At 42.5% G+C, this 57,671-nt stretch carries 48 protein-coding genes and 1 pseudogene (1 of these 49 only partly in view); 37 read left to right on the top strand and 12 right to left on the bottom strand.

The features are described from left to right. From HMPREF9624_RS06445 to HMPREF9624_RS06435, 3 genes are all read left to right on the top strand, one after another. Positions 1–145 carry the final stretch of a biotin transporter BioY gene (locus HMPREF9624_RS06445; RefSeq protein WP_009537054.1) on the top strand. The gene continues 398 nt to the left of window position 1, outside the view, so only the last 145 of its 543 coding nucleotides appear in the window; the start codon falls outside the window, past its left edge; it ends in the stop codon at positions 143–145. Then, the gene (locus tag HMPREF9624_RS06440) at positions 139–831 is read left to right on the top strand and encodes a tRNA threonylcarbamoyladenosine dehydratase (protein WP_009429928.1); all 693 of its coding nucleotides are present in this window, start codon (positions 139–141) and stop codon (positions 829–831) included. The genes HMPREF9624_RS06445 and HMPREF9624_RS06440 overlap by 7 nt, the downstream gene beginning before the upstream one ends. A 141-nt stretch (positions 832–972) precedes the next feature. After that, complete coding sequence (locus HMPREF9624_RS06435) at positions 973–2,664, top strand: EAL domain-containing protein (protein WP_009428062.1); 1,692 nt, start codon at positions 973–975, stop codon at positions 2,662–2,664. 38 nt (positions 2,665–2,702) lie between these two features. Here HMPREF9624_RS06435 and HMPREF9624_RS06430 read toward each other — a convergent pair whose 3' ends face one another. The 11 genes from HMPREF9624_RS06430 to HMPREF9624_RS06380 all read right to left on the bottom strand — a co-directional run bounded on the left by HMPREF9624_RS06430 (position 2,703) and on the right by HMPREF9624_RS06380 (position 12,959). Further along, positions 2,703–3,833 (bottom strand): DUF6382 domain-containing protein, encoded by a 1,131-nt coding sequence (locus HMPREF9624_RS06430; protein ID WP_009537052.1) that lies wholly within the window; start codon positions 3,831–3,833, stop codon positions 2,703–2,705. Positions 3,834–3,873: 40 nt separating this feature from the next. Continuing rightward, a complete protein-coding gene (locus tag HMPREF9624_RS06425) occupies positions 3,874–4,128 on the bottom strand; it encodes a hypothetical protein (RefSeq protein WP_009537051.1) in 255 nt (84 codons plus the stop codon). 16 nt (positions 4,129–4,144) lie between these two features. Beyond that, the gene (locus HMPREF9624_RS12295; RefSeq protein ID WP_009537050.1) at positions 4,145–4,648 is read right to left on the bottom strand and encodes a prepilin peptidase; all 504 of its coding nucleotides are present in this window, start codon (positions 4,646–4,648) and stop codon (positions 4,145–4,147) included. Positions 4,649–4,671: 23 nt separating this feature from the next. Beyond that, complete coding sequence (locus HMPREF9624_RS06415) at positions 4,672–5,469, bottom strand: hypothetical protein (RefSeq protein WP_009537049.1); 798 nt, start codon at positions 5,467–5,469, stop codon at positions 4,672–4,674. A gap of 10 nt (positions 5,470–5,479) precedes the next feature. After that, the gene (locus HMPREF9624_RS06410; RefSeq protein WP_009537048.1) at positions 5,480–7,513 is read right to left on the bottom strand and encodes a DUF5702 domain-containing protein; all 2,034 of its coding nucleotides are present in this window, start codon (positions 7,511–7,513) and stop codon (positions 5,480–5,482) included. Positions 7,514–7,551: 38 nt separating this feature from the next. After that, entirely contained in the window at positions 7,552–7,791 is a 240-nt protein-coding gene (locus tag HMPREF9624_RS06405) for a Flp1 family type IVb pilin (protein ID WP_009537047.1), read from the bottom strand. A gap of 204 nt (positions 7,792–7,995) precedes the next feature. Then, on the bottom strand, positions 7,996–9,420 hold the full coding sequence (locus HMPREF9624_RS06400; protein WP_009537046.1) for a hypothetical protein: 1,425 nt from the start codon (positions 9,418–9,420) through the stop codon (positions 7,996–7,998). A gap of 108 nt (positions 9,421–9,528) precedes the next feature. Beyond that, positions 9,529–10,356: a type II secretion system F family protein gene (locus tag HMPREF9624_RS06395; protein ID WP_242822628.1), complete on the bottom strand. Its 828-nt coding sequence runs from the start codon at positions 10,354–10,356 to the stop codon at positions 9,529–9,531. Further along, positions 10,256–11,425, bottom strand: coding sequence for a CpaF family protein (locus tag HMPREF9624_RS06390; protein ID WP_009537044.1), 1,170 nt, complete (start codon positions 11,423–11,425; stop codon positions 10,256–10,258). Before HMPREF9624_RS06390 ends, HMPREF9624_RS06395 begins: the two co-directional genes overlap by 101 nt. A gap of 8 nt (positions 11,426–11,433) precedes the next feature. Further along, positions 11,434–12,522 (bottom strand): P-loop NTPase family protein, encoded by a 1,089-nt coding sequence (locus HMPREF9624_RS06385; RefSeq protein ID WP_009537043.1) that lies wholly within the window; start codon positions 12,520–12,522, stop codon positions 11,434–11,436. A 41-nt stretch (positions 12,523–12,563) separates the two neighbouring features. Beyond that, a complete protein-coding gene (locus HMPREF9624_RS06380; protein ID WP_009537042.1) occupies positions 12,564–12,959 on the bottom strand; it encodes a prepilin peptidase in 396 nt (131 codons plus the stop codon). 326 nt (positions 12,960–13,285) lie between these two features. On the opposite strand from HMPREF9624_RS06380, the gene HMPREF9624_RS06375 reads away from it, so the two are divergent. From HMPREF9624_RS06375 to HMPREF9624_RS06235, 28 genes are all read left to right on the top strand, one after another. Continuing rightward, a complete protein-coding gene (locus HMPREF9624_RS06375) occupies positions 13,286–13,783 on the top strand; it encodes a GNAT family N-acetyltransferase (protein ID WP_009537041.1) in 498 nt (165 codons plus the stop codon). Continuing rightward, positions 13,771–14,316, top strand: coding sequence for a manganese efflux pump MntP (locus HMPREF9624_RS06370; RefSeq protein ID WP_009537040.1), 546 nt, complete (start codon positions 13,771–13,773; stop codon positions 14,314–14,316). Before HMPREF9624_RS06375 ends, HMPREF9624_RS06370 begins: the two co-directional genes overlap by 13 nt. A gap of 16 nt (positions 14,317–14,332) precedes the next feature. Beyond that, on the top strand, positions 14,333–15,376 hold the full coding sequence (mutY, locus tag HMPREF9624_RS06365) for an A/G-specific adenine glycosylase (protein ID WP_009537039.1): 1,044 nt from the start codon (positions 14,333–14,335) through the stop codon (positions 15,374–15,376). 12 nt (positions 15,377–15,388) lie between these two features. Further along, entirely contained in the window at positions 15,389–16,456 is a 1,068-nt protein-coding gene (pdxR, locus tag HMPREF9624_RS06360) for a MocR-like pyridoxine biosynthesis transcription factor PdxR (RefSeq protein WP_009537038.1), read from the top strand. Further along, positions 16,443–16,967, top strand: coding sequence for a signal peptidase II (locus HMPREF9624_RS06355; protein ID WP_036594892.1), 525 nt, complete (start codon positions 16,443–16,445; stop codon positions 16,965–16,967). The genes pdxR and HMPREF9624_RS06355 overlap by 14 nt, the downstream gene beginning before the upstream one ends. Positions 16,968–17,081: 114 nt before the next feature. Next, on the top strand, positions 17,082–19,070 hold the full coding sequence (locus HMPREF9624_RS06350) for a sodium-translocating pyrophosphatase (RefSeq protein ID WP_009537036.1): 1,989 nt from the start codon (positions 17,082–17,084) through the stop codon (positions 19,068–19,070). 157 nt (positions 19,071–19,227) lie between these two features. Further along, the gene (locus HMPREF9624_RS06345) at positions 19,228–20,439 is read left to right on the top strand and encodes a dicarboxylate/amino acid:cation symporter (protein WP_036594890.1); all 1,212 of its coding nucleotides are present in this window, start codon (positions 19,228–19,230) and stop codon (positions 20,437–20,439) included. A gap of 128 nt (positions 20,440–20,567) precedes the next feature. Further along, positions 20,568–21,236, top strand: a complete 669-nt coding sequence (sdaAB, locus tag HMPREF9624_RS06340; RefSeq protein WP_009537034.1) for an L-serine ammonia-lyase, iron-sulfur-dependent subunit beta — start codon at positions 20,568–20,570, stop codon at positions 21,234–21,236. Between the two features lie 103 nt (positions 21,237–21,339). Continuing rightward, positions 21,340–22,221, top strand: coding sequence for an L-serine ammonia-lyase, iron-sulfur-dependent, subunit alpha (sdaAA, locus tag HMPREF9624_RS06335; protein ID WP_009537033.1), 882 nt, complete (start codon positions 21,340–21,342; stop codon positions 22,219–22,221). A gap of 77 nt (positions 22,222–22,298) precedes the next feature. Further along, positions 22,299–23,657: a L,D-transpeptidase family protein gene (locus HMPREF9624_RS06330; protein WP_009537032.1), complete on the top strand. Its 1,359-nt coding sequence runs from the start codon at positions 22,299–22,301 to the stop codon at positions 23,655–23,657. A gap of 46 nt (positions 23,658–23,703) precedes the next feature. Further along, entirely contained in the window at positions 23,704–24,375 is a 672-nt protein-coding gene (locus HMPREF9624_RS06325; protein ID WP_009537031.1) for a YczE/YyaS/YitT family protein, read from the top strand. A 231-nt stretch (positions 24,376–24,606) separates the two neighbouring features. Beyond that, positions 24,607–25,227 carry a C40 family peptidase gene (locus HMPREF9624_RS06320; RefSeq protein WP_009537030.1) on the top strand — a complete coding sequence of 207 codons (621 nt, stop codon included), beginning with the start codon at positions 24,607–24,609 and terminating at the stop codon, positions 25,225–25,227. A 382-nt stretch (positions 25,228–25,609) separates the two neighbouring features. Next, complete coding sequence (locus HMPREF9624_RS06315) at positions 25,610–27,013, top strand: glycoside hydrolase family 25 protein (RefSeq protein ID WP_009537029.1); 1,404 nt, start codon at positions 25,610–25,612, stop codon at positions 27,011–27,013. A gap of 42 nt (positions 27,014–27,055) precedes the next feature. Beyond that, positions 27,056–28,375, top strand: a complete 1,320-nt coding sequence (locus tag HMPREF9624_RS06310) for an N-acetylmuramoyl-L-alanine amidase family protein (protein ID WP_009537028.1) — start codon at positions 27,056–27,058, stop codon at positions 28,373–28,375. A 21-nt stretch (positions 28,376–28,396) separates the two neighbouring features. Continuing rightward, a complete protein-coding gene (locus tag HMPREF9624_RS06305) occupies positions 28,397–29,449 on the top strand; it encodes a ComEC/Rec2 family competence protein (RefSeq protein WP_009537027.1) in 1,053 nt (350 codons plus the stop codon). 139 nt (positions 29,450–29,588) lie between these two features. Further along, positions 29,589–29,879, top strand: a complete 291-nt coding sequence (locus HMPREF9624_RS06300; RefSeq protein ID WP_009428405.1) for a hypothetical protein — start codon at positions 29,589–29,591, stop codon at positions 29,877–29,879. A 180-nt stretch (positions 29,880–30,059) separates the two neighbouring features. Continuing rightward, positions 30,060–31,367 carry a class I SAM-dependent RNA methyltransferase gene (locus tag HMPREF9624_RS06295; RefSeq protein ID WP_009537026.1) on the top strand — a complete coding sequence of 436 codons (1,308 nt, stop codon included), beginning with the start codon at positions 30,060–30,062 and terminating at the stop codon, positions 31,365–31,367. Positions 31,368–31,397: 30 nt separating this feature from the next. Then, a complete protein-coding gene (locus HMPREF9624_RS06290) occupies positions 31,398–32,639 on the top strand; it encodes a YkvI family membrane protein (protein ID WP_009537025.1) in 1,242 nt (413 codons plus the stop codon). Positions 32,640–33,220: 581 nt separating this feature from the next. Then, positions 33,221–34,786: a type I restriction-modification system subunit M gene (locus HMPREF9624_RS06280; RefSeq protein WP_009537024.1), complete on the top strand. Its 1,566-nt coding sequence runs from the start codon at positions 33,221–33,223 to the stop codon at positions 34,784–34,786. A gap of 200 nt (positions 34,787–34,986) precedes the next feature. Then, positions 34,987–36,432 carry an ATP-binding protein gene (locus HMPREF9624_RS06275; RefSeq protein WP_242822627.1) on the top strand — a complete coding sequence of 482 codons (1,446 nt, stop codon included), beginning with the start codon at positions 34,987–34,989 and terminating at the stop codon, positions 36,430–36,432. Between the two features lie 382 nt (positions 36,433–36,814). After that, positions 36,815–38,665: a restriction endonuclease subunit S gene (locus HMPREF9624_RS11755; RefSeq protein WP_154646757.1), complete on the top strand. Its 1,851-nt coding sequence runs from the start codon at positions 36,815–36,817 to the stop codon at positions 38,663–38,665. 11 nt (positions 38,666–38,676) lie between these two features. Then, positions 38,677–40,185, top strand: a complete 1,509-nt coding sequence (locus HMPREF9624_RS06265) for a protein kinase domain-containing protein (protein ID WP_009537021.1) — start codon at positions 38,677–38,679, stop codon at positions 40,183–40,185. Positions 40,186–40,204: 19 nt separating this feature from the next. After that, positions 40,205–43,363 (top strand): type I restriction endonuclease subunit R, encoded by a 3,159-nt coding sequence (locus HMPREF9624_RS06260; RefSeq protein WP_009537020.1) that lies wholly within the window; start codon positions 40,205–40,207, stop codon positions 43,361–43,363. Positions 43,364–43,646: 283 nt separating this feature from the next. Next, positions 43,647–44,636, top strand: a complete 990-nt coding sequence (locus tag HMPREF9624_RS06255) for a class B sortase (protein ID WP_009537019.1) — start codon at positions 43,647–43,649, stop codon at positions 44,634–44,636. 198 nt (positions 44,637–44,834) lie between these two features. After that, entirely contained in the window at positions 44,835–45,914 is a 1,080-nt protein-coding gene (locus HMPREF9624_RS06250; RefSeq protein WP_009537018.1) for a methionine ABC transporter ATP-binding protein, read from the top strand. Then, positions 45,902–46,582, top strand: a complete 681-nt coding sequence (locus tag HMPREF9624_RS06245; protein ID WP_009537017.1) for a methionine ABC transporter permease — start codon at positions 45,902–45,904, stop codon at positions 46,580–46,582. The genes HMPREF9624_RS06250 and HMPREF9624_RS06245 overlap by 13 nt, the downstream gene beginning before the upstream one ends. Positions 46,583–46,620: 38 nt before the next feature. Next, positions 46,621–47,529, top strand: coding sequence for a MetQ/NlpA family ABC transporter substrate-binding protein (locus HMPREF9624_RS06240; RefSeq protein ID WP_009537016.1), 909 nt, complete (start codon positions 46,621–46,623; stop codon positions 47,527–47,529). 85 nt (positions 47,530–47,614) lie between these two features. Continuing rightward, on the top strand, positions 47,615–48,847 hold the full coding sequence (locus HMPREF9624_RS06235; protein WP_330361854.1) for a M20 family metallopeptidase: 1,233 nt from the start codon (positions 47,615–47,617) through the stop codon (positions 48,845–48,847). A 153-nt stretch (positions 48,848–49,000) separates the two neighbouring features. Here the strand turns inward: HMPREF9624_RS06235 and HMPREF9624_RS06230 are convergent. Beyond that, a pseudogene (locus HMPREF9624_RS06230) lies at positions 49,001–49,195 on the bottom strand (hypothetical protein); the annotation flags it as partial. A 134-nt stretch (positions 49,196–49,329) separates the two neighbouring features. Between HMPREF9624_RS06230 and HMPREF9624_RS06225 the strand changes: the two are divergent. The 6 genes from HMPREF9624_RS06225 to HMPREF9624_RS06195 all read left to right on the top strand — a co-directional run bounded on the left by HMPREF9624_RS06225 (position 49,330) and on the right by HMPREF9624_RS06195 (position 57,580). Beyond that, a complete protein-coding gene (locus HMPREF9624_RS06225) occupies positions 49,330–49,911 on the top strand; it encodes a hypothetical protein (protein WP_009537013.1) in 582 nt (193 codons plus the stop codon). Positions 49,912–50,257: 346 nt separating this feature from the next. Next, entirely contained in the window at positions 50,258–50,608 is a 351-nt protein-coding gene (locus HMPREF9624_RS06215; RefSeq protein WP_009537012.1) for a hypothetical protein, read from the top strand. A gap of 373 nt (positions 50,609–50,981) precedes the next feature. Further along, on the top strand, positions 50,982–53,492 hold the full coding sequence (locus HMPREF9624_RS06210) for a ribonucleoside-diphosphate reductase subunit alpha (RefSeq protein WP_009537011.1): 2,511 nt from the start codon (positions 50,982–50,984) through the stop codon (positions 53,490–53,492). Between the two features lie 308 nt (positions 53,493–53,800). Further along, positions 53,801–54,844, top strand: a complete 1,044-nt coding sequence (locus tag HMPREF9624_RS06205; RefSeq protein WP_009537010.1) for a ribonucleotide-diphosphate reductase subunit beta — start codon at positions 53,801–53,803, stop codon at positions 54,842–54,844. Positions 54,845–55,107: 263 nt separating this feature from the next. Further along, positions 55,108–55,902 carry an HAD-IIA family hydrolase gene (locus HMPREF9624_RS06200; protein WP_330361853.1) on the top strand — a complete coding sequence of 265 codons (795 nt, stop codon included), beginning with the start codon at positions 55,108–55,110 and terminating at the stop codon, positions 55,900–55,902. Positions 55,903–55,906: 4 nt separating this feature from the next. Further along, a complete protein-coding gene (locus tag HMPREF9624_RS06195) occupies positions 55,907–57,580 on the top strand; it encodes a DUF4091 domain-containing protein (protein ID WP_009537008.1) in 1,674 nt (557 codons plus the stop codon). The last annotated feature ends 91 nt before the right edge of the window (positions 57,581–57,671 follow it).

The following is a 57,671-nucleotide window of genomic DNA, read 5'->3' as shown; positions in this document are numbered from 1 at the left end:
CAAGGTGCTTTACTTGGGCTTTATGAAGGCATTATCTGTTGGGGTTCTTCCCTTCATTGGACCGGATTGCATTAAAGTTTTCTTGGCTTTAGTTCTGGGACGAAAGGTGAAAGCGATATTGAAGAAACGGAGTGGAGAATGCTAGAACAATTTTCAAGAACCGAACTTCTCCTGGGAAGGGATGCAATAGAAAAGTTGAGCCGTGCCAAGGTGATTGTGTTTGGAGTAGGCGGTGTGGGAGGATATGCAGTAGAAGCCTTGGCAAGATCCGGTGTGGGCAGGATAGATTTGGTCGATAAAGATACCGTGAGTCTTTCCAATTTAAACAGACAGCTGATTGCCACAAGGGATACGGTAGGAAGAGAAAAAGTTGAGGTTATGGCGGAAAGAATCCATAGCATTAATCCGGATTGTGAAGTTCATTCCTATTGTTGCTTTTACCTTCCCGACACAAAAGAGCAGTTTGATTTTTCATCGTATGATTACATCATTGATGCGGTTGATACGGTTACGGCGAAGCTCTCGTTAATCTGTGAAGCGGAACGGGCAGGGACTCCCGTTATCAGTGCCATGGGAGCCGGAAACAAGCTGAATCCCGCAGCGTTTAAGGTTTCCGATATTTATCAAACCAGAGTATGCCCTTTGGCCAGAGTGATGAGGAGAGAGTGCAAAAAGAGGGGAATCAACAAACTGAAAGTGGTTTACTCGGAAGAAAATCCTCAGAAACCGCAGATAGATAGAGGGGTGCCCGGGTCGGTACCCTTTGTTCCCCCTGTTGCCGGGCTCATTTTGGCTTCGGAAGTGGTGCGGGATTTGCTTATGTTTTTATAAATTTTGGACGAAATTTCTAATGGTAACTTGGACTAGCAAGAATAGGTAATAGTGATGGAGCACGAACAAAATCAGGGACGGCCAAAAAAAGGAATTCGTAAATTTCCTCGTTCACAACAAGATAAGATAGATTTTAGCCGCTTGGAATTAGAGCAATATATTGAGTCTCATATAGAAGAAGCGATTGAAAAGAGATGGATTAAAGTTTATCTACAAGTAAATATTCGGGGCTTATCGAGGAGAGTGTGCGGCGCAGAGGCACTCTCTCGTTGGGTTGACCCTAAGTATGGGATGATTTACCCGGGTGACTTTATTCCCGTCTTGGAAAAAAGCCTTAAGATTCATCTCTTGGATTTTTTTGTTTTTGAAGAGGTCTGTCGGAATATTGCCAAGAGGAGAAACAGAGGAGAGGCGGTATTTCCGATTTCCCTGAATTTCTCAAGACTTGATTTTGATGTGGAAAGATTCCTAGACAAGTTGGATGATCTTGTGGCTTTGTATAAAATTCCGAAATCCATTTTACATGTTGAAATTACGGAATCCGTAGTCATGCATAATGAGGAGTATATGAAGTTTGCCGTTCGACAACTTCGAGAGCAGGGCTATAAGGTTTGGATGGATGACTTCGGTTCAGGCTACTCCTCCTTGAATCTTTTAAAGGAATTTGAATTTGATACCTTTAAAATCGATATGCGCTTTTTAAGCGATATGGGAAAGAAATCTTTAATTATTATTTCTTCTATACTCTATATGGCGAAGGAAATCGGCATTCATACTGTTGCGGAAGGTGTTGAGACGGAGGAGCAATATCAGTTTTTGAAGGCTGCAGGCTGTGAACGTATGCAGGGCTATTGTTTTGGAAGACCGGAGCCTATAGAGAACTGGCTGGCGGAACGGATAGAGGAGAATGGAGTAGAAAGCGGAGAGGATACCTTTCTTTATGATCGGGTCGGCTTAGTCAATATTTTAAGTCCTACACCCTTTGTATTTGATCGTTTAGATGAGACTCCCACCATATATGGTTTTGATACGGTTTTAGCAATGGCTTTGGTTTCGGAAAAGGCGGGAAAAATCAAACACTTGAATTGGACAAAACCTTATAAAAAGACGATTGAAGACTTGGGCTATGAAGATATCGAAGAATTTCAGGGCATCTTAAATGATGAAAAGTCCCTGGTGGTGGAGAGAATCAGGGATACGATCAGCTTGGCAAAGGATTCTCTGGGAATTGAAACGACCGACTTTATTTCTCGGGGACAGTATTGTCAAATACAGGTCAGAAGAGTAACCAGTAAGGGAAACAGTTATATTTATCTTCTGCGAATAGATATTTTGACGAATAATGATTCCTTTCAGAAATCAAATAACTTGGATAATAGCTTAAGGCCTTTGTATTCCATGTATGACACCGTTGTTCTTCTGGATTTGCAGAATAACACACTGCTTCCGATTTACAGAACGAATGCAGCGGAAAAGATAGAGAGAAGTAACGATTTAACAAACGATTTGGATAAATATCTCCATAAATATATTCATCCGGATGACTTCGCCCGTTGTCGGGAATTTTTCAATCCCTCGGATATGTGGGAAAGGCTTGGAAGCAATGGAGAAGGCTTTGTATTGTCTTATTTTCGGGCAAAAAACAAGGAGAAAAAGTATGTTTGGAAGCGCTATATCTTAATACGCTCTGAGGAGGCTCAGGACGAGAGGAGGGTGATTTTCGGTATTCATACTTTAAACATGGAAAAGCTGTCGTTCATCAAAGATGAGGCGCAGATGTTTTTTATGGAAAACCATGAGGAACAGCTCGGTGATGCGGAAATGTTTCAGTAAGAGAAAGGAAGAAAGAACGTTTCCGGAAGTCAGAGCATTTACTTGTCGTTAAGACTTTTACTTTTTTCTTTTTCAGAGTTAAAGAAGACGGGAAGGAAATCCAAAATGCCATAAAGCAAGATGGCAACTTCGATAAGAATAATGCAGGGAAGAACCTCTATCAGGGTTGTCTTGCCCTTCCAACCGTAAAGTATTATGGGAAATAAAATCATGATAAGGAGACAGAGAAGAATTTTTTTCTTGTTTCTAAGAACTTGCTTTAGTGAGGAGAAACGGGGAGGGGCCCATTTCTCCTTTTTTTTCTCGTTTTTCTCGATTTCCTCGGAAAAAGGAGGAGTCAAATCCGAAGTGCCGGAAAAAGGGATGGAACTTTCTGATTTTTCTTGTTGCTTTCCCATATATTCCGAATAGCTGCAGCTTGACAAATCCAACTCCTGCACAGAAAGCGATTTATTGGAATCCGGATTTTTTTCAGACTTCGAATCGGTTTTGTTTTCGGAATCGGCGGGAGTTTTTTCTATTTCTTCGGAAACCCGCTTTCCGAAAGGCAGCTTTTCGGAAGAAATTGCTTTGACATCGGGGGAAGGCGAGAAAGGAGCACCGAGCCTTCCTTCCCTATCCACGGTGCAATGCAAAATTTGTAAGATGCGGGGAAGTTGTAAATGTTCCTTTTTCCCTTCCTGCTGAAGAAAATAGGCGGATAAAATTGCGTAATCATCTTCTTCATCCACATGGTTAAAAACATAATCAATCAGCTTTTTCAGCTCATCCTCCAATGCGTTTTTTGCGGAAGGAATCAAGGGGAAGAGAAAAGAAGAATTTTCCGCATCATAAATAATTTCTTCTATATCTAGTCCCAGGACTTCCGGAGAAAGAAGAAATTCTTCCAGATGGAAAAGTGCGAAACGAATAGACTCGAATAAAGAAAGAATATGACTTAGATTCATTTTTTTATCTGAAAAATAGTCCAGCATTCGTTCATAGGGTGAAAAATTGTACTGAAAGATGTCTTCCTGTTCTTCCTGAATCAGACGAAAGGGAAGAGTTCCCGGTATGCTACATTGTTGAATGATTTTTTGCTCATGGCTATCCTCTTTCCAGAGTTTCCCGTAAAGATAGAGATAGCTGTGAGTAAGATCTTTTTCTACTCTTAGAGAACTATGAGACATGGTGATTCCTTTCTGATCTGAACTTGGACTGTAGCAAGACTTATGGTTCGGGATTCACTTTGCTTTCTGCTTCTTCTTTTCGCAGGAGATCTTCCACGACAGATACGAAGCGGGTATAGCATTCCACCTTATAAAAATCCTTATCTTTACCTAGTCTATGACTCTCTATTTCACGACTGTATTCTTTTTCGCTTCTTTCCTTTACGGTACTGTGCAGGAAAATACAGCACTGCAGGAGAAGTACGATACAAACAAAGCTTAGAAAAAGGATTAGGCTTGTTTCAATACTATGCATAAGACTTCCTTTCGGTTTAAGTACGGGGAGTAAATAATAAAACAAAGAAATAAACTCCGGCAGGAATAAAACAGGGAATAAAGGGAAAAGACATATTTTTCCAGTTTTTTTTCATCTTTATAGAGAAGAGAAAGAGAAGCATGGAAACCAGCGCCGAACAGATTAGTCCGGATAAGAAAAGAAACAGAAAACTTTTATAGTTTAAATAGAAGGCACAACAAAGAAGAAATAATCCGTCTCCGCACCCCAAGGCACCTTTTGAACATTTGGCGAAAAGGAAGAGAAGAAAGGAAAAAAGAAGCGGATAAAAACTGTAAAGGAAGGGAAGAGAAAGTTGAAAGGGACCTTGAAAGAAATCCTGCCAAAGAGAGAAAAGAAAAAAAGGGACTCCGACCAGGGAATAAAAGAGAAGGAGCAATTTAGGGAGAGACTTTTTTCGAAAATCCCAGAGAATGGAAAAGAGAAAAAAAGAGTAAAATAAAATGGTTTTTAAAAGAAAAATAAAGAAAAGTATTGACATGGTGACTCCTTAATCCGGGACTTTTAGTTTCCGCATCTTGGACAGGGATGCCGTCCCTCGGAAAGGGCTTGACTGAGTGGAATTTCATGTATGGAAGAACGCATGGCAGGACAGTCGGGACTGCTGTGATATCGTCTTCCCGCAGCGGTATAATATACAATTGCACTGTTTAATGAAGGTTTGCAAGCTTTACAGGGACAGAATTTTCCGCCGTATTTTGCACTGCTGCCATCAATCATTCTGGGACTACAACTTAAAAAGTCATTAGAGATATAGCTGCAATCCCTGCTCCTATGATAGACAAGGGAAGGCCCGTTGATTACATAAACCATTTCTTCCGGAGGCGTAGTTTCTTCCTCATCCTTTTCCCACCTTGCACCCTTTACACCTATCCAGGCTCTTCTGTGAGCTACGATTTCCTGGTAGATGGATTTTTTATTGATGATGGAGAGCGGAATCAGTTCTTCATATTCCAAGTCAAGAAGAATATCCTCTTTTGTAATATGGGATTTCCAGGCTCTTATATTGGTCATGCCTTCCATTTCCACTTCGATAGGAAGCGCCAGGTCCTCCAAGGCGGTTTCTCCGACGGTCAGAATTTCATCAATGTGCGGAACATCATTTATCTCCGTCTTTAAAAGACCGTAATGTTCCAGGTACTTATACATGCTGACACAACGTGCATTTTTCTCTAAAATAGCGGAAATTTTGATACTCCGGTTTAGAATAAGGAGCGGAGTCATCAGCATGACCATAGAAAGAATAAAAATGCTTAAGGAGAGTGAAGCCTCTATCGTCATGGAGGCAGAATAAGATTTCATAGGGACTCCTTTAATGACTCAGATTTTTGTATTTATAGTCGGAATGTAAGACCGATTGGTATCCTTCTTCCCCTGCATTTACGCCAATCATCTCCAGGAAGCCCTTATGATACAGGCTGTGCCTGGAATAAATTTCCGCATCCGTAGAGAGATAGTAAAGGCATTTATTTATTTGGAAGGAGGGCTCTTTATCCCGAATACTTGTCTGTATGTTTTTTTCCATGCAGTAAAGCATGGAGTCGTTTATTTTGGCTTGTGACAGTAAGCCTTTTGTGAATAAGGATATACGAAGATAGTCTTCGTAAGACAAACCTATATTTTCTTTCGGAATTTCTTCACCGGAAAGATAGGAGAGAAAATCTAAAAGATGGTTCAGTGAAAGAGTCCACGACTCTAAACTGTGCATTAGGGGAACGCGCTCATCATTTAAGAGTTCCTTTACATCAAGGAGGGACTGGGCAAAAGCCCATATCCCGATTACAAATGCACTAAAAACTGCAATTACGACCGGGTTTGCAGTGATTGCCAGAAAGCTTGTAACAAATTCTTCAACAGCTTCCAGTTTTTCGGGATCGGACATAATGTGGATAAAATTCATAGACTCTCTAAAGGCTAGAAGAGAGGTGACCTGTGCGGACAGGTTTTCATAGTCGCTTTTCTTTCCGTGCAGCAGGTATTCCACCTCCAAGCCTTTTGCATTGCTGTAAGGAGTGGTATGGGCGGATTCCTCCTTATGATAGGAATGAAAGAAACGGAGGGAATATTCCCCGAGCAGTCCGATTTGTATGGGATTTGCAGCGGACTCGGTAGAGAAGAGAGCGGAGGAAAAAGATTCCTCGGAAGAGGGGCATTCTTTTCCGCTTGGGAGGAGAAGCTCCAAGAGCTTCTTTTTTCCGATATCGTGAATACTTTCGAGGATTCTTTTGTTTTTCTTATTGATTTGCGTGACGGCTTCTCCGTATACGGGCATGGTAAGGGCTTGCCATGTGGAGATGGTGTCATTGTAAAAGTTGTCAATTTCTGCTTGCAGTCCGTTATCTTCATCATAATCTTCCTCCTCTTTTTTTCTCTTTCTGCGTCTTTCCCTCTCTTCTTCAATATATTCTTGAAAGCGTCGGACATTCTCCTCGATTCCTTCTATTGCAAAGTCTAAATTCTCGCATTGCGCGGGAAATCCATCAATCTTTTGCCGGACTCTTCCGCCATCATCCAGGTAGTTATCATAACTTTTCAATTGTGTTTCAATGGCGGCGATACCGTCTTCCTCCAAATTTTCCTTTTCTGTGGAAAAGTCATTCCATAGGGCTTCCACCTTGGACTTTAAAAGTTCTGCGCGAGCGTCATAAGAGTTCACTGTATTTTTCAGGCTGTTTAATGTAGCTTTCAGAGAAGACGAATAGCTGAAGAAAAGGGAAGCATCATGAGCTTGTAAAGAATAAAGAGCGTAGTGCTTTAAGGTCTCCGTTTTTTTACAAAAGCGGTCAATGTTGTTAATGCAGTCTTCAAGATACTCCACATCGTAATGATTTAAGGCATATTTTTCCTGTAATCTTTGTATGCTGTCGGCTTCCTTTTCTTTTTTGGAAGCCTCTTCCAGAATAGAGGGAATATCCGTACCGCTTTTCTTTTCTCCCAAAAACTCTATACAGTCTTTTGCCAGAAGAGCAGGCATATACTCCAATATTTCTTCTTCAAAATAATGACTTTCAGACAACAGTCCCCTGCCGGTAAAGGAGAAACCGTCTTTTTCTATTTTTGCCGGAAATAGATTCCTCGCATCGGAATAAGGTTTGATGAAGCTTTGCAGCTCTTCTTTCAGTAAGTTATCATCTCTGAATTCCAAGGCATAAATACGGTAGTTTTCCCAGAGAGGCCTGTGAAATTCTGAAAACAGAGATTCCATGGCGCTATTCAGGGCGGTTTGCATATAATACTTTTGTGCGATTGTCCTGGCTGATTCGGTAATGGTCAGAATGAGTGCGGCAATCAACACAAAGCTTAGGGAAAGGAATACCGTAATGGAGGCGGAATAATTCTTTTTCATGATTTTTCCTTTTGCCGGCGGGGCGGATGAATGAGGTACTATACGTTTTTCGCGTTGCTTTCAATCTTTTTTAAGATATCATTTAAAACTTTCTGAATTCTGTCTCGGAAGATGACGACCAAAGAAATAAGCACCACAATAATTAAGACCAGCTCAATTGTGCCGAGGGCGTCATTTCCGTGCAGCAGTTCTTTTCGCTTTTTCTTACACTGCTCCCAGCGGGAAAGGAGAAAAGCATCTAAGGAATATTGCAGTTCTGCCAAGTTTTGTAGTAGCATAAGGACCTCCTTTAAATGGGGCAAATATTGCCGTTATTGTTTTGCGTATTTTTTACGCAGGTGTATTACAAGGCGAAGAAGAATCGCTGTTTACCGAAGTCTTCCTCGCTGTAATGCTTCTTTAAATAATAAAAATAAGAACGGGAAGTGCTTTAATCTATAAAGTAGATCAAGACTTTTTAGAATAAAGTAATTAAAGGCTTTTTAGGATAAAGAAGTCATGGCGGGATAAAGAATCATCATCATGATGATAAAGAGTTGCATAAAGAGGGGGAGCAGGAGTTTGGTTCCTGCTTCTTCGCCCAATCTTTTTGCAGTTGCTTTTCTCATTTCAAAGGCTTCTTGCATTTCTACCTGCAATTGCAGACGTAGGTGTTTGCTTCCGTTTTTTCGATTTTGTTCGATTACACTGATCAATTTATTGTAGGGACGAAGAGAAATTCGGCCGGAAAAGGCGAGATAGGCATTTCCCTCACCGATATTACTTTTTAATTGATTTAAGAGAGTATGCAGCTCATCGTAGAGAGGATGATTTTCAAGACCGCAGGACTCTACAAGATACTCATATTGCTTGCTGATTTCCGTGAAGGCATTACGAAGGGAGAGACCGGCACCGAGATATACAACCAATTTGGAAACCAGTTCAGAATAGTCGAGTTCCAGAGAGTTTGCTCGTTTTTTCAAGTTTTCTTTTTTCTCTTCTTTGTCTTTTAGGGGGAGCAGAAATGCTGCAAAGAGTCCAAGAAGTGGAATGTAGAGATAAGCACGACTTTTCTCTTCTGAAAAATGAATTCTATGTCCTTCTATTTCTTGAGGAAGGTGGAGCTCTTCCGTTCCTCTTTCTTCTTGGTTCAGTATGGATATTTTTTGAATCAAAAGATCTCTTAGGTTTTCCAGGGAGTTTTTTTCTTCGGGAAGAATGCGAATTGGAAAAATATAACGAGGAGAGTAATAAAGATAATCCTCCGAATCTCGAACATAGTTTTCTAAATCGGCATTGGTCTTCTCCTCTTTCGGGGGTAAGATAATCGTACTGAGTTTAAGCTCGAGTTCTCCTTCTAAAATCTGATCTTGAGCAAGCATTTCATGATGGATTTTTCCTTTTTCTTCCAAAATGGGGCGGTAGCCCAAAATAAGATCCAGATTATGTTCCGAGCTAAGCTTTTCTTTTCCGTTGATTAAAGCTGTTGGAGAAAAGGACCAAGAGGCTTTGACATTTTCCTCCGGAAAAAAAGAGCTTAATCGGAGAGAGGATTTTATACCGTCCAGGCTTTCTTCTTCCGGGAGAATGAGACTCTCCATTCTGTCATGAAGCTCGGAAAAAAGTTTATCCGCTTCTTCCTTGGTATAAATTCTGGGCGAGACGGTAATATTCAGATTTTCTTTTCTCTGCGGATTCAGACCTTGAACTTGCAAGGGGAGACTGTATTCCGAGCCTCCTATCCCCTCTCGCTTTAAAGTATAGCCGGACTGTATATGGCTTTCTTCCTGCGTCTTAAGAAAGACGACGGAAGCGAGTAGAAGAGAAAGAATAATAAGGAGAGCTTGTTTCTTTAATATTGCCTCTTCTTTCGGACTGAAGGATTGTAGAAATTGATGCAAATATTGAAATAGTACCTTGTTTTTCATGGGTTCACCTTAAGAAGCAGGATTCAACGCCTTTAAATATTTCTGCGGCTGAATTTATCGCATTGATATTTCTTGTGGATGGATTTTTGGGTATTCCTGTATCCAAGTTTAAATGGGAATATTGATGATTTTTTGAGAGAGGTAAATTGCAAGGAGGTAGATGAAAAGAGCGATAGTCATGACGATTCTTCCCATAATGGAGTGATATAGAATATGAAAAAAATCAGGAGAAGATGCGTTTAAATACAGAATGATAAAGAAGGGAATGCAATTCATGATTTTCTGCTCAAAACGTTTTGCAGCACTGAGTGTCAATATTTCCTCATGGATACTCAGTTTGTCGTGAATGATGGAACTACTGTGTTGAATAATTTCCGAGAGTTCTCCTCCGGAACGTTTTGCGACGAGAAAAATCTCCGAGAAGTTATGAATATCATCCAATCCCGAACGTAGGGCAAAATTCGAAAGAGGCTCTTCCAGAGGACGATTCATAGCCAGACTTCGTTTAACTTGTTTCAGTTCTTCGACCATATAACTGTTTTCACCAAGTAGAGCGGATAAGTCGGGAATGGCGGCAATCAATGCATTCTCAATAGAGTAACCGGCACTTAAAAATGAATTTAAAATAGAAAGCATTTCTTTAAACTGAAAAAGCAGAAGCTCTTGTCTCTTTTTTCGCAGTGCCTGACGAAAGAAAAACGGAATCAGGAGGCCAAAGGGAATTAAAATGAAAAAAAGTAAAAACGAATGGTAGAAGGCATAAGAAAAGGCAAGAAGAATGCCAAGAATTTTTACAAGGATATAGAGATATTCTCCTAAAGAGATTTCATACTGCCTATAATCGACGGAGGAGTTTTTCTTCACGAGACAGATTCGACAATTTTTCCAGAACTTCCCCATTGTATTGATATAAGGTCTTAAGCTGAATTTCTCCATTCTCCACTCCTGTCACTTCGCTGATTTCCAAGACTCGCCGTTTGTGATCTTTGCTTCTCCCCAGATGCACCATGATTTCGATTGCCGAGGCAATCATGTTTCGAATAGAACTTAAGGGTAGATCCGCCCCTTGTAAAACCATCGTTTCCATTCGGCGCAACATGTCCCTGCTTGTGTTGCCGTGTCCTGTAGAGATACTGCCGTCGTGCCCGGTATTCATGGCGTTCAGCATATCTAGACATTCTTTTCCGCGGACTTCTCCGACGATAATTCGGTTCGGACTCATTCGAAGAGAAGCCTTTATCAGATCGGAAATGCTGACTGCCCCTTCGCCTTCCGCATTGGCATTTCTGGTCTCCAGAGAAACCAGATTCTCCACCTCCTGAATTTGTAATTCCGCACTGTCTTCTATCGTAATAATTCTTTCTCTCTTGGGAATATACTGTGATAATGCATTTAAAAATGTTGTCTTTCCGCTATTTGTTCCACCGGAAATAAAGATGTTATAGGAGGCCTTCACTAGGGACTCCAGAAATAAAGCGGCTTCTTCGGTAAGACTTCCAAGCTGAATCAGTTTTGCCATGGTTATGGGTTCCGGGAATTTTCGAATGGTCACGGTCGGTCCCTTCAGTGCAATCGGAGGAAGGACTACATGAACACGCGACCCATCCTCCAATCTGGCATCAACGATGGGACTTTTTGTATTGACTGCACGGTTTATTCTGGAAACGATTTGCTGGATTAGATCAAAGAGTTGTTCTTCACTTTGAAAGGAGCGGTTCCACTTTTCCATCTTTCCCTTTTTTTCTACGAATATTTCCTTTGGACCGTTAATCATAATTTCTGTCACATTTTTGTCGTCCAACAGTTCGGATAAAAGATCTAAGCGACGAAAGCTGTCAAATACGGCGGTTCTTAAATACAGCTTTTCCTGTAAACCGATGTCTCGTCTGTTTAGTAAGGCGCTGTCGATTTGTTGGTAGAGGTGAGAATCGGACATTTGCCTTTCTTCAAGATCGGTCAGCAATTCTCTTTTAATTTCCTGTTTAATATTGTCTAAGGCCAACATGTTTCCTCCTAGAGAATCATTTTTCTATATTGCTCCTTTTCTTTATCTTCCTCCTCATAGATATAGCGAAGCAGGAGGGATTCGGTATAATCCTTTAGGGAAGAGGACCGAAAATACTCTGCTTTTCCCTGGGCGGGATTGCACCATTCCGTAGAACCTATAGCAAAAGGAATTTCGCATTGTACAAACTTTTCCAGAATCTCTTCCGCCAGATTTTTTTTCAGATAGTTCCGGAAAAAGGCTAATTTCTCTTTGGAAATCGAGTCGGGGAGTATGGGCATAAAGATTTTTTTACACTGCGGAAAACAATCCAGGTATTTACTTAAGGAGCAGTCTGTATCCAGAATCAAGGCGGAAACCCCTGCATCCTCTGCCAGCTTATCCAGAAAAAGAGCAAGCTCACGAGAACTTATACTCTGGATATCTTCCGGAGAACGGACGGGGAGAATGGTGGAATAGCTTCCTCTGTCATAGCTTAATGCTTTGATAATTAAGGGGCTTAAGGTATTTTCTTTAAAGTGATAAAGAGCCTCGGTTAAGCACTCCCTTTCTTTTGCTTCATTACTTTTAAGGCTTGAAATGCCGGGAGAATCGGACGACTGTTTAAAGGCGGAACCTAACTCGGAAAGGGAAAGAAACAGCGTTTGTCTGTTTTTCCCTAAAACTTGCGCTATTTCATAGGCTAAGGCGGTCTTTCCCGACCGTCCCAAGGGACTGTAAATCATAAAAATATCTGCTCTTCCCTGTCCATTGCTCTCTAAGAGGGCGAGTTCACCGTATTGTAAAAGAATTTCTCTCATAATCCGATCTGCAGATTGGTATTTATAAATAGAGTTCTCTTTTTTCTTTTTGGAAAGAGGACTTTCTTCTGTTAAATAAAGCGTCCTTCCGGACTTAGGGGAAAAATGCAAAGACTTTGCATTCTTTTCCGATAAGAGAAGGAGATCCGAGTTTTTCTTTTTAAGAAACTCCTCCAGGCGTTCAGGAGTACTCATGGGATAAATTTGAAAGGGAAGTTTTGTATTTTGCCGTAGGTAGAGACTTAATCTTTTACAATACAGCTCGTCTTCATCATAAATAGTTAAAATTTTTTCCATAGAACTTCCTTTCCTATAGACAGATGAGAAATCGGTTTCGTTTAGCTTAACAGGGGAATGGCTGCCAAGAATAAGGCGAAGGCAAAGGGAATGTCTTCTTTGAGATGATAAAAGAGCAAAAAGGAAAAAATACAGGAAAGAAACAAGAGGGAAATACTTAGATTAATCGGGAGCAGGGAGAGGAGGAGAGAGAATAATTTCCAGTCTCCTCCTCCGCTTCCGGTAAAATAAAAGAGGGGATAGCTTAGCAGAAGAATCAGAAAAAGAAGAATCGGGAAAAGAAGAATAGAGTGTTTAGAAGAGTCGCTTTGCAAAAGACAGAAGAAGCATAGAAAAAAGAAAAGAAAGAATTGATTAGGGATTCTTCTCTCCAAAATGTCTTTTAAGGCGGCATAGAGTAGGAAAAGTAAGAGGACTTCGTAATGAGAATGAAGCATAGCTACCTCCTCTTCGGAAGAGTGTTTTTATCCCTTCCTGTACTGACTTCAGTATAAAGCGAGCATTTCGGAATGCCTATACTCGATATTCGGATATTATTTCTTCATGGATATTATCCTTAAACGGATAATGCGGAAAAGAGAAATAATGATATGATTTCCGGAAGGAAGATTGCTTTTTGAAAGAGAATAATGTATATAAAACAAAAAACTGTGCTCCATTCACAAATTCAGACAGAAAAAATTGTATAGTTTTTTTAAAAGTACGAGTGATATAATAAAAATTTACTATGTTATGAAAAGTAGGGGGAAATAAGGAGTAAAGAATGCAAATTCGTTTGGCAAGACAGGAGGATATTCCGGAGATTTGTCATATCTATGAGTTGGCAAGAGAACATATGCGGGCTGAAGGGAATACAAGTCAATGGAAAAAGTACCCGAATGAAACAAATGCGTTAGAAGATCTTGCAAATCAAGCCTTGTATGTTCTGGAAGAAGATGACATTCTGGGAGCCTTCAGCTTTTTTACAGGAGAAGAGAAAAACTATCGGAAGATTGAAGGCGGAGCTTGGAGAAAGGTGGAGCCTTACGGTACCATACATCGGGTAGCTTCTTCGGGGAAAAGGAGAGGGATTACGAAAGCCTGTTTTTCTTATTGCCTCGATAAGATTCCTTATCTTCGTATTGATACACATGAAAACAATCTTTCCATGCAAGCGGCTTTAAGAAATTTCGGTTTTCATTATTGCGGAATTGTTTATGTGGAGGACGGAAGCAGCCGCCTCGCCTTTGATTTTATAAAAGGAGAACCATGCTATTCATAAAAAGCCTTTTATTGGGAGTGGGACTGTCTATGGATGCAGTGGCGGTTTCCATGGCAAATGGTTTAAAGAATCCGCAAATGAAGGAAGAGAGAAAGTTGTCGATTGCCTTTTCCTTTGGCTTCTTTCAGTTTTTTATGCCGATTTTGGGCTTCTTTTTGGTAAAAAGTTTTGCCGGATTTGCACCGATTGTGATGAAATATGTTTCGGTGATTTCTACGCTTATTCTTTGCTATCTCGGGGCGCGAATGATTTTAAGCGGATACCGGAAGAAAAAGAATAAAGAAACGGAAGAAACAGAGGGGAACCTGCTTTTTCAAGCTGTGGGGACCTCGGTCGATGCCTTATCTTTGGGCTTTACTTTTTCGCAAGATTCTATCCCGAGAGTATTTCTTTCCGCCTTGATAATAGGCTTGGTCACCTTTATCTTATCTTACTGCGCCATACTTGTCGGGAAAAAGTTCGGTACGGTTTATGCCGGAAATGCGGATATACTGGGGGGAATTGTACTCGTGGCTGTAGCCGTTTTATTGTAAAGAGGAGACAGGAAGAATGGAGTTTTCGGGGGAGCTCTTAAGCTGGTTTAGGGAAAATGGAAGAGTTTTACCCTGGCGGGGAAAGAAAAATGCATATTATACTTGGCTTTCTGAAATCATGTTACAGCAAACCCGAGTGGAGGCGGTAAAGGGATACTTTTTCCGCTTTACTGAGCGTTTTCCCGACATAAAAAGCCTTGCCTTCGCGGAGGAGGAAGAGGTTTTAAAGCTCTGGGAGGGGCTGGGATATTATTCCCGTGCAAGGAATCTTCACAAGGGTGCAAAGCTCCTTGTAGAGAAATTTGACGGAAAAATGCCGAAAGACTATGCGGATATTCGTTCTATTCCGGGAATTGGAGAATACACCGCAGCAGCGATATCTTCCATCGTTTTCGGTGAGAAGAGGCCGGCGGTAGACGGAAATCTTCTCCGGATTTTTTCCCGTTGCGAGCTTTACGAAGGGGATATTCTTTCCAAAGAAGCAAAATTTGCTGCTTTTCAATATTTTCAGGAGAAAATGAGGGATTTTCCGGGAGATTTTAATGAGGCACTCATGGATTTAGGGGCAACAGTTTGCCTACCGAAGGGGAAAATAGATTGTGCTTCTTGTCCGATATCCTTTTTTTGCAAAGCGCATCGTGGGGGAAATCCGGAGGACTATCCGAAACGGCGGACAAAAAAACCCAGGAAAATAGAAAAATACAGTATTTTTGTCTTCCGAGAGGGAGATAGAATCGCGCTTGTAAAGCGCCCTAAAAAAGGTATTCTTGCGGGGCTTTACGCCTTTTATCAAGTGGCAGGCCATGTAAGCAAAAAGGAGGCTCTTGAAGAAGCAAGGAAACTTGGCTTTTCCGCCTTAAAACTACGGGAACTGGGAGCGACAAGACATATCTTTACCCATAAAGAATGGGACATGATTGGCTACGAAATAGATTTGGGGGAATTTCCGGAAGCGGTGGTGAAGGAGGAAGGATTCCGATTTTATACGAGGGAAGAAATAAAAAACAACTTGAGTATCCCTTCCGCATACGGGTTTTACAAGAGTTTTGTGCTATCTTAAAAGGAGTAGTCCATGGAGAAGCAATTCAAATACATCCGACTGTATAAAGAAATCCGAAGAGATATTGTGGAGGGACGCTATCGTTTTCAGGAAAAAATGCCCTCTAAGCGTATTCTTTCGGATACCATGGGAGTATCGCTCCTAACCGTGGAACACTGTTATGCTCTTCTGGAAGAGGAAGGCTATATCGAGGGGAGAGAAAGAAGCGGCTATTTTGTAAGCTACCAGGACGGTTTACTTTTTCCGGTAGAAGAGAAAGAGGATCCGGTTCAGGCTCTTTCGGAAATACCGGGGCAGGGCAAGGAGGAAATGAGCTTCTCGATTATCAGTAAAACGATACGAAAGGTACTCGGGAAGTATGGAGAAGAATTGCTGCGCCGTTCTGAAGCGCAAGGAAAGTATTTTCTTCGTACAGCATTAAAGGATTACTTAAGGAGGGCAAGAGGGATTTTTGTAACGGAGGAGCAAATTCTCATCGGCTCCGGAGCAGAGCATCTCTACTCTCTTTTAGCGCAAATTTTAGGAAGAGGGCAAAGCTTTGCGGTGGAGTCTCCCTCTTATGAGAAAATGCAGAAAATCTATGAAGCAAACGGAATTGAACTGGAATTCCTGGAAATGGGAAAAAAGGGAATTCACAGTGAGGCTTTACGTAAGGCGAAAAGCCGGATCCTGCATGTAACTCCGTTTCACAGCTATCCGAGCGGTGTTACCGCTACTGCGGGAAAAAGGCGGGAGTATCTGGACTATGCCAGACGAAAAAACGGATTTATCATAGAGGATGACTATGACTCGGAGTTCTCAGCTCTGGGAAAGCCGGAAGACAGCCTTTTTTCGATGGATGAGAGAAATTCCGTGTACTATATCAACAGCTTTTCCAAGACGATAGGACCCGCTTTCAGAATGGCTTACTTGCTCCTTCCGAAGGAGAGAGTAGAAGAAGACCTTCAAAAAATCTCTATTTACAGCTGTTCGGTTCCGGTTTTAGAGCAATGCTTGCTTACGGAGCTTTTACAGGGAGGAGAGTTTGAAAGGCATATTAATCGAATTAAAAGACGGAGGAGAAACAGTGCGACATTTTAAAATTGATTGGATATGGTACCTTCCCAAAGGTTTTGTACAACTTACTTGCCTTAGCGCGGCTGTTTTTTCTTTAGATCAAATATGGAAAAAGAAAATTAATCGGGAGAAGGAAGAAAATTTTCCGAAGAAATTAAAAGGCACGAGAGGAATGATAGAGATTCGAAAAGCGCATAATCCCGGATTCTCTATGGGTAAACTGGAGAAATATCCGAAGCTTGTGGGCTTTGTATCCATTTTTGCAACCGGCTTCCTTTTTTTTAGTTTACCTTATTTCAGCTATACCGTTGGAGACAACTTCTTGCTACAAAAAATCGGAACGGCCCTCATATTGGGCGGAGCCGGTTCCAATACCCTTGACCGAATAAGAGACGGAAAGGTGACGGATTATATTCATATTCGGATAGGAATGCTAAAAAAAGCGATCATTAATCTTGCGGATATAGCTATTTTTTTCGGTGCTTTTCTCTATGTTGTAGGTTTACTGTGGAAGCTTTGGAAAAAAATCACATAATTTATAGGAAAAAATTTCTTTTTTTAAATAAATAGTAGAAAATTCTATATTCGTTTGGTATTATGAGGAAACAACGGGAGAAGTGACAGTATTTTGATCAATGAGGGAGGAAAAATGAATAGTTTATTTTTCGCGATACCTGTTTTGGGTATTCTGGGTCTTTTGTTCGCGCTTTTTCAGGGACAGAAGATTCTGAAGGAGGATTCCGGAAATGAAAGAATGAAAGAAATTGCAAAGGCCATTGCAGAAGGTGCAGAAGCATTTCTTTTTGCAGAATATCGGATCCTTCTTTTTTTTGTTTGCAGCTTATTTTTGTGCATCGGATTCGGAACAAGAAGCTGGCTTAGTGCGGTAGCTTTTGTTTTCGGAGCACTGCTTTCCACTTTGGCAGGCTACTTCGGTATGCGTTCCGCAACAGCTGCCAATGTTCGTACTGCTGAGGCTGCAAGACAGTCCGGAATGAAAAAGGCGCTTTCGGTAGCTTTTTCGGGCGGTTCCGTTATGGGAATGTGTGTTTCCGGCTTCGGTATTTTCGGAGTGGGAATTTTTTACCTTGTTACGAAGGATGTCGGCGTCCTTTCCGGTTTTTCCCTTGGGGCTTCCAGTATTGCTCTTTTTGCTCGTGTAGGCGGGGGAATTTATACCAAGGCGGCTGACGTCGGGGCGGACCTGGTTGGAAAGGTTGAGGCCGGAATCCCGGAGGATGATCCGAGAAACCCTGCAGTCATTGCCGATAACGTAGGAGATAATGTAGGTGACGTTGCCGGTATGGGAGCGGACCTTTTCGAGTCTTATGTGGGAGCCTTGGTTTCCGCTATGACGCTTGGCTTCCTTTTAGAAGGAAAGTCGATAGAGGGTGTGGCTTTTCCGTTACTTTTAGCGGGGCTGTCTTTACTTGCCTGTGTTCTCGGCAGTGTTTTGGTGCTTGCTCTCGGAGGAGAAAATCCGAGTAAGGTTTTGAAAATGGCAAGCTATTCTTCAGCGCTGGCTGTACTGGTTTTTGCCTTTGGGCTTTCTCAATATTTCTTTGGAAACTTCCATGCGGCTCTGGCCGTGATGGCCGGTTTAGTTGCGGGTCTTGCCATCGGTGCTATTACGGAGTATTACACTTCGTCCGCTTACAATCCGGTAAAAGACATTGCGAAGCAGTCCGAAACCGGTCCGGCAACGAATATTATTTCCGGTATGGCAATTGGTATGCGTTCGACCGCTGTTCCAATTTTATTGATTTGCGTAGCAATTTTTGTTTCTTATCATGTGCTCGAACTGTACGGTATTGCGCTTGCCGCAGTAGGAATGTTATCTACCACTGCAATTACCGTTGCGGTAGATGCTTACGGTCCGATTGCGGATAATGCGGGAGGTATTGCGGAGATGGCAGGTCTCCCCGAGGAAGTAAGAAATATCACGGATCAGCTGGACGCTGTGGGAAATACTACGGCTGCTATGGGAAAGGGCTTTGCCATCGGTTCTGCGGCACTTACCGCACTCGCCCTTTTTGCTTCCTATGCGCAGGCGGTGGGCTTACAAAACATCAATGTATTGGACAGCCGTGTATGCATCGGTCTTTTTGTCGGCGCAATGCTTCCCTTCCTCTTCTCTGCATTTACCATGAGTTCGGTAAGTAAGGCTGCCTTCTCCATGATTTCCGAGGTAAGAAGACAGTTTAGAGAAAAACCGGGTATCATGGAGGGCACGGAGAAGCCGGATTACAGAACTTGCGTGAGTATTTCCACTCATGCAGCGCTACGAGAGATGATTATTCCCGGTGTTCTGGCTGTACTTGCTCCACTTGTAATCGGTCTTTTACTGGGGGCAGAGTCTTTGGGCGGCCTTCTTGCGGGAGCTTTGGTTTCGGGAGTCATGATGGCTATCTTTATGTCCAATTCCGGCGGCGCTTGGGATAATGCAAAAAAGTACGTTGAGGAGGGACATCACGGCGGAAAGGGATCGGAAACCCACAAGGCGGCAGTAGTGGGTGATACGGTTGGGGATCCCTTTAAAGATACATCCGGACCTTCTATCAATATTCTCATCAAGTTGATGACGGTTATTGCTCTGGTGTTTGCTCCACTCATTGTAGCAGTTGGTGGAATATTATAGAAAAAGCTTAACAAAGTAAAATATACAGGATATAATATACAAAGAAGAGATATTTTACTTGTATATTTTTAATAAAAATCCCTGGGTAGAAGTCTCTACTCGGGGATTTTTGTATAAAGCTTGGCGAAAAGCCGTGCCATATCCCTTGGGAGGAGGAATGGAAATGAAAAGAAAACTAGGTTTGGTACCAAAACTCATTATCGCAATTATTTTCGGTATTTTAATCGGGCAATATGCACCACTCGGACTTTGTAGTCTGATTGTGACCTTGTCCGGAATTTTCAGTAATTTTTTAAAGTTTGTAATTCCTTTAATGATTTTGGCCTATGTCAGTATGGGAATTGCGGATCTTTCTCAGGGTGCGGGAAAACTTCTGCTATTCACGGTGATTCTGGCATATGGCTCCACGCTGATTGGCGGAACGATTTCTTATTTGGTCTCTATTAATTTATTTCCAAGTTTTATGTCGGCGGAGGCAATGAAGCAGATTCAGGCGACGGCGTCCCAGTCAGTTGCGTCTTTCTTCTCTATCAGCATTCCGCCGATGTTTGATACCTTGTCGGCGGTAGTACTGGCTTTTATCATGGGACTGTGTCTGTCTACGATGCGCGGGAAGGAAATCGGGTCTACACTTTATGACGCAATGAAGGACTTCTCCGGTATCATCGATAGGGTTTTACACAAAGTGATTATTCCTCTGCTTCCGCTGTATATTTTGGGAACCTTTGTGGACATGACCCGTTCCGGAAAGACCTTTGCTATTTTGTCTATTCTTTGGAAGGTATTTATCGTTGTAATTATCATGCACCTTTGCTATCTCTTTGTGCAGTTTATTGTAGCCGGTACGATTTCAAAGAAAAATCCGTTTACCTTGATGAAAAATCAGATTCCGGGTTATACTACTGCGCTGGGAACACAGTCCTCCGCGGCGACAATCCCGGTTAACTTGGAATGTGCAAAGCATGACGGCATTTCCGAACAAATTCGAAACTTCGTCGTTCCCCTTTGTGCCAATATCCATATGTGCGGTTCCATGATTACGATTACGGCTTGCGCAACGGCAGTTTGCCTTATGAATCGGATTCCCATCAGTCTATCCACCGTGGTGCCGTTCATCATGACTCTGGGTATTGCGATGGTTGCTTCTCCGGGGGCACCGGGCGGTTCCATCATGACGGCACTTCCCTTCCTTTATATGATTTTTGGGAAAGAAGCGGGAGATCCGAACGGACCGATTTGCGCAATCATGGTTGCCCTTTACATCACGCAGGATTCCTTTGGAACGGCTTGTAATGTGTCCGGGGATAATGCAATCGGAGTAGTGGTCAATGAGTTCTATACAAGAATGATTGCCAAAGAAAAGAAGTAAATAAAGCGGAATAAAAGAATTCCACGTATGCGGCAAAAATGGAAAAGGGGTTGTGAAAAGGATGGATTTCAGGTAAAAATTATAATCTGTTCTTTTTTGCAACCCCTGTTTAAGAAAAGAGGTATACAGTGAATGTTTTTAATATTATCGGACCGATTATGATAGGACCTTCCAGTTCTCATACGGCCGGAGCGGTAAGACTTGGCAGAGTTGTAAATAAGCTCGCGGAGGGAGGAGAATTCAAAGAGGTAGATATTGAATTGTCCGGCTCCTTTGCCAGAACCTACAGAGGACATGGTACGGATAGGGCATTATTAGCCGGCATTATGGGCTACCATAGTTACAACGAGGAAATCCGAGATGCTCTGCAGATTGCAAAGGACAGAGGAATAGATTATCGTTTTATAGAAAATGATATTCCGGGAGCGCATCCCAATACGGCGAGAATCCATTACACTCTGGATAACGGACAAAGCGGAGTTGTAGAAGGTGCCAGCATCGGAGGAGGAAATATTCGGGTGGATTCCGTAAACGGCATGCGTGTCGATTTTACGGGAGAAAATAATACCATCCTGGTCCTGCATAGGGATAAACCGGGGGTGATTGCCGAAGTTACCCATATTATGTATGAAAAGTATAAAGATCTGAATATTGGAAACTTCCGGCTCAGCCGTCCCGAAAAAGGGGGAACGGCTCTAATGACTATCGAAATTGATCAGTTACCTCCGGAAGAACTGATGAAGGATATCAATCAATTACCGAATGTGGAAAATGCCATTTTGATAAGGGCAATATAAAACAGTTTTGGGCTTAGTAACGGTTTTGGGCTTAGTAACAGTTTTAGGATTAGTAACAGTTTTGGGCTTGGAAAAGCAGGAAAGTAGAAAGCCGGGAGAAAAAATGATTAAATATACGAGTATCAAAGAACTCTGCGATACGGCAGAGAGGCAGGGAATCAAAATCAGTGAGCTCTGTCTAAAGGATCAGGCGGATCAGATGCAGAAGTCGGAGGAGGAAATCTACTCCATCATGGAAAGAAATTTTGAGGTGATGTTGGAGTCCGTCAGCAAGGGAAATGATCCGAACCTTCGTTCCACCTCCGGTCTGACCGGGGGAGAAGGAAATAAGATGTTAAACTATGCCGAAAAGACAAACGGAGGTCTTTCGGGAAAGTTTTTAACTAAGGCCATCGGAAGAGCCATGTGTGTTTCCAACTGTAATGCCGCGATGGGAAGAATCGTGGCTACCCCTACGGCAGGTTCTTGCGGTATCCTTCCGGGATGCTTGGTATCCATGTACGAGGATAGAGGATTCGCTAAGAGAGATATTGTGATGTCTATTTTTACGGCAGGAGCCTTCGGGATGGTGATTGCGCAAACCGCTTCCATTTCCGGGGCGGAGGGAGGATGCCAGGCGGAATGCGGTTCCGCATCGGGCATGGCTGCAGCGGCCCTCGTGGAGCTTATGGGTGGAAGCCCGAGTGCCTGTGGAGATGCTTTGGGGATGGCTATTATCAATCAAATGGGACTGGTCTGTGATCCGGTAGCCGGACTCGTGGAGATTCCCTGCGTGAAAAGAAACGTCTCGGGCGTGATGATTGCCTTTTCCAGTGCAGATATGGCGCTCTCCGGAATAGATTTAAAGATTCCGGTAGATGAGTGCATTGCCGCCATGAAATCGGTAGGGGACAATATGTCTTCCAGTCTGAAAGAAACTGCGCAGGGAGGACTGGCAGCCAGTCCTACAGGTTTGGCTTTAAGAAAAAAGGTGTTTGGGGCTTAAGACAAATTTTAATATTTTGACTACTCAAAGATAGGCAGACAGTGTAGAATAGGGGGAAAATACTTTTGGAGGAATACATGAAGAAGATTAAACTGTTTTTTAGCGCATTGCTGCTTAGCGTGCTTTTACCGATGTCTGCCTATGCCTTGGATCGGTTTGTTATGGGAACGTACGGAAACGGGATTCCCCTTTCCGGAAAGACTGTAGAGGAGGCTAAGTCCTATCTGGAAGGAGAATACAGCCGAAATTATGTTTTATATATTAAGGGAAGAGATAAGGTAGAGGAAATCAAAGGATCCGATATCGGCTATCAGCTTTCCGCGGCAACGAATTTAGAGGAAATCCTGAAAAGAGAAGAGAAAGAAGGCTTGGAACCCAAAGCGGACGGTCGTTATGATTTTTCCTTAGAAGGCAGTTCCGCAAAATTTGATGAGGCAAAGCTAAAAGAAAGGCTTGCACAGCTTTCCGTTTTAAAGTACAGCAAGAAAACCGCGAATGCGTATATCCAAAAAGACGGTACATACAGCATTGTTCCCGAAGTAGAGGGAGATTCTTTGGACGAGGCAAAGTTCTATGCGAATCTGTACTCCGCTCTGCAGAGGGGAGAAAATACTCTTGATTTAACACAAAGAGGGATTTACGACACGGTGACAGTGCATAAGAGCGATCTTGAACCGAAACTGGAGGTTCTTAGACGTCTGGAGTCCGTAGAAATCGTGACCAATATCTTAGGGAACAAGGAAGTTCTTTCCGGAGATACCTTAAGTGATATGGTTTTGGGAATCAATGGCAACGGAGTTATCTTTGATGAGGCTAAGGTTTTGGCCTATGCCAATTACTTGGAGGGAAAGTACGGAAACCCGGGTAATACGGTTTCTTTTCATTCTGCCAGCGGGAAGGACATTGCCATGCTGACTCCTTATGCTCTTCATATCAATGTACAGGGAGAAAAAGAAGCCTTAAAGCAGGCTATTTCTTCTTTTAAGACGATGGAAAGAGAACCGGTTTACAGCTATAGACCTGCCCAGTATGCACAGCCCCAATTCGGAACGACTTTTGTAGAAATCGATTTAAGCTTACAGCATGTTTATTACTATGAAGGCGGAAATTTGGTTTGGGAAAGCCCTACAGTGACCGGAATGTTGAGCGGAGACAGAGCGACACCGCCGGGGATCTTTTTCTTGAAAGGCAAAGAAACGAATAGAACGCTCCGCGGCAAACTGGTTAACGGGAAACCGGAGTATGAAGCCCACGTAGACTATTGGATGCCGTTTAATGGAGGAATCGGCTTACATGACGCATCCTGGCGTTCCAAGTTTGGGGGAAATATCTATGTCAGAGGCGGCTCTCACGGTTGCATTAATTTGCCGCGAAATAAGGCGGCAGAGTTGTATAATCGGATTCAGAAGGGGTGCCCGATTGTGGTTCATGAGTAAAGACAGTCGCTTTCCAAAAAGCAGTCATTTAGTGAGCGGGTGAAAAATGAAAAATAATAGAGTATTGCTTAAGCGGTATGTAAGCATGGTGCTCGGGGTATTTATCATTTCCATCGGGATAGCTCTGTTTAAAGAGTCTCATCTCGGAAATGATCCGATTTCCGCCTTGAATATGCGCATAGCGGAGATATTCGGCATTCCCTATGGTTTTCAAAATCTGTTATGCAATATTCTGTTCTTCCTGATTCAGTTTATTTTCGGAAGAAAATACATTGGGGCGGGGACTTTTGTGAATGGAATTTTACTTGGTTATATCGTAAGCTTTTTTTATGCTATTCTTCTCCGAAACTTTGGGCCGGCTGAGGAACACGGTCTCATTATACAGATTGTTTGGGCTGCAGTTGCCGTGGTGGTAACTTCTTTGGGAGTTTCTCTTTATCAGACGGCTGACCTCGGGATTGCACCGTATGACTATCTTTCCCTGGGGCTTCGAGATAAGACGAAGAAACATTATTTTGCATGTAGAATGTTTACGGATGGAATCTGTGCTTTGGGCACTTTCCTTACAGGAGGGTTGGTCGGCATAGGAACCTTGATATCCGCATTCGGTCTCGGACCGGTAGTACATTTCTTTGATACCCATGTATCCGAAAAATTAATCGGCTATACACCGGAAGGGGAAAAGGAAGAAGAAGCGAGAGACGCATTAAAAGGTTAAAAGAGAAGCTCTTCGGCAAACTCTTAATTTTGATTATAAAAAAGCTTAAAATGTCATAAAATTGTAAAAAACACGGTATGAAAGCGTTAAAAAAACAGTTTCTTTCGTAAGAAAGCGTTAGCGAATCTTCATACTGTGTTTTTATTTTCGCCATAAGTTCTCCCTAGAATGATAGCGTATTACGATACTCGGGCTTTCTTTTTGCCCGGAGAAAAGAGCAAAGGAGATTTTATGCAGAAGTGGAATGCTAGTTTGTGCACAGCAGGGGAAGAACCCAAGCACTTTGAACGGAAAGGAAGACATTCTGTATTGCAAAGGACAAAAAAAGGAATCCTTGCACTGGGAATTGCAGTATTTGCTTTTTCTTCCGTACCTTCTCTGTCCGCCCTGGCGGCACCTTCGGAGCAAGATGATATTTTGGTTTTCAGTGAAGACGGAGGGATGGTTTCTCAGGAAGAACAGACAGTTGAAATAGTTGTAGAGGATAATTTAAAAGGAGACAGCCGCGCCAAAGGACAGCAGGTTGTAGACTATGCTTCGCAGTTTATCGGACGTCCATACCGATATGGCGGTTTGAGTCTTCTTCACGGGTCGGACTGTTCCGGCTTTTTAGTAGGCGTATTCGGGCATTTCGGGATTTCCCTTCCGCATTCTTCCGGAGCAATTCGTTCCGTTGGTACGAGTGTAGGCTCTTTGGAAAATGCGCTTCCCGGTGATATATTGGCTTATTCCGGTCATGTCGGTATTTACCTGGGAGAGGGAAGAATGCTATCCGCACTGAATTCTCGTTCCGGTGTGACGATTGAGTCGGCTACCTATAAACCGATTAAATCAATCAGGAGATTGTTTTAAATTATTTTTTTTAAAATATAGGGCAAATAATTTATACTAATTCGCTTTTTGCCGATACAGTATATATACTGAGTAAGTATCCCTTCGGGGTAAGTGTGTGAGATATAAAGAGAAGAAGTGAGTTTGCTTATGTTCTTCTATGTGACAAGAGGCTTCGGTATCCTGAAAACATTAGGATGCCGAAGTTTTTTGTTATAAACCCATTTTCCGTATAAGGAATCAATTCTTTCATAAAATATGTTTTGCGGCCTCGAAAGCTTCTTTATATCCGCAAAGTCCTTACTCTTTTCTGAATATCTCTTACGGTTCTTCCCCCGCTATTGCCATTTTTCTTTTTCGCCGATAGTCTTAGGAGAATAAGACGGGGAGGAGTAGGAATAAAATGGTTTTTCAAAAAGCAAATGAGCGGTTTTGCACAAGGATGCCCGTAAAACGAATGAAGCTTTGCTTTACATCTATTTTCGTGATTATGCTGAGTTGTCTTTCACCAAGCAGTGCATTTGCCGTTGGACCGGGAGATTTAATCGGAAAGACGGAAACTGTGGCGAGTACGGATGCTGTAGAGAGTACGGTAGCAGATGAATATGCCGGGTGGTACGGCTATACCAATCAGGACGGTTCCGATTTTCTGTATTTGGAGAAGGGAACGGAGGTTTCCAAGTTTCAAAATGAGAACGGTCCCATAGACTGGAATGCGGCAAAGAAGGACGGACTCGACTTTGTTATGATTCGGCTTGCCTACGGGACAAAGGAGGATGCTTATTTTGATGCGAACGTAAAAGGGGCGCAGAAGGCCGGTATCAAAGTCGGCGTTTATCTTTGTTCCACCGCAAAAAATATGAACGATGCAATGGCGGAAGCCGATTTGACCTTAAAAAAAATAAAACCCTATAAACTGGAGTATCCGGTTGCTTATGACCTGGAAGTGGCGTCCATGCTGTCAGAGGGATTGAGTAAGGACGATTTGACGGATATGATCAATGCATATTGCAAGAAGGTGGAGGACGCCGGTTTTATTCCTATGGTCTATGCAAATCGTACCTGGCTTACAAAATACATGAATCTGTCCAAGATTTCTTGTGACGTTTGGTTTGCGGCTTATCCGGAAAATCGGGTCTATGTACCGGTAGGAGGGAGTAAGACGACAATCTGGCAGTCCAGTGAAAAGGGTGTAGTAAAGGGAATCAAAGGACAGGTCACCACTGAATTTTCCTGGAAGGTATATGGGGGAGGAAACCCTTCCCAGAAAAATGCGGGAAAAAGTAGTAGCGGGTCGAATTCCGTGTCCACTTCTTCAGGCACTTCACAAAAGACATCCGGAAATACGGAGAAAACTTCTACTACGGGAAGCGGAAACGGTGTTGACGGTACAGTTGTTTCCGGTGAGGGACCCGGAAAGGAAGCGGCAAGTATAGAAAACGGCTGGGTACAGACTGTGCCCGGACAATGGAAATACATGGAAAACGGTAAGGCGACTACCGGTTGGAAACAGGTAAACGGCCTATGGTATTTTATGGATGCACGGGGAATCATGCAGACTGGATGGTTATTCCAAAATAATCTTTGGTATTATCTGAAGGATTCCGGCGCAATGGCGGTGAATTGGCAGAATGTTAACGGAAAATGGTACTGGTTAAATCAGGACGGAGCCATGAGAACAGGATGGAAATTCATTAACAATCTGTGGTATTATATGGAAGAATCCGGTGCAATGCTGGAAAATACAAGTCGTACCATTAACGGGGTGGAATACCGCTTCGATGCAAACGGAGCATGGATGCCGTAAGGCGTTTCAAAAATATAAAAAAACAGAAACATAAGGAGAATTATGATGAAGAAAAGAATCATCTTGGTTACCGCACTTTTATCGGGAATCTTTGCGCTTCCCGCTTTTGCGGAGCAATTGGTAGGAAGGGTGCAGGTGGACATCAGCCCCAATGAGGATTTAGAGCTGGAAGCCGGTGCAACGTATTCCAAGCCGGATGCAAGAGCGATGGATAGCGGATACGAGGTCAGCAACTTCTCTGTTGACGGAAAGTACAATACGCCCAAAAAACCCTATACCTATACGATAACCGTGAAGGCGGACGAGGGACAATTCTTTGATTCTTCTACCGTGGTGGAGGTACGCGGCGCGTATGAAATGGCGGTAACCGAGAAGGGAAAGAATACGATTAAAATAAAGGCAAATGCTTACCCCTATTATGTTTTGAAGGAACCGACAAACTTCAGTTCTGATGAAAAATCCTATACTTGGGAAAAGGTTAATTATGCAACAGGCTATGATGTCCTGGTATTCTACAATACGGCAAACGGAGATGAAAAAATTGTAAAAAAGCACAGCAATTCTCCCAAGTTCAATTTTTCTTCTTATACCCAAAGCGGAAAAGAGTTCGATCATATCGCGGTTCGTGCCGTATATGATAAAAGGGATGATATGGCACAGTATTTTGCGGATTCCCTGTATGTGGATTCTTCAGGAAGCGTAGAAGATCCGGACGGAGATAGCGGAGAGTATTTCTTTAATTTGATTACGTTAAAGGCTACCGGTATCTCAAAGGGAAGCTTCAAAGAATACAGTGCAAAAAAGAAGAAAAAAACCAAGGCTGAGCGGGAGAAGGATAATAAGAAGAGAGCTTCCGAGAAGTATAATGGACAGCAAAATCAGGAAAATCCCGATGCAAACGGCCCCGGAGAGGCAGCTTCAGGCTGGCGTCAGAACGGTGCGGATTGGTACTATGAAGCAAACGGAAGATTGGCCAAAGGCTGGACCAAAGTGAAAGATTATTGGTTCTATTTTGATGAGCAGGGAAAGATGCTTTCCGGTTGGCAGAAGATTGGGGAGCACTGGTACTATATGAACGGTGACGGCGTAATGCTTTCCGGCTGGCAGGAAGTAGGCGGAAAATGGTATTACTTTGATACGGAAGGCGGAGCTGCGGGACAGATGGCGACATCCTGGCGACAGCTGAATGACCGGTGGTACTATCTGGATATCCAAAACGGCGAAATGAAGACCGGTTGGGAAAATATCGGAGAGAAGTGGTATTTCTTCAATGTGAGTGATGCTGACATCCCTGTAGGAGCCATGGAACAGAATACGGTAAAAGACGGTTTTTCCATTGGGGCAGACGGAGTAAGACAGTAAGAAAGACGTAAAGGAGTATAAATGAATAAAAGATTTGGAAGCCTGGCACTTGCTGTGGGAATGAGTTTTCTTTTGGCATTACCCACATTTGCTGAGGAAAGCAGCACGGGAACCATCTATGGAAACGCAAACACGGAGGCAAGTTTAAGTCAAGATAAGACCAGTGGAGGCAATGCTCCCATCTATGTTCGGAATGGAGAGGCAACCCCTACCTATACCGATTCCACAATCGGCCTCGGCGGTGCCAAGATTACTATGATTAAGGGCAATGAAAGCGGACAACAAATCAGTATTGTGATTGAAAGCAATGAAGGACAATTAATTGTTGTGGATGGCGGCTTAAAGACCAATGCACCCTATTTATCCAAGTATATTAAGGCAAGGGGAGGAAAGGTTAACGCATGGCTCCTTACGCATCCGCATGAGGATCATGTCGGAGCACTTTCCGTTATTTTGGAACAGCAGAAGGTGGCCGGGCATCCGGATTATTATAATATTGATCCGGGACAGATTTATTTCAGCTTTGCGCCATACTCCTTTTATGAGCAGTATGAGCAGAGCTACAGATTACCGATGATTAAGGAAGTAATGGATGATCTTGCTGCTTATCCTGCGGAGAAGAAGCACGAGAATTCCGAGAGGGGTACAACATTTTCTTATGGAAATGTATCGGTGGAGATTTTAAATACAGCTTATTCCATCCCGATTGATACCGGAAATAACAGTTCTATTTGCTACATGATTACGATAAACGGAAAGAAGCTCTTGATTACCGGGGATCTTCCTTATGAGGCGGCGGGAAAGCTTCTGGAGGAATTGCCGGCAGAGAAGCTGAAAGCGGATATTGTGCAAATGGCTCATCACGGTCAGCACGGTGGAAGCTTTGCGTTCTATAGTACAGTTAATCCGCGCTATGCACTCTGGCCCAGTTCCAAAGAACTTTGGGATAAACGAAAGGAACCGTTTACGGAGGATCAGGAAACGTATACGATTGCTTTAACCAAGTTCTGGATGAATAAGCTCGGTGTGGAGAAGAACTTTGTTATGGCAGATGGAAACTGGGTATTGGAATAATCCGGTACAGTGTGATTTCCCCATTGCATTTTCAGAAAAAGACCGATATACTGATTCAAAACTCGCCCGGTGATAAGGCCATTTGGCAGTTATCAACAAGGCATTCGGGAATGGTAATGCTTTTCGAAAGGAAGAATATATGGAACAGTGGAATATAGAAAATCTTAAAGATAGAGCCAGAAGATTTACGGAAGAGGCAAAAAGTTTGAGCTCCGATTTTCAGTATGCTCTTAGGACAAGAGATAAGCATAAAGAAGAAAAAAAGACAACGGAAACGATTTGCATTGTACTAGCGGTTATCAGCGGGATTATTCTTTTTTGCGGATTGGCTTATTGCGTGTATCGCTTCTTGGCTCCCAATCACTCAGATGAGTATGATGAGTATGATGATTACGATGAGGATTCCGAGGATTTTTCGGAAGAAGAGTAAAAGAGAAGGTAGGACAGATATAGGAGGCAGAAATGCCTCCTTTTCTTCATCCATAACGAGAACCATGCGGAAAGTGCGGGTGTTCTCGTTATAGCTTGTTCATCGATCTATTTTTGTTGTAGAATGGGCTACATGAATCAATCGCAAAAGAAAGAATAGTAAGGGAGAGTATAGGTGAAAATGGCAAAAGAATGGTGCAAAAATGAGGAATATTGCGGAGGTTGCTTTTACCAGAAGATTTCCTATGAAGAGGAACTGAAGAAAAAAGAAGAGGAAATAAGAAGTCTGTTTTTGCCGATAGTAATAGGAGAGCTTCCCTTTGAGGGAATCTTATCCTCGCCTCAAAAAGAAGCTTACCGGAATAAGATGGAATTTTCTTTCGGCGATCAGGAAAAGGATGGCCCTCTTTGTCTTGGACTACACCAAAAAAGAAGTTTTTTTAATATTTTAAATACGGATGACTGTAGACTCCCCAGCCCGGATATGGGAAAAATTCTTACCGTGAGCAGAAATTATTTTCGGGAAAAGGGTATATCTTATTTTCACAAGAAGAGACATGAGGGCTATCTTCGCCACCTTCTGCTTAGAAGGGCGGAAAAAACAGGAGAAATCCTGGTCTCTCTCATTCATGCTTCATGGAATCCGGAAAGTGCGCAAACAGAGGAGTCTCTTCTCACGGGATGGTGCGAAAGCCTCTTGCAATTGGAAAAAGAAGGCAGCTTGGAAGGGCATTTTGCGGGAATTCTGCATACGAAAAATGACAGTCCGGCGGATGCGGTGGTAAACCAAGGCACGGAGATTCTCTATGGAAAGGATTTCTTTTACGAAGAACTTTTGGGCTTGCGTTTTAAAATTACACCCTTTTCTTTTTTTCAGACCAACAGTCTTGGAGCCGAAAAATTGTATGAAAAAATTCGAGAGTATGCAAATCTTTCGGACTCTGCAAAGGATAAACCGATTATCTTTGATCTCTATTCCGGAACCGGAACGATTACTCAGCTCATGAGCAAAGTAGCTCGGGATGCTTACGGGGTAGAAATAGTGGACGAGGCTGTCCGGTCGGCTAAGGAAAATGCGCGAGAAAACGGAATAGAAAACTGTCATTTTATTGCCGGAGATGTGCTGAAGGTACTGGAAGAGAGTGCAAAGCGGGAGGAAACGAAAGGGGAAAACCCGGAAAAAGAGGATGACAATGGAGCGCGGAACTGTAATGGAGAGCTGAACTTTGAGACGACCGTTCTTCCGACGCCCGACTTTATTATCGTAGACCCGCCTAGAGACGGGATGCATAGGAAAGCTTTGGATTTAATTATTCGTTACGGAGTAGAGAGACTCATTTATGTGGCATGTAAGCCAAAGAGTCTGGCAAGGGATTTAGAGGCGCTTCAGAATGCAGGATACAGGGTGAAGAAGCTTTGCGCGGTGGATTTGTTCCCAAGAACCAATAACTGCGAGGTGGTGGCGTTGTTGGAGAAAGAGGAATCGTAGTTTGTATATATAGTAGTAAGGAGGTAGAAGGTGTTAAAAAGAATTTTAAATATTTCATTGGCTTATGTTGGAGTTGTTATCGGTGCCGGATTATCCTCCGGTCAGGACTTGATGCAATACTTTGTCAGTTTTGGTAAGTGGGGGATTATAGGAACCATTGTTCTTGGTATCATAAGTGTAGTTTTTGGTAAAATTATCATTACGCTAGGCAGTTATTTCCGATCTAATGATCACTCTGAAGTTCTTTCACAAATAGCCGGACCGATTACGAATAAAATCCTTGATATAGCTTTAATCGTTTCTTGCTTTGTAGTCGGTTTTGTTATGATTGCCGGAGCCGGTTCAAACCTTAATCAGCAGTTCGGTCTCCCATTTTGGGCAGGAGGATTGTTGTGTGCTGCACTAATAATCATTGTCAGCTTTCTTGATTTCGAAAAAATTACTGGCATACTTGGAATATTTACACCCATAGTTTTTATCATGATTATAATTATTGCAGTCCACACTTTTACAAATCGAAACTTTGATTTCGATGAATTAGAAGCAATTTCAGCCACAATCCCTAGTCCAATGCCAAATGTATGGATTTCTTTACTAAATTATTTTGCACTTACGGTAATGACGGGAGTCCCCATGGCTTTTGTACTAGGCGGATCCATTATGAGGATTGGTGTAGCAGAGAAAAGCGGTATTTTGGGCGGTCTTGTGGTTAGCATTATTATTACTGTTGCAACTTGTATCTTATATGTAAATATTAAACTAGCTTCTACAGTTGATATGCCCATGTTAGCAATCGCTGAACAGATTCACCCCATTTTTTCGTTAATATATGCTCTTATCATCTATGGGCTAATTTTTAATACAGCTTTCAGCTTATTCTATGCATTCGCAAAACGATTCTCTTCAGACAATCCTAAGCATTTTTACCCGGTTTTGATTGCTGCTGTAGTAATAGGATATGCGTTATCCTTTATGGGCTTTAAAGAATTGGTGTCTATTATGTATCCAATTTTGGGATATATTGGCTTTGTGATGCTTGCGATATTAACTATTGCATGGATAAAAGAAAAATCAAATATAAAAGGCGAGAAATTTTTAAGACGTAAAATGATACGATTGATTACTAAGAAATATGATGATAATCAAGATTATACAATTAAAGATAAAGAAAAATTTCATCAGCTGGGCGAAGATTCAATTGTTGATACGCAGAGTATTAAGAGTGATATTAAGGATCTTATTAAAGAGGAATTTAACGATGATACAAGATAAATGATGGAGGGTTTTGTGCGTTGAGTATGGTTTTTTCATACTCTCTAAAAGTGCAGCAATACGCAAAAATTTTATGAGTATAATTGATTTGATCCACGAATAGAGTACAATTAACTCGTTATAAAAATGCGTATTGCCGCAAAAATTTTACAAATATAAAGGCACGAGATGATTATTGAACGTAAGATTTACATAGAATATTTCTTATTAGATCCGGAATCGTTAGAAAAATAAGAAAATAAAAGATGAGTAATAAATTGTATCCTCAATCAAGCAACGAGCTTGAAACTTTGTGTTCCCATACTAGTGACAATGTATTGCGAGGTGGTGGTGCTGCTGGAGAAGGGGGGATCGTAAGAATCTGTCATTTTGCGTAGTTTTACAAGCATTTTGACCATTTTGAAGATGCTGATAGAGGAGGAAGAAAAAAATTCTGAAAATTTCATACAAATGGTGAGAAAAGACGATGGTAACAACTGTCGTTTTTTTCTCGTGCAAATAGTAGAAATGTTAAGTTCTCATTTGATTTTTTTACTTTTTCATGACAAACTATTCAGAGAACGAAAAGGAGAGAGAAATGCATGATTGATACAAAGAAAGAACAAGAGCGTGACGAACTGCATCGTGCAATATGGGCAATTGCTGATGAGCTCCGTGGTGCTGTGGATGGTTGGGATTTTAAGAACTATGTACTTGGAACCATGTTTTACCGCTATATTTCCGAAAATCTGACAAACTATATCAATTCCGGTGAACAAGAAGCCGGAAACGATGATTTTGACTATGCTAAAATGTCCGATGCCGATGCAGAAGAAGCTCGTGAGGGCTTGGTAGAAGAAAAAGGTTTTTTCATTCTTCCATCGGAGCTTTTCTGTAATGTGAACAAGGAATCCGATAATGACGAAAATCTGAATGAAACCTTGGAGCGTATATTTAACCATATCGAAAGCTCTGCAAAAGGATCATCTTCCGAAAGCAGCTTTGCCGGATTGTTTGATGATTTTGATGTGAACAGCAATAAGCTCGGCTCTACTGTTGCAAAGAGAAATGAACGTCTGGAAAAACTTCTGCATGGTGTAGCAAATATGAATCTTGGGGATGTGAAGGAGCATGATATTGATGCCTTTGGCGATGCTTATGAATATCTGATGACCATGTACGCATCCGGTGCCGGAAAATCCGGCGGCGAGTTTTTTACTCCCGCTGATGTTTCCGAGTTGCTTACCAGACTTGGAACGGTGGGTAAGACGGAAATCAATAAAGTCTATGATCCTGCATGTGGCTCCGGCTCTCTTCTTCTGAAAGCGGAAAAGATTTTGGGCAGAGATGCTGTCAGAAACGGTTTTTATGGACAGGAAATCAATATCACTACATATAACCTCTGCCGTATCAATATGTTCCTGCATGATATTGGTTTTGATAAGTTTGACATTGCCTGTGAGGATACTTTGACCGTACCACAGCATTGGGATGATGAACCCTTTGAACTGATTGTTTCTAATCCGCCCTATTCCATCAAGTGGGCTGGCGACGATAACCCGCTTCTGATTAACGATCCTCGTTTCTCTCCGGCCGGTGTTCTTGCACCGAAATCGAAAGCAGACCTTGCCTTTATCATGCACTCTCTTTCATGGCTGGCAACAGGCGGTACGGCGGCTATCGTCTGCTTCCCTGGCATAATGTACCGTGGCGGTGCGGAGCAGAAAATCAGAAAATATCTGATTGACAATAACTTTATCGATTGCATTATCCAGTTGCCGAGCAATCTGTTTTTCGGAACTTCTATTGCGACCTGCATTATGGTTCTGAAAAAGGGTAAAGCCGACAACAAAACGCTGTTCATTGATGCCTCCGCAGAGTGCGTCAAGGTAACGAATAACAATAAACTGACACAGGAAAACATCGAAAGAATCGTAGATTCCTTTGCAAAGCGAAGCGAGGAAGCACACTTCTCACATCTGGCAAGCTATGAGGAAATCGAGGGGAACGACTACAACCTTTCCGTTTCTACCTATGTGGAGGCCGAGGATACCAGAGAGAAAATCGACATTGTAAAGCTCAATGCTGAAATCGAGCAAATCGTTGCCCGTGAACAGGTTCTTCGGGATGAAATAGCAAAGATTATCGCGGAAATCGAGGTGGAATGATGGCAATTAATGTTTATCAGTGATTTCCGGATGTTGAGATCGTGAACTCATGCGTTCATAATCTGATTTGGACACATTAAATTGGACTTGAGAAGATGTATTAGTGCTGAGTTTCCAGTGAAAAAGAAGCCATTTTGAATGCTTTGAAGTATTTTAAGATGTCGGAATGTTAAGTTTATATATTAATATCCTGGAGGAAAATGATGTATATCAATAATATAAACAATTTATCTTATTATTGTTCTGAAAGAGAAAATCAATTTTTTGATAGAAAAAGTGCCAGAATTAAACCGATAGACATACTAAAGCATTTAGTTGCATTCGCCAATGCGGAGGGAGGGCAACTGGCTATAGGTATTGAAGATGACGGAACGATTACGGGATTTAATTATAAAGGTGCTCATGTAATTGATGAGTATAGAAATATATTTTTAACTGAATTAAGAGAAACCCCTATAAATCCGAGATTTGATGTTATGGATGTGAAAAATAATAGAAATGAGGATGATAAGATATTAATTATTTCTATAGAAGTCTCTTCAGATAGGGTAGTAAAATCGTATGATGGCAGGGTTTTCCTTAGGCAAAATGATAAATCCAAAGAATTAAATTTCGAGCAGATTCTTCAATTGCAGTACGATAGGGGACAGAGATACTTTGAGGATGAAATCGTTCAATTGTCAAGTTTGGATGATTTAGATGATACTCTAATTAATGATTATAAGGATATTATGGATATTTCTGCACTTTCCAGTGAAGAAGTATTAAAAGCAAGAAACTTACTGATAGATGGGAAATTAACCAATGCAGGAATTCTGCTTTTTGGTAAAAATCCGTCTAAGTTTTTACCGCAAGCGAGACTAAGGGTTATTAAGTATAATGGAATGCACCAAATGGTAGGAACCGAAATAAATATTATAAAAGAGAAAACATTTGATGGAGCAATTCCCAATATTATTAGAGAATCAAGAGAATTTATAAATACTCAATTAAGAGATTTTCAATATCTAGATAAAGATGGAAAATTTAAAATAATGCCAGAATATCCGGAGTTTGCATGGTTTGAAGGCATAGTTAACGCTTTGACACACAGGAATTACTCGATTTGCGGAGAACATATTAAGGTGCTGATTTTTGATGATAGATTAGAAATCCTAAGTCCGGGACTATTACCTAATATTGTGACCATTGAGAATATATTGAGTCAAAGATACTCAAGAAATCCAAGGATTGCCAGAACATTATGTGAATTTGGTTGGGTCAAAGAAATGAATGAAGGCGTTAAGAGAATTTATTCTGAAATGGAAAAGTTGTTTTTAAAGAAACCAAAGTATTCTGAACCAAATAGTAATGTCCTTCTTGTATTGGAGAACAATATTTTAAATAGAACGATGAGAACAGTAGATAAAATAAAAAATATGATTTCAGAAGAAAAGTTTGAAAAATTAAATGGAGATGAAAAAGTAATCTTGCATTTTATGTATAATAGCGGAGAAAAAATGACTACTAAAAAAGCAATTGAACTTGTCGAAAAAGGGTCTACCTTCTGTAGAAAGTTACTTAAAAATCTTGCAGATAAAGATTTATTAGAATGGCATGGAACATCACAGAATGATCGTACACAGCACTATATACTCAAATTCTAGTTTTAAGAATAATTCGTTAAAAGAGTTGAGAAAAACATAGAAGAGTTGAGAAAAACATAGAAGAGTTGAGAAGAACGCAGAAGAGTTTTGAGAAAAATGTAGAAGAGTTGAGAAGAACGTAGAAGAGTTGAGAAGAACGTAGAAGAGTTGAGAAGAACGTAGAAGAGTTGAGAAGAACGTAGAAGAGTTGAGAAAAACGCAGAAGAGTTGAGAAGAACGTAGAAGAGTTGAGAAGGATACACATAGATTTGGACAATAGTGAGCATATCGAAATATCTGCCTTATCTACCTATCGAGGAACAGCTGAAGCAGGAAAACGAACGGCAGAAAGCGGTTTTCTATATGCAGCATCCCCTTCAAATAGAGGAAGACGGTGAGAACAATGAGTAATGAGAGAAAACAGAGTAAACTGGATGAACTGATTCAGAAGTACTGCCCGGAGGGGGTGGAGTATAGGAAACTTGAAGATTGCTGTACAGTTCTTGATAAAAAAAGGAAACCTGTTACAAAAGCAGCAAGAGAAGCAGGCGAATATCCGTATTATGGTGCAAACGGCATTCAGGATTATGTTTCAGATTATATTTTTGATGGCACATTTGTTCTTGTCGGAGAAGATGGAAGCGTAATTACAAAAGCAGGAACGCCGGTTGTAACATGGGCAGAAGGGAAAATATGGGTAAACAATCACGCACATATCATTGAAGGAACTGACGGTGTCCTTCTTCGATATCTGTTTCATTATATGCAGACTATCGATGTAACTCCTTTAATTCATGGCAATATACCTAAGTTGACAGGTGGAGATTTTAGAGCATTACAGATTCCAGTTCCGCCTCTGCCTGTGCAGAGTGAAATTGTCCATATTCTGGACAATTTCACGGAGCTTACAGCGGAGCTTACAGCGGAGCTTACAGCGGAGCTTACAGCGAGAAAGAAGCAGTATGAGTATTATCGGAATAAGCTACTGACCTTCGGCAATGCCCAAGAGGGGACAACAAGCCATGTTGAATGGCGAGTACTTTCTGAGATTGCAGAAATATCAACCGGTTCGAGCAACACTGATGATGCGGTTCAGGGTGGATGCTATCCATTTTTTGTTCGCTCTCAGCAACCGCTTGCTAAGAATGAATACGAGTATGATGAGGAAGCAATTATCACCGCTGGAGATGGCGTGGGCGTTGGAAAAGTATTCCACTATATCAATGGAAAATATGCACTTCATCAAAGAGCGTACAGAATTCATCCGGCAGCAGACGAGCTTGTAGGTAAATATCTGTACCATTATTTTGTTACTATTTTCCCGAAATACATCGGTCAGCAAATGTATCAGGGGTCAGTGCCATCAATTCGTAGACCAATGCTCAATAAGTTTCAAGTGGCAATTCCATCACTTGATGTTCAGAAACGTATTGTCAATGTCCTTGACAACTTTGACGCTATCTGCTCCGATCTGAACATAGGTCTCCCTGCCGAGATTGAAGCAAGGCAAAAGCAGTACGAATACTATCGAGATGCTCTCTTGACTTACGCCGCAACCGGCAAGACAATCTTGACAGACAGACAGACAGACAGACAGACAGACAGACAGACAGACAGACAGACAGACAGACAGACAGACAGACATAATGCGTTGATTCGGTTGTGTCAATATGTTTTTGGTTATGTTTGCATTGAACTTGGCAGTATTGGAAAGGTTTCCATGTGCAAGCGAATTATGAAAGCTGAAACAAGCCCTACTGGTGATGTGCCTTTCTTTAAGATTGGAACATTCGGCAAAGAGCCCGATGCCTATATTTCCAGAGAAAAATTTAAAGAATATAAAGAAGCCTACGCTTATCCGAGAAAGGGTGATATTCTGATTTCTGCCGCCGGAACAATTGGCAGAACGGTTATTTTTGATGGAGAGGATGCTTACTATCAGGACTCCAATATTGTCTGGATTGCAAACGATGAAAGCATCGTTTTAAATAGCTACCTGCATTACTGTTATCAGTTACAACCATGGAATGTATCCACTGGCGGAACAATTTCAAGGCTATATAACGATAATATCAGCAAAGCAATTATTGCCGTTCCGACCATCGAGAAACAGAAACGCATTGTCTCCATCCTAGACCGTTTTGATTCTCTTTGCAATGACATTTCTTCCGGACTTCCGGCAGAGATTGAGGCGAGGACAAAGCAATACGAATATTATCGAGACAAGCTGCTTACTTTTGAGTCAGGAAAATAGAAAGGAGTATCATGCTTAGTTCCGATTCATTAAAAGAAATTTCAAATATTTTCTGTGGTGATATTGCGGGCTTTTACTCTTATAAACAAGGGTATAAACTGGTAGATTTTTTTAACACCAATTTCGGCACGAAAGACGTTTATCGTTCCGGTTTTCCATCAAGATGGATGTATGTTCACGATAAACTTGTTGATTTAATCAATAGCCACCAAATAGATAGATTCTTCAATATTGTTCTGGGCAAGACTTACTTAATGCAGGAACAATCGCTATCAGAAGTAGAGGCGGCTGAAAAGGTCGAGGTTATATACGCCGAGTTTAATCGCATTATCCACAGAGATTTATGCAAAATAACCCGTAACAATGGGCGATATCATCTTGTTAAGGAAAATGACGATTTAGAACTAATTGGAAATGGTGGATTTGCCAATGTATATCGACAAAAATCTACAGGATTAGTAGTGAAGAAATTGAAAGACGATTATTTGACAGATACCGGCATCAGAAGTCGTTTCAAGAGAGAATACAATATAACTAAATCCCTGCAAGATGCATTTGGAATTATTCGAGTCCACACATTTGATGAAGGAAGCAGCTCCTATACAATGGAGTATGCTGAAATGACGTTGGACAAGTATGTTAAATCATTTGATTTATCGGATGATATAAAGCTAAATTGTATTCGCCAAATTCTGCATATCATGACAGAAGTACACAAGCGCAATATCATCCACAGGGATATTAGCGCAAATAACATTTTTATTATCTCAGGAACGGTTAAAATCGCAGATTTTGGATTGGGAAAAGACCTAAATGTTTTTACCTCTTATCAAACAATGCATACAAAAGCGGTGGGACAGATTAACTACTGTGCACCAGAACAGTTTATGATGCTCAAAGACGGTGATAAGCGTAGTGATGTGTATTCCCTTGGTCGTGTTATAAACTTCATTATGACGAGCGACCCAAGAGATTCTCACCATATTTACAGAAGCATTGCAGAAAGAGCCACAAATTCAGATGCTGCATACCGTTATGCAGATGCAGGACAGTTATCTATCTTCTTTGAGAAAGCGGTTTCTTATAAGCAAAAAGGAGAAAACCAAACACGAATTGACGAAAAAATAAGCAGAAAAGTTTTCGATGACGAAGTTGAAAGTTACATCTATGATCTGAGTGCAGAAATAATATCTAAAGCTATTCTTCATGAGAAAAAAGGATTCGTTGATGTGTTGTTAGCGTTTATGAAAATAAATGACGAACACGCATTGCATATCATTCAGAGCGTAGATAAAACATATCGAGATGTTTGTGGAAGAACTTTCGCTGCCTATGACCCATTTGCTTCCTTTGCCTATTCGATTCTTCGTAATGGCTTTCCTTATGTAGTAAATGAGACCGCAGCAAATATTTTGCGCTTGGTAGCCCGAGATATTAACCGATTTAATGCGCAACACATGATTGAGGATATCAAAAATTTTGGTGTTGAGCCATTGATAGAAGAAATATTAGATTCTTAATGAAAGGAGTTGTGGAATTATGAGCACTTACAACATCATTGCCGCAAGCAATGAGAGTACCGTGGTTGCGGAATATACGCCGGAAAGCTCGCGCTCTGACAGCTTCCAGAGTGAAGAAGCTTTAGAAAAGGAATTCATCCGATTGCTGACCATGCAAGGATATGAGTACCTTACGATTCATGATGAAAACAGTCTGATTTCCAACCTTAGAAAACAGTTGGAGATTTTGAATGATTATGCTTTTACCGACAGTGAGTGGAAGCGGTTCTTTACGGAGATTCTTGCTAATGCGAACGAGGGTATCGTAGAGAAAAGCCGCACCATGCAGACCGATCATGTGAAGGTGCTTCGCAGGGATGACGGAAGTTCCAAGAATATTCAGCTTATAGACAAAAAGAATATTCACAATAACCATCTTCAGGTCATTAACCAGTATGAAGAATCTGAAGGTAAGCACGATACACGCTATGATGTGACCATTTTGGTCAATGGTCTGCCTCTTGTCCATGTAGAGCTGAAACGCCGGGGCGTTGCCATTCGGGAAGCCTTTAACCAGATCAAACGCTATCAGAGAGACAGCTTCTTTGCGGCAAGCGGTTTATATGAGTATGTGCAGATTTTTATCATCTCAAATGGAACGCACACCAAGTATTACTCCAATACCACACGGAACAGTCATATCAAGGAGATGGGCGAATCTGCAAAGCAGAAATCGAAGAAAACCAGCAATAGCTTTGAGTTTACTTCCTTCTGGGCAGACGGCAACAATAAGGTGATTGCCGACCTGATTGATTTTACAAAAACCTTTCTTTCGAAGCATACGATTCTGAATGTACTGACCAAGTATTGTGTTTTTACGACAGAGGATATTTTGATGGTGATGCGTCCCTATCAGATTGCGGCGACTGAGCGTATCTTGAACCGCGTCGACGTATCCACCAACTACAAGAAGATGGGAACACCGGATGCAGGAGGATATATTTGGCACACCACGGGAAGTGGAAAAACGCTGACCTCCTTTAAGACAGCACAGCTTGCCTCCGCACTTCCCAATGTGGACAAAGTTTTGTTCGTGGTTGATAGAAAAGACCTGGATTATCAGACCATGAAAGAATATGACCGCTTTGAGAAAGGCTCTGCCAACAGCAATGCTTCTACCAGAATATTGCAAAGACAGCTTGAAGACAGAGACGAAAAAGGCGGTTATCATCCGTATAAAATTATCATCACGACCATCCAGAAGCTGGACAACTTTATCACGAAGAACAAGGGACATGAGGTGTTTGGCAAGCACGCGGTTATTATCTTTGATGAGTGTCACCGCAGTCAATTCGGAGAGATGCACGCTAAAATCATCAAGGCATTCAAGAATTATCACCTGTTTGGATTTACCGGCACGCCGATTTTCGCCGTTAATGCAGGAAAAGGAAAGCACATGGAATTGCTGACTACGCCGCAGACCTTTGGTGATCAGCTCCACACCTATACCATCGTGGATGCCATCAATGATGAGAATGTGCTTCCGTTCCGTATTGATTATGTGAATACGGTCAAGGAAAAAGAGAATATCAAGGACAAAAATGTTTCAGCAATCGACATTGAACGGGCGATGGGGGCACCGAGACGTATTCGAGAAATTGTAAAATACATTCTGGAGCATTTTGATCAGAAAACCAAACGAAACAGCTTCTACTCCCTGAAGGGGAAACGTATGGCCGGCTTCAATGCAATATTCGCTGTTAGTACCATTCCTATGGCCATGAAGTATTATACAGAGTTTAAAAAGCAGATTGCCGCAAGCCACCGCCAATTTACGATAGCAACGATTTTCAGTTATTCTGCAAATGAAGAGGATCCGGAAGATGTCCTGCAAGAGGAGGGTTTTGATACCGACGCCCTGGACCAAACTTCCCGCGACTTTCTAGATAGTGCAATTAAGGATTATAATGCTACGTTCAACACGAACTTTGATACCTCTTCCGACAAGTTTCAGAACTACTACAAAGACTTGTCTATGCGAGTGAAGAACCGTGAAGTGGATTTGTTGATTGTTGTAAATATGTTCCTCACGGGTTTTGATGCTACAACGTTGAATACGCTGTGGGTGGATAAGAATCTCAAAATGCATGGACTGATTCAAGCCTATTCCAGAACCAACCGTATTTTAAATTCTGTTAAGACCTACGGTAACATTGTTTGTTTCCGTGATTTGCAGAAGGCTACGGATGACGCAATCGCTCTCTTTGGCGATAAGAATGCAAGCGGTATTGTTCTTCTCAAGAGCTTCAACGATTACTGGAACGGCTACGAGGATAACCACGGGAAATATCATCCGGGCTACGTTGACTTGCTTGAAAAGCTGGAAACAGAATTCCCTCTTGGTACGCCGATTGTTGGAGAACAGGCAGAGAAGGACTTTATCAAGCTGTTCGGTGCCATCCTCAGCATGAGAAACATTCTTTCGTCCTTTGACCAGTTTATCGAAATGGACAGTGTTGCCGAACGGGATTTACAGGATTATCAGAGTATCTACCTTGACCTCTACGACAAGTACCGTAGAAAAGAAGATGCTGAAAAAGAGGATATAACGGATGATATTGAATTTGAAATCGAGCTAATCAAGCAAGTGGAAATCAATATCGACTACATCTTGATGTTGGTTGAAAAATATCACGACGGTAACTGTGAAGATAAAGAAATTCTCTCTTCTATCCGTAGAGCAGTTGACGCAAGTATGCAGCTACGTAGCAAGAAGGAGCTTATCGAAGCATTTATCAGTCATGTCAATGTGGATACGCAGGTAACGACAGACTGGCGACGCTTTGTTCTGAAGCAGGAAGAGAATGATTTATCGAAAATTATCACCAGCGAAAAGCTAAAAGAGGAAGAAACCAGAAGATTGGTTGATAATGCATTTCGTGATGGAGTGTTCAAAACGGCAGGAACGGAAATCGACAAACTCATGCCTCCGGTTTCCCGTTTCGGCGGTGGCGGCAGAACCGAGAAAAAGAAAGGTGTAATCGAAAAACTGAAAGCATTTTTCGAGAAGTACTTCGGGCTTGGAATTGCTGAATTCCGAACAGAGGAACAGGAGAAGCCTACGATTTATGATACAGAGTCGAGCTACCGGATGGAAGCAGCAGAGGAATCTGCACCATATGGAGAAAGAGACAATTAAATCATTCCTAAGGCAAGGGCGATTAACCGTAAAAAGTTGGTCGCCTTTAACTTATAACAAGTGGTGCAGGAGAAGCCGGAGACATCTTAGTTATAAGGGGAATCTTGAGCAAAGCATAGATAGTATCATTATGGGAAAGATGAAAAAAACGTAAAAATGGTTGATGAAATACATAATAAATTGTATCCTCAATCAAGCAACAAGGTTGAAACTTTGCGTTCCTATACTAGCGACAATGAACTGCGAGTGTGTGTGCCTGTTAGAGAAAGAAGGAATCAGGTAAATGGAAGAGAACAGAAACGAAGAGAATAGAAATGAAGAGAAGAAAGCAGCAGGACAAAATATACAAACCATAGAAGAAAAGACGGAAGATGCGTCTTCCGGAGATAGAAGAGAACCGCAGCCTTCTAAAAGGTCTTATAAAAGAAAGCGGGAGAGCATAATTCATAAGATTATCCCCCTTGTTTTATTCATTTCCATGTTGGTTTTCGGCGGATTATTTCTGCGGGACTTTTTAGAGTATAAAGCGGCAGATGACGAATATGCCGCTTTGGAAGAACACATTGTTGTCCAGCCGGAGACGGTACAGCAGAAGGAAGAAAAAAAGAAAGAGGAGGGCTCCGTGGAAGAGAAGGAAAGTGAACCGGAGACAGAGGCACCGGAGCCTGTTGACATTGCACATCCCAAATTTCAGATTAATTATGATACTTTAGCGAAGATTAACGGAGATTTTACTGCCGTTATCTATGTGCCTGCAATCGGTATAAGTTATCCGGTTGTGCGCAGCAAGGATAATGAAGATTATTTGCACCGAACATTTGAAGGAAAGGCAAACTTTGCCGGCTCCATATTTTTGGATGCCAATGCAAAGGGAAGCTATGACAATAAAAATACCTTTATCTTTGGCCACAATATGAAAAATGGGTCCATGTTCGGAAAGCTGAAGAATTTTTTGAAGGATCCGAGTCTTGCGGATTCGAATCCTTATGTTTTCCTCTGTAAACCGGATGGAATTTATCGCTATCGCATTTATTCTTATTATTTAACAACCACGGAGAGTGACATTTACGCGGACTTTGAAGGAGATAGCGGATACGATCGTTATGTGCAATTGACAAGCAAACTTTCATCCTATAGAAATTATCCGAAAGGGGCGATTGACTTTTCTACACGTCCGAATCTGATTACGCTTTCAACCTGTTCAGGTCCATCAGGAGGAAACCAGCGTTTTATTGTGCAGGCAGCCTTTGAGGAGCTTTATCCAAATTCTTGATTTTCTGTTCTGCTATAGTTTATTCCTATAACAGGACATATAGAACAGCGATTAGACAGGATTCAAAAAAATGGCTATAATCCCAAAATATTCATAATCTTTCCGGGGTACTCCCGAAAAGGATGAATATGGAGGGATTTTTAATGCATAACGAGCGTCGTACATAAAGTGCGCAATTGGAAGCCGGAGGAGAAAGTTATGGGGATTATTGAATTAAAGAATATCGTAAAAACCTTCCCTTCGGAGAAGGTCGGTGAGGGCGTTCATGCGGTGAGAGATGTCAGCTTGACGATTGAAGAGGGAGATATTTTCGGGATTATCGGCTATTCCGGTGCAGGAAAGTCTACCTTGGTTCGTTGCATTAATCTCTTAGAAAAACCGACAAGCGGAGAGGTTATCGTAGAGGGGAAAAACATTACTGCGTATTCGGAAGTAGAGCTTAGAGCTGTACGGCGGAGAATGGGGATGATTTTCCAACATTTTAACCTTTTAAATTCTGCAAATGTTTTTGAAAATATTGCTGCACCACTCAAAAATCAGGGTAGAATTTCCGGAAAAGAAATCAGGGAAAGAGTCGAGGAAATGCTTCGTTTAACGGGACTGGAAGATAAAGCAAGAGCTTATCCTTCACAGCTTTCGGGTGGTCAGAAGCAAAGAGTGGCTATAGCAAGAGCCTTGGTAGGAAGACCCAGGATTCTTCTATGCGATGAGGCGACTTCCGCGTTGGATCCGAATACTACAACACAGATTATTGAATTGCTCCGTTCTTTACAAGAAAAGCTGAAGCTTACGGTAGTGATGATTACCCACCAAATGGAAGTGGTGAAGAGCATTTGCAATAAGGTTGCCGTGATGGAGGAGGGAAAGGTTATCGAGGAAGGAAGTCTTGTAGAGGTATTTTCCGAACCGAAGTCCAGCATCACGAAAGAGTTCCGTGAGAAAACGCTTTACCGGAAGGAAGCGATTGCCCTTGCGGAAAAGAACAAGAGAAATCTTTATGAACTTACCTTTATTGGAGAGAAAGCCAATGATCCGGCTATCATGGATTTGGTTCGAAACTACCCCGTAGAGGTGTCTATCCTGTTCGGTAATATCGAAATTCTTTCAGGTGTCCCCTTTGGAACCCTTACGATAGATATGAAGGGAGAAGGGAAAGATATTCTGGATGCGGTGGCATACTTAAAGAGTAGAGAGATTAAGGTGGAAGAGCTTGGAGGACATAAGATAGAGGAAAGAAAAGAAGAGAGAAGAGAGGAGGACAAAATATGGAATGGCTAAACAGTATGTTTCCGAATGTAGAAAAGCTTTGGCCCTATATTGTGAAATCCTTGAATGAGACGCTCATCATGGTCAGTATCTCCGGCGTGTTTGCGGCAGCACTCGGCGTTCCTTTGGGAATTGTCCTTGCAGTGACAAAGAAGGGAGAACTTTTATCCTTCCCGCCGCTCTATTCCATTCTTTCCAAGATTGTGAATACGGTGCGTTCCATCCCTTTCGTCATCTTGATTGCATCCATTCCCTGGCTTGTTCGTGCCATTGTGGGGACGACAATAGGAATGAAGGGAGCCATTGTTCCTCTGATTATTGCCTGCATTCCCTTTATGGCGAAGCAGACGGAGCTTGCGCTCCAAAGCATTGACAAGGGAGTGATTGAGGCATACCGAGCAATGGGTTTTTCGGAAATTGCCATCATTTTCAAGGTTATGCTGAAGGAAGGATTTTCCGCCATTATTCAGGCGGTGACCATTATGCTGGTCGGTCTTATCAGTTATTCGGCGGTAGCCGGATCGGTAGGCGGCGGCGGACTCGGAGACTTTGCCATCCGTTACGGCTATGGGCAAAATAAGACCGATGTCATGTTTCTGACGATAGTCATCATGCTTGTCATGGTGTTCTTCGTACAATGGGTGGGAGACAGCTTAAGTAAGCTGGTAAGCCATCGATAAAAGTACTATATACAGTTTTGTTTAGAGGAGAGAGGATTATGAAAAAAAGAATTTTAGCATTAGGACTTACCGTAGCACTTGCTGCAGCTTCCTTAGCGGCATGCGGCGGTGCAAGCACAAAGACTACAGAGAAGGCAACGGAGGCAGGTACAGAGCAGGGCAGTGAGAAGGCAACAGAAGCTGCAAAAGAAGAGAAGGCGGATGCCGGGGAGCTTCGTACCTACAAGCTCGGTGTAAACGGTTCCGACCACGAGGAGTGGGAAAAGGCAAATGAGCTGCTTGCAAAAGACAATATTAAGCTCGAGATGGTAGAGTTCAGCGATTATGTTAAACCGAATGAGGCTTTAGAGGACGGAGAAATTGATTTAAATGCTTTCCAGACAGAGATTTATTTCAATAACTTTGTGAAGGAGAGAGGCTATACCGATTTGGGAATTCTTGCTTATACGCAGGTTGCTCCGATGGGAATTTACTCTTCCAAGTATAAGAGCTTGGACGAGGCAACAGGTCATTTAATCATTGCTATTCCGAACGATGTAACTAATGGAGGAAGAGCACTGAAGTTCCTCGAGAAGAACGGCTTCCTGACCTTGAAGAAGGAAGCGGGATTGACTCCGACCGTAATGGATATCGAAAAGTATAACAAGGATGTGGAGATTGTGGAAATGGTAGCAACCCAGATTCCGGCGTCTCTCCCTGACTTATCATTTGCCTGCATTAACAACGGTGTAGCGAAGGATGCGGGATTAACCCTTAAGAACGATGCCATCGTTTATGAGGATTACAAAGAGCCGGATATGAAGAATTACTGGAACATCATTGTGGCAAAGAAGGATCGCATTGAGAGCGAAGACTTCCAGAAGATTAAGAAGGCTTACAATTCCGACGAAGTTAAGCAGGTTGTTTTAGAGCACTACGACGGACAGTCCATCCCGGTTTGGGACTAATTTGTATAGGATATAGAGGGGTCGATGAACCTAAGGAGGAGCCTTGCTCCTCCTATTTTTAAAAGAAGAAACGGAGGAAAAGAATATGGGAAAGAAAGGAATAGGAGAAGCGCAGATTTCAGATAGAGAAGAAAGAATTGTAAAGAAGATAGAAAAAGAGGGAAAGCTTTTTCAGGATCTGGCGCTGGCCATTCATAAAAAGCCGGAAGTCAGTAACTATGAGTTTTTTGCATCGGAAGAGCTGTCAAAGACACTTTCCTCCTTCGGCTTTTCTGTGGAAATGCCTGCAGCAGGACATAGGACAGGATTTGTAGCAAGCTATAAGAGTAAGAAAAAAGGGCCGGTTGTAGTGTTCCTTGCGGAATATGATGCCTTAGAAGGGCTGGGACACGGCTGCGGACACAATCTTTTCGGTACAACGGCCTCTCTTTCCGCTGTAGCCTTAAAGGAAGTGATTGATGAAGTGGGCGGTGAAATCCGTGTTTACGGGACACCGGGAGAAGAAGGCGGCGAGGAGGGCTCTGCGAAGGGCTCCTTTGTGAGAGAGGGCTATTTTAAGGATGTAGACTTTGCGCTTTGTGCTCACCCTGCTGATGAGCACAAGAGGACGGGAAGAAACTTAGGCTGTGTGCCGGTGGACATCGAGTTTTGGGGAAAATCCGCCCATGCGGCAGGAGAGCCGGAAGAAGGCATCAATGCCTTGGATGCGCTTATTCAGACCTATAATTCCATCAATGCATTAAGACAGCACTTGACTGATGATACCCGAATCCATGGCGTTATTCTTTCCGGTGGCTCTGCCCCGAATGTTGTACCGGACTATGCCCATGCAAAATTCTATCTTCGTACCAGTGCAAAACCGAGCCTTGAAGCCTTATATAAGAAGGTGGAAAATGTTGTAGCAGGCTCTGCCCTTTCTATGGGAGCGAAGGGAAGGATGAAAGCTTATCAGAATTGGGTGGAAAATATCGTGCCTACCCCTTCCTTTGATGACCTTTATGAGAAACATTTGAACCGCTTCGGCGAGAAGTTTACCCCCTGTGATTGGAAGGCACTGCAGATGGGCTCTTCCGATGTGGGAAATGTTTCGCAGGTGGTGCCCACCATTCAGCCGAGTATTTGCATCAGCAAAAAGAAGATTCCTGCTCACAGCTCTGAATTTGTAAAGGCTTCCTGTTCAAGCCTCGGCTTAGAATCTATCCTGCTTGGGGCGAAGGTTCTTGCTTTTACGGCATTGGAGCTTTTTGAAGAGCCCGAGACCTTAAAGAAAATCAAGGCGGAACACAAGGCGCAGATAAAGAGACAACTGGAGTTTTAGAAAAGTTGGGGTATTTATTATTCTATTTTTCTAAACAGAGATACTAAAGAGATACTACAAAGATACTAGAGACATACGATTCTTTTCTTAGAAAGCGAGCCTTTAAAAAAACACTGTATAATCCCAATAAACAGGGAGAGTACAGTGTTTTTTGATAAAAATAACATAGCTTTCCGGTAAATAATCAAAAGATTTTCCTTTTTTTGAAATATTCATGTCTATAAGTCCGGAATGATAGCGTGCTCGTTTTGGGCTGGCACCTAGAGAGTCATTTTGCAGTTCAATATTGTGAATATTTCCCTCCTTATCCATACAAAGGCAATCAAGAACCAAAGAGCGTCCCTCCAAAATTTGTCCTGCGTATGCGAGAGTAATCCATAGACGAATATAGTTGCCTTTCTCTTGTAGTTTATGATTTCCGCAATATAATGGACTGCAAAGGAATTAGTCTTGTGTTTTACCTTAAGATTTGGAGGAAGAGGATGGCAGAGTTACAGTATAACTTAATTGATAATTGGGAAAAGAAAGAGGTGGATCTTTCTGCGCTGGAAGAAGCTTTAGAGCAGGGAAACTCTAATCGCTATAGTGGAAAGGTTTTTCATGATATTGCCGCAAAATGGAAGAAATACAAAAAGAGAGGTGTTTCGAATCTTTACCTTTTAAAGGAAGCTGAAGATGAAGGTCTGGCCTGTGCGTACTATGCTTATTCGATTACAAATGGTGTGATAGAGGAGGCACAGCTGGAAAATTTGTGTATGCTTTGCGCAGAGAAGCTCTCTACTGGAGAAATGCGTGCCAGTGCATCCTTCTGTAAGCCATCTGAATGGTGGGATACCAATCCTACTTATCTTACGAAGTTGGTGGAGAAGGGAGAGGCAGATAGGCTGTATGAATACCTGAGTGCACAGCTGTTCCCCCAAGGGATAGTTCTCACTTCTCTAAGTGCGAAAATGAATGCTAAAGAAGAGCTTGCCTGTTCAGCAATTGCTTGGGGTCTAAAGGAAGGCGGATTTTTCAAAAAAGGTGCTTACATGAGTAGAGCAATCGATAATCGCTATCTTTAAAGCTGCGTAGCCTGTCTAAACGTATAAGCTTTAAAACGGTAAAGCAAAAATCCCCTGTTGAAACAGCATATACAGGACGGTGCCGGAGAAGATGGAAAGCAACATATTCCGCTTCCGGCAATGGAGCAGAGCATAGTCGGACCCAAAGCAAGAAATTCCGGAAGTCCATGGTTTCCGCTAAATAACTGTACATTACGAAGACAATACACCAAAAGTAGAGGATATGGTTTTGGAATCGAAGGAAAAAACGATGAAAAGGACAGTGTTAAAACTAGGAAAATTTAATGCTATACTATACAGATAGTAGTAAAAAGTGAAATTCGAGCTGTTTATGAAGGAGGAGCATATGACGAAAATGGAAGTAAAACAGGAAGTGGAAAAATTACTTAAAGCCAACAGTCTTTGTCCTGAAGGAAAAGAAGCTGTGCAGGCCTATCTGGAGGTCTACGGGACTGCGGACGAAAAGGGTAAAGCAGAAGCACTGTTACAGGAACTGGAAGAGGATATTACCAGTATTGATGGTTTGATTGCTTTTGCGGGAAGCGAGCATGGAAGACAGATTTTTGGGGAAGAGAAGGCTGCGGCAGTTTTGAAGGCTGCCAAGGAAGCAAAGGAAAAGGGCGAGGAGACTTGTATTTGCGAGGCATGTCAAATCGCTAAGGTAATTTTGGCTAATAGGACTGCTTTGCTTTCCTAAACGAGATATCGCACGCTTTGCGCACGATACTCGTTATGAATAAGATTTAAAACCCCGATACCCGTTGCAAAATGCGGCATCGGGGTTTTTTATAAAAAATTGTAGTTTTTTTCTATATAAAAAGTCCTTGAGAAAAATGCTAATCCTTGATATATTGTGTTGGTGCCAATTAACGGACACAAGATTTTGTATTTTAGAGGGATTCCTTCCGTATTAAAAAGATACCCTTTTACAGCCCTGTTTACTGCTTAAAGCTGTATTTTTTTTGCCATTCTACCCGTCTTTTGAAAAATGTTTTACGGAAAAAATCGTAGGTCAGCTTACGGAATGTCTTACAAAATCAAGTGTACATCAGATAAAGGAAGCGGTTCAAATGAAAACAATCATTAAGAGGGGACTCGGAGAAGAGGATTACAGAGGAGAGAAGATTGAAAAAGCCATGGAAAAGGCCTTTCTTTCGGAGGGAATTACAGTAGAGGAGGAGAAACTCCATTTTCTTTTGGGAAAGGTGGAGGAGACCTTAGAGGATAAGTTTCGTGTTTCCGTGGAAGAGATTCAAAATGCGGTAGAGGAAGCCCTCATGCAAAACGGGGACTACCGTGTAGCGAGAGCCTATATCCTCTATAGAGAGAAGCGGACTCTGCTTCGCCATTTAAGGCAGAGAATCAAGGAAGAAATCGGAGAAGAAGGCATAGAGGAAGTTTTAAAGAAGATCCAGAAGGATTTTCCGGATTATGACCTCTCCCGTCTTTCCGCAAAGTATCTTTCCTTAAGTAAGGGAGAACAGGAAATTCCGAAGCGCCTCGCTCTTCTTACAAGAGCGGCGGCAGAGCTTACCACGCAGGAGGAGCCGAACTGGGAGAAGATTGCGGGAAGACTGCTTTCCTACCATTTCCATAAGGAACTAAAGAGGACGGAAGAGAGTCGTGCCCTTCACGGCTTCTATGAGAAGCTTTGCTATCTGACTGAGCAGGGACTTTACGGAAGCTATATTTTGGAGGCTTATACGAAGGAAGAAGTGGAAGAGCTTGCGAAGGTGATTGACGAGGGAAGAAATGACCTCTTCACCTACTCCGGACTGGACTTACTTCTTTCCCGTTATGTCATTCGAGACAGACAGCATATCGCGCTCGAGTCTCCGCAGGAGATGTACCTCGGTATTGCCATGCACCTTGCCATGAAGGAAGAAAAGAACCGCGCCTTCTATGTCAAGGAATTTTACGACATCATGAGCCTGCATCAGGTAACCATGGCGACCCCGACCCAGTCCAATGCCAGAAAGCCTTACCATCAGCTTAGCTCCTGCTTTATTGATACGGTTGCGGACTCTTTGGACGGCATTTACCAGAGCATTTCCCGTTTTGCCGATGTTTCCAAGTACGGTGGCGGTATGGGAATGTATTTCGGAAAGGTACGCTCCCGCGGCGGAAAGATTCGCGGCTTTGAGGGGGCAAGCGGCGGAGTTACTCGTTGGATTCGTGTGGTAAATGATACAGCGGTTGCGGTAGACCAGCTTGGAATGCGGCAGGGTGCCGTGGCAGTCTATCTTGATGCATGGCATAAGGATTTGCCGGAATTTTTACAGCTTCGTACCAATAACGGCGATGACCGTATGAAAGCACATGATGTTTTCCCGGCAGTTTGCTACCCGGACCTTTTCTGGAAGAAGGTAAAGGAAGACTTAAATCAGGAATGGTATCTGATGGATCCGCACGACATTTTCCTGATTAAGGGCTACTGCCTAGAGGATTTCTACGGGGAAGAATGGGAAAGCCGCTATGAAGACTGTGTGCGCGATAACCGAATCAGTAAGAGAGTTTATGTGTTAAAGGATATTGTGCGGCTGATTTTAAAGTCTGCGGTAGAGACCGGCACACCGTTTGCCTTTTACAGAGACACGGTAAACCGCATGAATCCGAACAAGCATAAGGGGATTATTTACTGCTCCAACCTCTGCACGGAAATCGCACAGAATATGAAAGAAGCGGAAATTTTGGAGCGAAAGGTCATTACGGAAGAGGGTGATGAGGTCATTGTCAGCACCGTAAAGCCCGGCGATTTTGTGGTTTGTAATTTGGCTTCTCTCTGCCTTGGAAATATTGATGTGGAAAATAAGGAAGAGCTACAGAAAATCACGAAGACCGTGGTTCGTGCCCTCGACAATGTCATTGACCTAAACTTCTATCCGGTTAAGGAAGCGGAGCTGACCAATAAGAAGTATCGCGCCATCGGGCTCGGTGTTTCCGGCTATCACCACATGCTTGCGAAGCACCATATTGCGTGGGAGTCCGAGGAACATTTGCGCTTTGTGGATACCGTTTTTGAAAATATTAACTTTGCGGCAATTAAGGCGAGTGCAGAGCTTGCCAAGGAGCGCGGAAGCTATAGAGAATTTGCCGGCTCCGAGTGGGAAAGCGGAGAGTATTTCCGTAGAAGAGACTATAGCTCTTCCGAATGGAAGGCGCTGGAGAAGGAAGTGCATGAAGGAATCCGAAATGCATGGATTTTGGCAACGGCACCGACCAGCTCCACATCCATTCTAATTGGAACCACAGCGGGATTGGATCCGATTATGAATCGTTTCTTCTTAGAGGAGAAGAAGGGAGCGATCTTACCGAGAGTTGCTCCGGAGCTTTCCATGGAGAGCTATTGGTACTATAAGTCAGCACACCAGATTGACCAGACCTGGTCGGTACGGGCTGCGGGACTTCGCCAGAGACATATTGATCAGGCACAGAGTGTAAATCTCTGGATTACCAATGATTACAAGATGAGTGAGCTTTTGAACCTTTATACTTTGGCTTGGGAGTCCGGTGTGAAGACGATTTACTATGTGCGTTCTAAAGCATTGGATCCGGATGAATGTGAGTCTTGCTCTGCATAAGGGAGTAATCGATTCCTCTGCATATGCCGCTTAAGGCCTACTGCGTTTCCTACTCGCCCCATGCGCCGATGCACTCGTGCTCCTTGCGAACTCGCTTCGCTCAGACACGCATCGCACTCGTTGCTAGCATGGGGCTCCTAACGGAAGCCTCGTAATAGCCTTTTCACAGCATATACGGAGGAAGTCTCATAAATTCCTCCCTTATACATGAGGCTGTTTATCTATAAAAATTGAACTATGCCTTTTTAAGGATCATAAAGACAATAGATTACTCTGCTGCATTCATGCAGTAGGAAAGGAAATATAGAATGGAAGAGATTAAGCGTAAGCCTTTATTTAACCCGGAAGGGGATATTGATGTTCGGAATCGTAGGATGATCAATTTCAACACGACAAACATCAATGATTTTAACAATATGAAGTACGAGTGGGTTTCGGACTGGTATCGTCAGGCGATGAACAATTTCTGGGTGCCGGAGGAAATCAACTTAAATCAGGATAAGAGTGATTATCCGAATCTTACTGCTCCGGAGCGGACGGCTTATGACAAGATTTTAAGCTTCCTCGTATACCTGGATTCCCTGCAGTCTGCGAATCTGCCGAATATTTCGCAGTATGTTACGGCAAATGAGGTCAACCTCTGCCTTTCTATCCAGACCTTCCAGGAGTGCATCCACAGCCAGAGCTACAGCTATATGTTGGATACCATTTGCAATCCGACGGAAAGAAATGACATTCTTTACCAGTGGAAGACGGATGAGCACTTGCTTCGCAGAAATGAATTTATCGGAAACCTCTACAATGAATTTGTGGAAAAGCAAACGAAGGAGAGCTTCCTCCGTGTCTGCATTGCAAACTTCATCTTAGAGGGAATCTACTTCTACTCCGGCTTTATGTTCTTCTATAACCTCGGAAGAAACGGAAAGATGCCGGGCTCCGTGCAGGAAATCCGTTATATTAACCGCGATGAAAATACACACCTTTGGCTGTTTAGAAACATTCTTCTGGAGCTGAAAAAGGAAGAGCCGGAGCTCTTCGATGAAAAGCATATCGAGGAAATCACCGCCATGATAAAAGAAGGTGTAGAGCAGGAAATTGCTTGGGGACAGTATGTTATCGGAGAAGCCATTCCCGGCTTAAATGGAAAAATGGTGGAGGATTACATCAAGTATCTGGGAAATCTACGCTACAGTTCCCTAGGCTTCGGAACCCTTTACTTGGGCTATGAGAAAGAGCCTGAGTCCATGAAGTGGGTATCTCAGTATGCCGATGCCAATATGGTAAAAACGGATTTCTTCGAAGCACGATCCACCGCCTACGCAAAGAGCACTGCAATTGAAGATGACCTATAAAACGAGATATCGTGTGCCTTTCGCATGAGACTCATTAAGAATAAAGATAAAGACAAAAAATCCGCGACAAGCTTGCTTGTTGGCGGATTTTTGTTCATAATGAGTATTGTGTATAAGGGTAAGATATTGTGTTTATCATGTATGCTATAGGAAAAGCATACGGTATTCCGTTTATCGTGAATACTATAGGAAAAGCATACGATAATGTATTTACTGCGGGCATGAAAAAGGTACCCGTTTGCTCAATGGATAAGGAGAAGTATATGATTAATTTTAATGAAATGAAGGGGTTCATTTCCGATATGGACGGTGTACTTTACCATGGAAATACTTTGCTTCCGGGAGTAAAGGAATTTGTGCAATGGTTGCAGGAGGAGGGAAAAGAATATTTATTCCTGACCAATAATTCGGGACTTACCAGGCGAGAGCTGAAGCAGAAGCTGGAAAGAATGGGGCTGGATGTACCGGAAGAGCGTTTTTATACCAGTGCACTTGCTACTGCGGCCTTTTTGAAAGAACAAAGTCCCGGATGCTCGGTGTATGCTATTGGGGAGGCAGGACTTCTCAATGCGCTGTATGATGCGGGAATTACCATGAATGACGTCAATCCGGATTATGTGGTTGTGGGGGAAGGAAGAACTTATTCACTGGAGACGGTAACCAGAGCCACCAATTTAGTCTTGAACGGGGCAAAACTGATCGGAGCCAATACGGATGTCTCCGGACCTACGGAAGACGGCATTTCGCCTGCTTGCGGAGCACTGATTGCACCGATTGAAATTGCTACGGGACAAAAAGCCTATTTCTGCGGGAAACCGAATCCCTTAATGATGCGAAAGGGACTTCGTATTCTAAACTGCCACTCCGGAGAAGCGGTTATGATTGGAGATAGGATGGATACGGATGTGATTTCCGGTTTAGAGAGCGGAATGTCCACGGTATTGGTACTGTCGGGAATCTCGGATGAAGAAACCGTGAAACAATATGCCTACCGCCCCTCTATTGTGTTAAACGGAGTAGGAGACATTGTCAAAAAGGCAAAGGAAGATTTGGGGTGATGCTATGACAACATATCAATTTGCATTAGTGGATGCACTGGAAAAGGTTCTTCCGAATCAGGAACCGGAGAAAATGGACCATTCCGTTTTAAAAGGATATGCAGGAGAGAGGCTCTCCTTCCAACTTGCCTACAGTTGCCAAAATGATGACAGAGGACACAGCGGCAGGCATTTTCGGATAGAAGTGATTTCAGATCTGAAGGCACAGATACAGCTTAGGAAAGTAGGATTGGTGCCCTGCGCCTATCCCTGTCATGGCGTAGCGGATGAAAATTACCTGTCCAGAGAGGCGGGGCTGTATCCGGATGTTCTTCTTCCTTTTTCCGAGGAAGAGGAGATCCAGGCTGTTCCGGGACAATGGAGAAGTCTGTGGGTCGATATTGATTTAGGAGAGGGAAATAGGCAACCCGGAAAGTATCCGATTCAACTAATCCTTTCCGATGCGCTGGGGAATCGGCTGCAAGAATACACTTTGTTTGCCGAAGTTTTGGAAGGAAATCTCCCGGAGCAGACACTTCTGCACACGGAATGGTTTCATGCGGATTGTCTGGCGGATTATTATCGGGTTCCTGTCTTTAGTGAAGAGCATTGGAGAATCATTGAAAATTTCATGAAGACTGCAGTGCGCTGCGGTGTGAATATGCTTCTCACTCCGATTTTCACGCCTCCTCTCGACACGGCAAAGGGTGGGGAAAGAACGACGATTCAGTTAGTGGATATCCTGTATCAGGATGGAAAATACAGTTTCAAGTTCGAAAAACTGCATAGATGGATTTCTCTTTGTCGAAAACACGGAATTCAGTATCTTGAGATTTCCCACTTGTTTTCTCAGTGGGGAGCTGTTGCGGCGCCGAAAGTGATGGCCCAAACGGAAGAGGGTCGGGAATGTAAACTTTTCTCCTGGGATAGTCCGGCTGTGGGGGGAGAATATACCGAATTCCTGAAAATCTTCCTACCGGAATTAAAGGCCTTTTTAAAAGAGGAAAATATCTTGGGGAACAGCTATTTTCATATCTCCGATGAGCCAAATGAGGACAATATGGACAGCTTCGGTGCAGCAGTCGAATCGGTAAGAGCGCTTTTGGCGGACTGCAAGGTAATGGATGCTTTAAGCAGCTTTGAAATTTATCGAAGAGGCTATGTACAACGTCCGGTTGTGGCGGTAAATCATATTGAGCCCTTTGTGGAGGCAGGAGTAAAAAATCTCTGGGCATACTACTGCACGGGGCAGGCTGTGGATGTTCCTAACCGTTTTATTGTAATGCCCTCTGCAAGAAACAGAATCCTCGGTGTCCTTTGCTATATTTATCAGGTAGAAGGCTTCCTGCATTGGGGCTTTAATTTCTATAATTCGGAAAAGTCTATTGAGCATATTGATCCCTATGCGGTTACCGATGCGGGAGAGGCATTTCCTTCGGGAGACCCCTTTATCGTTTATCCCGGAAAGGATGGGACTGCTTATGAGTCGATGCGTTCCGTGGTTTTGGAAGAAGCCTTATCGGATATTCGGGTATTAAAGATGGCGGAACAAAGTCTTGGTAGAGATAGAGTTCTAAAAGGCATTGAAGAGACGGCGGGAATGAAGTTGAGCTTTGCAAATTATCCCAAGGATAAGAGCTTCTTTACTGCGCTTCGTGAATGGGTGGATAAGAGTTTGCAGGAAGATACGGGGTGCTAGGAATCTCTTTTTCTATGCCGTGTGCTTTAAGGACAGCTTACGCCTGAGCACACCTGTCTCTATAGAGATTATTTCTTGTTTATTAAAAAAG

Origin of the sequence: Oribacterium asaccharolyticum ACB7, from assembly GCF_000238075.1 — a bacterium.
GTDB lineage: Bacteria > Bacillota > Clostridia > Lachnospirales > Lachnospiraceae > Oribacterium > Oribacterium asaccharolyticum.
Note: the sequence above shows the minus strand (reverse complement) of the source record. Positions and strands in the feature narration are given on the sequence as shown.

Coding starts and splice junctions, on each gene's coding strand:
- HMPREF9624_RS06305 (WP_009537027.1), top strand. CDS start 28,397: ATGAATAAAAGATTTGGAAGCCTGGCACTTGCTGTGGGAATGAGTTTT.
- pdxR (WP_009537038.1), top strand. CDS start 15,389: ATGGAGAAGCAATTCAAATACATCCGACTGTATAAAGAAATCCGAAGA.
- HMPREF9624_RS06320 (WP_009537030.1), top strand. CDS start 24,607: ATGCAGAAGTGGAATGCTAGTTTGTGCACAGCAGGGGAAGAACCCAAG.
- HMPREF9624_RS06250 (WP_009537018.1), top strand. CDS start 44,835: ATGGGGATTATTGAATTAAAGAATATCGTAAAAACCTTCCCTTCGGAG.
- HMPREF9624_RS06195 (WP_009537008.1), top strand. CDS start 55,907: ATGACAACATATCAATTTGCATTAGTGGATGCACTGGAAAAGGTTCTT.
- HMPREF9624_RS06245 (WP_009537017.1), top strand. CDS start 45,902: ATGGAATGGCTAAACAGTATGTTTCCGAATGTAGAAAAGCTTTGGCCC.
- HMPREF9624_RS06225 (WP_009537013.1), top strand. CDS start 49,330: ATGGCAGAGTTACAGTATAACTTAATTGATAATTGGGAAAAGAAAGAG.
- HMPREF9624_RS06370 (WP_009537040.1), top strand. CDS start 13,771: ATGCTATTCATAAAAAGCCTTTTATTGGGAGTGGGACTGTCTATGGAT.
- HMPREF9624_RS06375 (WP_009537041.1), top strand. CDS start 13,286: ATGCAAATTCGTTTGGCAAGACAGGAGGATATTCCGGAGATTTGTCAT.
- HMPREF9624_RS06215 (WP_009537012.1), top strand. CDS start 50,258: ATGACGAAAATGGAAGTAAAACAGGAAGTGGAAAAATTACTTAAAGCC.
- HMPREF9624_RS06240 (WP_009537016.1), top strand. CDS start 46,621: ATGAAAAAAAGAATTTTAGCATTAGGACTTACCGTAGCACTTGCTGCA.
- mutY (WP_009537039.1), top strand. CDS start 14,333: ATGGAGTTTTCGGGGGAGCTCTTAAGCTGGTTTAGGGAAAATGGAAGA.
- HMPREF9624_RS06385 (WP_009537043.1), bottom strand. CDS start 12,522: ATGGAAAAAATTTTAACTATTTATGATGAAGACGAGCTGTATTGTAAA.
- HMPREF9624_RS06330 (WP_009537032.1), top strand. CDS start 22,299: ATGAAGAAGATTAAACTGTTTTTTAGCGCATTGCTGCTTAGCGTGCTT.
- HMPREF9624_RS06255 (WP_009537019.1), top strand. CDS start 43,647: ATGGAAGAGAACAGAAACGAAGAGAATAGAAATGAAGAGAAGAAAGCA.
- HMPREF9624_RS06265 (WP_009537021.1), top strand. CDS start 38,677: ATGCTTAGTTCCGATTCATTAAAAGAAATTTCAAATATTTTCTGTGGT.
- sdaAA (WP_009537033.1), top strand. CDS start 21,340: ATGATTAAATATACGAGTATCAAAGAACTCTGCGATACGGCAGAGAGG.
- HMPREF9624_RS06440 (WP_009429928.1), top strand. CDS start 139: ATGCTAGAACAATTTTCAAGAACCGAACTTCTCCTGGGAAGGGATGCA.
- HMPREF9624_RS06350 (WP_009537036.1), top strand. CDS start 17,082: ATGAATAGTTTATTTTTCGCGATACCTGTTTTGGGTATTCTGGGTCTT.
- HMPREF9624_RS06295 (WP_009537026.1), top strand. CDS start 30,060: ATGGCAAAAGAATGGTGCAAAAATGAGGAATATTGCGGAGGTTGCTTT.
- HMPREF9624_RS12295 (WP_009537050.1), bottom strand. CDS start 4,648: ATGTCAATACTTTTCTTTATTTTTCTTTTAAAAACCATTTTATTTTAC.
- HMPREF9624_RS06410 (WP_009537048.1), bottom strand. CDS start 7,513: ATGAAAAAGAATTATTCCGCCTCCATTACGGTATTCCTTTCCCTAAGC.
- HMPREF9624_RS06205 (WP_009537010.1), top strand. CDS start 53,801: ATGGAAGAGATTAAGCGTAAGCCTTTATTTAACCCGGAAGGGGATATT.
- HMPREF9624_RS06325 (WP_009537031.1), top strand. CDS start 23,704: ATGAAAAATAATAGAGTATTGCTTAAGCGGTATGTAAGCATGGTGCTC.
- HMPREF9624_RS06200 (WP_330361853.1), top strand. CDS start 55,108: ATGATTAATTTTAATGAAATGAAGGGGTTCATTTCCGATATGGACGGT.
- HMPREF9624_RS06260 (WP_009537020.1), top strand. CDS start 40,205: ATGAGCACTTACAACATCATTGCCGCAAGCAATGAGAGTACCGTGGTT.
- HMPREF9624_RS06345 (WP_036594890.1), top strand. CDS start 19,228: ATGGAAATGAAAAGAAAACTAGGTTTGGTACCAAAACTCATTATCGCA.
- HMPREF9624_RS06280 (WP_009537024.1), top strand. CDS start 33,221: ATGATTGATACAAAGAAAGAACAAGAGCGTGACGAACTGCATCGTGCA.
- HMPREF9624_RS06390 (WP_009537044.1), bottom strand. CDS start 11,425: ATGTTGGCCTTAGACAATATTAAACAGGAAATTAAAAGAGAATTGCTG.
- HMPREF9624_RS06405 (WP_009537047.1), bottom strand. CDS start 7,791: ATGCTACTACAAAACTTGGCAGAACTGCAATATTCCTTAGATGCTTTT.
- HMPREF9624_RS06425 (WP_009537051.1), bottom strand. CDS start 4,128: ATGCATAGTATTGAAACAAGCCTAATCCTTTTTCTAAGCTTTGTTTGT.
- HMPREF9624_RS06415 (WP_009537049.1), bottom strand. CDS start 5,469: ATGAAATCTTATTCTGCCTCCATGACGATAGAGGCTTCACTCTCCTTA.
- HMPREF9624_RS06395 (WP_242822628.1), bottom strand. CDS start 10,356: ATGGAGAAATTCAGCTTAAGACCTTATATCAATACAATGGGGAAGTTC.
- HMPREF9624_RS11755 (WP_154646757.1), top strand. CDS start 36,815: ATGAGTAATGAGAGAAAACAGAGTAAACTGGATGAACTGATTCAGAAG.
- HMPREF9624_RS06400 (WP_009537046.1), bottom strand. CDS start 9,420: ATGAAAAACAAGGTACTATTTCAATATTTGCATCAATTTCTACAATCC.
- HMPREF9624_RS06235 (WP_330361854.1), top strand. CDS start 47,615: ATGGGAAAGAAAGGAATAGGAGAAGCGCAGATTTCAGATAGAGAAGAA.
- HMPREF9624_RS06315 (WP_009537029.1), top strand. CDS start 25,610: ATGGTTTTTCAAAAAGCAAATGAGCGGTTTTGCACAAGGATGCCCGTA.
- HMPREF9624_RS06380 (WP_009537042.1), bottom strand. CDS start 12,959: ATGCTTCATTCTCATTACGAAGTCCTCTTACTTTTCCTACTCTATGCC.
- HMPREF9624_RS06430 (WP_009537052.1), bottom strand. CDS start 3,833: ATGTCTCATAGTTCTCTAAGAGTAGAAAAAGATCTTACTCACAGCTAT.
- HMPREF9624_RS06275 (WP_242822627.1), top strand. CDS start 34,987: ATGATGTATATCAATAATATAAACAATTTATCTTATTATTGTTCTGAA.
- HMPREF9624_RS06300 (WP_009428405.1), top strand. CDS start 29,589: ATGGAACAGTGGAATATAGAAAATCTTAAAGATAGAGCCAGAAGATTT.
- HMPREF9624_RS06210 (WP_009537011.1), top strand. CDS start 50,982: ATGAAAACAATCATTAAGAGGGGACTCGGAGAAGAGGATTACAGAGGA.
- HMPREF9624_RS06310 (WP_009537028.1), top strand. CDS start 27,056: ATGATGAAGAAAAGAATCATCTTGGTTACCGCACTTTTATCGGGAATC.